Origin of the sequence: Bacillus norwichensis (assembly GCF_014836955.1) — a bacterium.
Taxonomy (GTDB): domain Bacteria; phylum Bacillota; class Bacilli; order Bacillales; family Bacillaceae_C; genus Siminovitchia; species Siminovitchia norwichensis.
Window position 1 is genome coordinate 1 of the sequence record NZ_JACSPV010000024.1, and the last position, 57,671, is coordinate 57,671.

The following is a 57,671-nucleotide window of genomic DNA, read 5'->3' on the forward strand; positions in this document are numbered from 1 at the left end:
GCAATTAGATCCGTGGCCTAGGCCACGGATCTAAGAAGAATATGGGTGGATAATACCACCACATTTGACAGAGAGCCTGTTTACTTGATCAAGCTTACACATTCTCCTAATACCAAAATGACGTAATGCCACATCTATATCAGCAGGTAGAACTTATTTTGACATATACTATAGAAGGGGGCTCACACAAGTTTGGAGTAGCCAGTGTATATACAGCATTTAACTTCATTCAGCAGAACTCTCCTCCTTCAGTAACTGGTAAGATAAATACATATAGTATTGCTTCAAACCCCGGCAGAATAAAGTTAAAGCCTCCCGCGGATGCCACAGATTTTCAGAGGAAATGTATCGAGCCTAAGCTCGATAAAATCTGTGCACATTTGATGACAAGAGGGGATAAGATCCCTGGACTAAACACCTATGCACTGTTCGTTTTCAGTCAAATTGAGACTTCCAAGCTTTGTTTCTTCTTGACCAACTTTTTACAAAGGGACAATTAACTTCCTGAAAGGATTAATATAAATAAGAACTGTGCCAACAGCCGAAGTTCATATCCTAATTCTGTGTTAAGAACCTATGATTCAAGTAGTTTAGAAATAGGACCAAAGCAACAACAGCTCTCATGCATAAACCTATTAGGACCACCTGATTATTCTAAGAAAAACTAACCCCCCATTTAATAAAGAAGTAAGTATGCGAACTACAAACATTGAACTTCTTCCTACAGATACATCCAGAAATAATCTTCTGTACAGATTAGAGATCATCTAAACTACACAATCCCAAATTAAAGATTTTGTATTGAAAAATCCCATATGATTGATGTCCTGCCACTTCACTTCTTAAAGTGAAATACTTTCCTATTCTCTTTTTAAGCACCCCGTGATTTTGATATTCATGAAGAAACAAAATAGCGTAATACTTGGCACTGAAAACGATCAAGTAGCGAAGTAGCTGGTACGGGTTTATACTCTCTTAAATATTATGTTCTATTCAAAGTCTGAAAAAGGATGTCTAAAGAGCTAATTGAAGCAGTCCAACAAGTATAAATTTCTCTTTGCTGTTACTTGTTTAAATGCAGAAGATGAGAGGCATTTTTTAACCTACTGACATGAGCTTTAAAAAAGGTCAGTACGATTTAGATGAAGAATATCAATTTTAAATCTGGTACTTAAGTTTCAGCCAAACGCAATTTTAAATATGCCGTAACCCGCTTTATATGACTCTTTTACATTGGCTAATATTTTGCTTCCAGTTGATACTTTCCGTGTGGGATACACGATTTTTCTGAAAGATACTGCTTTAATAATAAGGAATGTTAGCCGCTTCTTTTTCTTCATTTTCTCTCGGAATCTTTATCTATATTTCCCATAATATGCTGCATCACTTATGATTGAGAGCTTTCTCTTTCGGCAGGAGTGAGGAAAAACTTGTCTCCCTCAGGTCTGGCACTCTTGTGACTCTTTTAACTCTAAAGGATGAAACGAGAAAATTCCCGCATTTTTTTACAGATATTGATTTCTTAAACCACTAAAACTACACTACTGATTTCAATTTTTTATAAAAAGTTTTTCATTTAGCAAATTCCTCACTCATATTCAAGACATTATAAAAATATTGTTTCCTGACAAGAAACGTTCAATTTCTCCATTCTGATGCAATCATATCAAGTGTTAATTCAACTTTTGTTTTTTATATTTTCGGATTATCAGTATTTTTGTGAAAAACGTATAGTTTTTGTACAGATTGTCGAATTATAATTTAACCAAATATTAGTAGTTTTTCCATTCCTTCAATGGATTTTTTTATGAAGTTAAAATTCAATATATTGAAAATGAAATTCGTTATTAAGATAATCTATCCTATGCCTTTGAACCCTGAGAGACTCAATTTTTATTTTGATTTTTATTTCCTTATTTAAAATTAAATTGAAAATAAGGAAGGAATTTCATTCTATCATCGCTTCGATTTATAAAATAAAAAATAACATTGTGACAGAAATCAAAAGGAAACTTTTAAGGAGGTGATTATAATGGTGTAAATTTGAGATTATTCATTATATTTTAAATTAATATGGAGGTGGAAAATTGAGTCTCGCAATTTCCAAAAGATTAAAGGCAGGATTTAAAAAATCCATTATATTTTTTGCGATGATTTTGGTAACTTTAAACGGAATGCTTCCTTCGTTTGCTAATCCAGTACAAGCTGCGGAAATGGAAACAACAGAAGCAATAGAACAGCCAAATGTCTCGAAGGATATTGAGGGGGAAGAAGTAAAAGAAATATCAACGGGAGAAGACTATAACTATCATGTAAGTGTTGAACTTCCAGAAAATATATCAGGCTATGGATCTATAGAAATATTAGATAATCTTAATAAGCATTTAGCTGTTCAGGGTACAGCAGTTCTAATAGATGAGGAAGAAAACGATACATACACAGTAGTTGTAGATGGTCAAAAGGTTTCCCTGGAATTGGCGAAGGACGAGCTGGAGGAACTTGCAGGCAAAGAAGTAAAGCTGCAAATCACGACACAAGTGAAAGAAGATGCGGCAGCGACTGCAGATAAAATTGAAAACGTTGCACAAATCGTGATAAATGACGATCTTATCATGGAAACGAATCCAGCAGTTGTCACGCCGATCGATTTGGAGGAAAAGGATCAGATGGGGCCTGATGAGTTAAAAGAAGAAAAGGATCAGGCGGAGTCCGATGAGCTAAAAGAGGAAGAGAATCAAGCGGAGCCGAATGAACCGAAAGAGGAAAATGACAAAGACGTTGAGTCTGATGATCAAACTTCCACTAAAGAAATTTTGGCTGCTCCATTAAATCAAGTGCAGGCTGTAGAAGGCATTACCATTAATGATACTGATTCATATTCGATTACATCTATAGATGGAGCCATGTACATTATCCAATATGATGGGAATAATCCGTCGGCAGCTCCTAAGGGAAAAGTCAAACTTGATAACCCTGCTATAAATAATTCATTAGCCTTAGGCAAAAATGAAGATGTCTTTTACGCAAATGCAGGTGCAAATTTATATAAAATATATCCAAATGGTAAGACCGAGTTCGTAACCAATTTAGCAGGAGGCACGGTGGCTGGTGCGATATCACCAGATGGAAAAAACTACGTATATTTTGTAACAAAAAGTGGTGAATTGTACATTGAAACTGTCGATTTGGCTACAAAAGGAAAAAAATCCGTGCCTATACAAGACAAATCTGGATTTGCAAATTTAGGTGGGGGAGATTTGGTTTTTGATGCGGATGGGAACCTCTGGTTCTCAAGATGGCAAGATACTCCCGTAAAATCTGTTTTAGCGAAAGTGGATGTAGAAAAAGGTATATTAGAAAGTGTCATCCCGATTGTTGCGGATAATGGTAAAAATTTTACAAGATCTGGAGCGCTAAGTTTTTTACCAAACGGTAAACTCTTAACAGTAGGCATATATAGTACTGCAGGCACTCCTTATCTATTTGAACTAGATCCAGCGACGGGGATTGCGACGGAATTGACAGCATTCCAATTGGGGACGACGGATTTTGCTTCGCGTGTATATCCTTCGATTAAGCCAGACTTAAAGATTGAAAAAAGGAATGACCCTTCTGATACGGTTTTTCCGGGTGATACTGTCACCTACACGTTGAAGGTAACAAACACCGGAACGCTAGCATCGACTTTGACGAAAATGAATGATGATCTGCCAGAAGGTACTTCATATGTACCAGGCACAACTACATTGAATGGTGAAAAAGTTGCTGATGTTGCCGAGACAAGCCCTATTTTTACAGGGATGCCGGTTCATTCACCTGGTGAATCTCTTGTTGGTATATTATACGCCGGAGAAAAGAATGCGGCAGTTGTTACGTTTCAAGTGAAAGTTAATGATGGGGTGCAACCTGGAACAGAGATTAAAAACATAGCTACAGTCAGCGGAGACAGCATAGCAGTTATTTCTTCTAATGAAGTATCAAATAAGGTGGTAGGAACCCCGGTCCTGGAATCTGAAAAATCCGCTAAGTTGCATGAAAAAGTGGATGGAAACGTAGATACGGATCATCCTGAATCGGGAGATACGCTTGTTTACACGATTCAAACACGGAACACAATCGAAAATAGCTCTGTGAAAAATCTGGTCATCTCGGATACGATTCCGGAAGGATTGGAATATGTTCCGGGTACGCTGACAGTAGATGATAAAAAAGTCAGTGATGAGGAAGATGATGATCAAGGCGAGTTTGTCGATAATAAAGTAACCGGAAAGTTTGGGGATGTAACCGACACCGAATGGCATACCATTACCTTCCAAGTGAAGGTGAAGGAAGGACAAGCTGGTAAGACGATTAAAAATACTGCGACTGTCACTGGCGACAATCTGGACAAGCCAGATAAGCCGGAGACTAGTATTGTTGTGTATCCGCTTGATCCTCCAAGTGGTGTTTGTGGACCAACTGTCGCGCTGATTAATGGTAGTTTTGAGGGCGGGCCTGAGAGGGGCTCCTATCAAAATATCCCATACATGTTCTTGGAATCTGAAGTGCCGGGCTGGAATACTACGGACGATAGTCAAGGCGTGAAGATCATAGAAATATGGGACTATAAACAAGGATATCCAGCAGGAGCAGTAAATAATTTTCCCGCTCCACCAGATGGAAATCGATATGCAGAATTGAATGCTTATGATAATGGTTTGTTATACCAAGATGTTAAAACAACCCCAGGACAAACCATTTATTGGAGATTAGCTCATATGGGACGTCAAGGAGTAGATACGATGCAGCTTCGTATTGGACCTGTGACGAATGATCCATATGATACTCCGGTTATAGAGCAAATGTCAGATGGCAATACAAAATGGGGAACCTATACAGGAACTTACACTGTCCCAGAAGGACAAACCGTGACAAGGTTTGGATTTGAAGCTGTTTCTACTGCTGGTGGAAACTTAGGGGCCGGGAACTTCTTAGACGACATTTTCCTTGGTACAGAGGCTTGTATCACAGCGGAGAAATCGGTAAGCCCTGAAGGCGATGTATTTCCAGGGGATGAATTAACCTATGAAGTTACTGTCAAAAATGCAGGCGGAGACGTTGCTTCAAACACAGTCATCGAAGACGCCATTCCTGAAGGTACAGAATATGTCCCAGGATCAATGAAAATTTTGAGTGGTCCCAAAAAGGGTGACGTAACAGATGAGAAGGATAATGACGTAGGTCATTATACTGACGGAAAAGTAACCTTTAATATAGGGGATTTACCCAATACAAATGACTTGCCTGACGGTGTTACTGTTCAATTTAAAGTAAAAGCTTTGTCCGATCATGCAGGAAAAGATGTTATTAACAAAGCACAAGTCAAACATAAGAATTTGTTGACAGGTAAGGACGAAGAAACGGAAACAAATGAAACAAAAACACCGATTAAGTATAAAGATCCTGTCCTGAAATCAGAGAAATCGGCCGTGATCAAAGAAAAGGCAGAGGGCAATACTGACAGGGATAATCCAGAGGTTGGTGATACACTTCTCTACACAATCAAGACGCAGAACACCAATAAAGACAGTCTTGTGAAAAACTTAGTGATTTCGGACGAAATTCCTGAAGGCCTTGAGTATGTAGCAGGCAGCTTGAAAGTAGATGATGAATCTGTTACAGATGCCAAAGACGATGACAAAGGTCATGCGGTGGATGGCAAAATTTCAGGTCAATTCGGTGACATCAAAGGTACGGACTGGCATACATTGACATTCGAAGTTAAAGTCAAAGCGGGTCAGGCTGGTATGGATATCAAAAATATTGCTACTGTTAAAGGGGATAATATTGATAAACCAGATGAGCCGGAAGAAGAAGTAAAGATTTACCCACGTGAACCGAAGCTAGAGTCCGAAAAATCAGCCACAAACGCTGAAAAAGGCAAAGAGACATTCGAAGTGGGCGACACGATTGTTTACACAATCAAAACGCGCAACAAAGTATCCGATAGTTTAGTAAGCAACCTGACGATTGAAGATACACTTCCAGCAGGTTTAGAATTGATCGCAGATAGCTTGAAAGCCAGCCATGGCGGCACAGTGGAAGAAAACAATGGTGTTATCACGGCTAAGTTTGGCGAAGTGGCGGATACGGAGTGGCGTACGGTCACATTTGAAGCGAAAATCAAATCTGGTCAATCTGGTAAGGAAATCAAAAACACCGCTAAAGTAACGGTTGATGAAATTGAGGAACCAGAGGAACCAACAACAACAGTCAAGGTCGATCCGAAGGAACCAAAGCTGGAGTCGAAGAAGTCCTCGAAACTGGAGAAGAAGGCAGAAGGTAATACAGATGCCAAGAACCCAGAAGTCGGTGACACAATTCGTTACACGATCACAACGAAAAATATGATCGCAGATAGCTTGGTCAAAAACTTAGTCATTACGGATACGATTCCATCCGGTCTGAGCTATGTAGCAGGCAGCCTTGAGGTAGATGGTGAATCAGTTACAGATGCGAAAGACGAAGATGCGGGTCATGTGGTAGACGGCAAGGTCGCCGGTACCATTGGTGACGTGACGGATACGAAAGAACATACGATCAATTTCTTAGTTACTGTAGACAAAGGCCAAGCTGGTGCTGATATTAAAAATATTGCCACCGTTAAAGGTGAGAATATTGATAAGCCAGATGAGCCAGAAGAAGAAGTAAAGATTTACCCGCGTGAACCGAAACTAGAAGCCGAAAAATCAGCCACAAACGCTGAAAAAGGCAAAGAGACATTCGAAGTGGGCGACACGATTATCTACACAATTAAAACGCGCAACAAAGTATCTGATAGTTTAGTAAGCAACCTGACGATTGTGGATACACTTCCAGTAGGTTTAGAATTAATCGCAGATAGCTTAAAAGCAAACCATGGCGGCACAGTGGAAGAAAAAGATGGAGTTATCACAGCCAGCTTTGGTGACGTGAAGGATACGGAATGGCGTACGGTCACCTTCGAAGCAAAAATTAAATCAGGTCAATCTGGTAAGGAAATCAAAAACACCGCTAAAGTAACGGTTGATGAAATTAAAGAACCAGAGGAACCAACAACAACAGTCAAGGTCGATCCGAAGGAACCAAAACTAGAGTCGAAGAAGTCCTCGAAACTGGAGAAGAAGGCAGAAGGTAATACAGATGCTAAAAATCCAGAAGTCGGCGACACAATTCGTTACACGATTACAACGAACAATACAATCGAAGACAGCTTGGTCAAAGATTTAGTGATTTCGGATACCATCCCATCCGGTCTGAGCTATGTAGCAGGCAGCCTTGAAGTAGATGGTAAAAAAGTTACAGATGCGAAAGACGATGATGCTGGTCATGTAGTAGACGGTAAGGTCACAGGAAGCTTTGGTGACGTGACGGATACGAAAGAGCATACAGTTACTTTCCTGGTAACGGTAGACAAAGGCCAATCCGGCAAAGATATTAAAAACATCGCTATTGTTGGTGGAGAAAATACCGGAGATCCAGATGAGCCGGAAGAAGAAGTAAAAATTTATCCAAGAGAACCAAAGCTAGACTCGAAGAAGTCCTCGAAACTGGAGAAGAAGGCAGAAGGTAATACAGATGCCAAAAACCCAGAAGTCGGCGATACGATTCGTTACACAATTACAACGAAAAATACCATCGAAGATAGTTTGGTCAAAAACTTAGTGATTTCGGATACGATTCCATCCGGTCTGAGCTATGTAGCAGGCAGCCTCGAAGTTGATGGTAAAAAAGTTACAGATGCGAAAGACGATGATGCTGGTCATGTAGTAGACGGCAAGGTCACAGGCAGCTTTGGTGACGTGACGGATACGAAAGAGCATACAGTTACTTTCCTGGTAACGGTAGACAAAGGCCAATCCGGCAAAGATATTAAAAACATTGCCGTCGTCGGTGGAGAAAATACCGGAGATCCAGACGAGCCAGAAGAAGAAGTAAAGATTTACCCGCGCGAACCGAAACTAGAAGCCGAAAAATCAGCCACAAACGCTGAAAAAGGCAAAGAGACATTCGAAGTGGGCGACACGATTATCTACACAATCAAAACGCGCAACAAAGTATCTGATAGTTTAGTAAGCAACCTGATGATTGAGGATACACTTCCAGCAGGTTTAGAATTAATCGCAGATAGCTTAAAAGCAAGCCATGGCGGCACTGTGGAAGAAAAAGACGGAGTTATCACAGCCAGCTTTGGTGACGTGAAGGATACGGAGTGGCGTATCGTCACCTTCAAAGCAAAAATTAAATCAGGTCAATCTGGTAAGGATATTAAAAACACCGCTAAAGTAACGGTTGATGAAATTGAAGAACCAGAGGAACCAACAACAACAGTCAAGGTCGATCCGAAGGCTCCAAAGCTAGACTCGAAGAAGTCCTCGAAACTGGAGAAGAAGGCAGAAGGTAATACAGATGCTAAAAATCCAGAAGTCGGCGACACAATTCGTTATACGATCACAACGAAAAATACAATCGAAGACAGCTTGGTCGAAAATTTAGTCATTACGGATACGATTCCATCCGGTCTGAGCTATGTAGCAGGCAGCCTCGAAGTTGATGGTAAACAAGTTACAGATGCGAAAGACGAAGATGCCGGTCATGTGGTAGACGGTAAGGTCACAGGCAACTTTGGTGACGTGACAGATACAAAAGCCCATACGGTAAGCTTCTTGGTAACGGTAGACAAAGGTCAATCCGGCAAAGATATTAAAAACATTGCTGTCGTCGGTGGAGAAAATATCGGAGATCCAGATGAGCCGGAAGAAGAAGTAAAAATCTATCCAAGAGAACCGAAGCTAGAGTCCGAAAAATCAGCTACAAACGCTGAAAAAGGCAAAGAGAAATTCGAAGTGGACGACACGATTGTTTACACAATCAAAACGCGCAACAAAGTATCTGATAGTTTAGTTCAAAACTTAACGATCACTGATAAACTTCCAGCGGGTCTCGAATATGTAGCAGACAGCCTGAAAGTAAGTCATGAGGGTACCGGGGATTTCAAAGATGGCACCGTCACGGCGACCTTCGGTGATGTGAAAGATACGGAATGGCGTACCATCACTTTCCAAGCAAAAATCAAATCTGGTCAGTCAGGTAAAGAACTTAAAAACATTGCCGTTGTTGATGGTGATAATATAGACAAGCCAGATGAGCCAGAAGAGGAAGTGACAGTCGATCCGAAGGATCCTACTCTCCAATCGGAGAAATCTGCGAAGCTGGAAGCAAAAGCTGACGGTAACAAAGATAAGGACAACCCAGAAGTTGGGGATACACTTCTTTACACGATTAAGACTAAAAACAAGAGCGCAGACAGCCTTGTGAAAAACTTAGTGATTTCGGATGAAATTCCAGAAGGACTTGAGTATGTAGCAGGCAGTTTGAAAGTAGATGGTCAATCTGTTACTGATGCGAAAGACGATGACAAAGGCTATGCGGTAGACGAGAAGATCGTAGGTCAATTTGGCGACATCAAGGATACAAACTGGCATACAGTAGAATTTCTTGTAAAAGTTAAGACTGGTCAATCTGGCAAAGACATTAAAAATATTGCCACTGTAGATGGTGACAATATTGACAAGCCGGATAAGCCAGAAGAAGAAGTACAAATTCATCCACGCCACTCTGTTTTAGAATCTGAGAAATCAGCTTCGAACATAGAGAAAGGCAAAGAGAAATTCGAAGTAGGCGATACGATTGTTTACACAATCAAAACACGCAACAAAGTATCCGATAGTTTAGTTCAAAACTTAACGATCACTGACAAACTTCCAGCTGGTCTTGAGTATGTTACAGACAGCTTAAAAGTAAGTCATGAAGGTGCCGGTGAGTTTAAAGACGGTGCCATCACGGCGACTTTCGGTGATGTGAAGGATACAGAGTGGCGTACAGTTACTTTCCAAGCAAAAATCAAGTCAGGTCAATCTGGTAATACCATTGAAAACATTGCCATCGTAGATGGAGATAATATAGACAAGCCAGATGAGCCAGAAGAGGAAGTGACAGTCGATCCGAAGAACCCTACCCTCCAATCAGAGAAATCTGCGAAGCTGGAAGCAAAAGCGGAAGGCAACAAAGATACGGAGCATTCGGAAGTCGGCGATACCCTTCGCTATACGATTAAGACCCAAAATACGATCGAAGATAGCTTTGTGAAAAACTTGGTGATTTCCGATGAAATTCCGGAAGGACTTGAGTATGTAGCAGACAGCCTGAAAGTCGATGGTGAATCTGTCACCGATGCGAAAGACGATGACAAAGGCTATGCGGTAGACGGCAAGATCGTGGGTCAATTCGGCAACATCAAGGATACAAACTGGCATACTGTAGAATTCCTTGTAAAAGTCAAGTCCGGCCAAGCAGGCAAAGACATTAAAAACATTGCCGTAGTTGACGGAGACAATATTGACAAGCCGGACAAACCAGAAGAAGTAGTACAAGTATATCCGCGCCACTCCGTTCTAGAATCAGAGAAATTAGCAATGAACTTGGAGAAAGGCAAAGATACATTCAAAGTTGGTGACACGGTTGTATACACCATCAAGGCTCGTAACACTGTATCTGATAGTTTAGTTGAGAACTTAAAAATCACCGATAAGCTTCCTGCAGAATTAGAGTATGTAGATGGAAGCTTGGAAGTAAGTCATGAAGGTACGGGCGAGTTCAAAGATGGTACAATTACAGCGAACTTCGGTGACGTGAAGGATACGGAATGGCGTACAGTTACATTTACAGCAACTATCCAATCCGATCAATCTGGAGAGACAATTAAAAATATCGCTACTGTAAGCAGTGATAATGTTCCAGATTCAAATTATCCAGAAGCGAAAATCGATGTTGATCCAAAAGATCCAGCACCGAAACCGGATCCAGGAGTAGATAACTCCGGCGGTAAAACCCCTCCTTCTAAAACCGAAAAAGAAGAGGGTAAAAAATTACCGAATACTGCTACTAATATATTTAACTATGGATTATTAGGTGTTATCATAGTAATAGCAGGACTATTAGGATTAAGAAGACGAAAATCGAGTTGACTTTAATTGAAAGAGAAAACTACCTCCAGTATGAGTCGTACTGGAGGGAAGTCTTCTCTTTTTTTAGAAGTGAGGAGAGTATAACCAATAATGGAAAGTTCTCGCTGTCCAACTCTAAGCGTCATAACCATACGGATTGGTCAATCGCTTTTGAAGACAAACTAAGCTTTCTTCAGCGTCTTGTCATTTCTTTAGAAAAGCTAGATTAGACACTTCCTAATAAAAAGGGGAAAGGCATTTTCATAAAGTCCCCTCCTTATTTCTTGCTATCGGAATTAGTGATTCATAATTCCAGACAAAAATAGATGAAGTTTGAAGTAGGGAGGATTGGTCATGAAACTTTGGTTGAGAAAGATATCCGTTTTTCTGGTCGCCATTATCACTTTAGGGCTGTATATCCCGTCAGTTGATTCAAATATAACGATCAATGAAGATAAGGAAGTCTATTCTCCGAAAAAAAACCTCAGAGAAACAGGAAATGATAAACTTCCTGACTCAGATACAAAAGCCAAGGAAGATTCAGTTTTTCCTGATAATGCTATTGATATATTCACCAGTAAAGCGAAGGATCAGGCGATAGTAAAAATGGGCCCAAGAATTTTACAGCACGTGGAAGATGATTTCACGAGCATGATTTTACCAGCAATGGAAGAAGTCCTTACATCAATGCTTGTTGAAGCAGGACAAGATCAAGTAGCGTATTATACGATTACCGAGCAGCCTGCCGGCGGGTATGGAGAAAGAATATTTCATTTATATGATTCACAAAAGCGAAAGGATGTTGCTAGGTTTCATGTTAGACGTGAAAAGCGCCCCCTAGAGGGATACTGGTTTAATTTTCACTACCATTTAAGCAATGACCATTTTGAAGAACATCACGAGATTGGGGAAATTTATTGGTCCAAAGACGACCCTCCGAAATGGATGACTTAATGACTTATATGTAAAGAATGGCGATTGGAGAATGAGAAATATCCTTATTAATAGTGAACGGCTCTCGTTTAAAAATGGAAATCTGTTAAATAAGGAGAAACCAATAAAAGAACAACATCTCAAATATGCATATGCGGGTTTTTTACATGTTTATTTATAACTCATTTGCCAGAAGTCTCCCACTTGGAGATGGATGCAGTTGGTCATTCCATTCAGTGGGGATTCAAATCGAGACTGAATAAAGTTAAAGCCTTCGGCGGATGCCACAGATTTTCAGAGGGAATTTATCGCTAAGTTGATAAAATCTGGGTGCAAATATGCCTTGGTGTATTTGATATAGCATGCATTGCCTTCATTTGGACCATACCTTAGCTAATTAATCGTGTGTTGTAAAAAGGGGGATTTAATTGCGGGCAATAATAATTGATCAAGATGTATTAATGCTTGAGATACTAGAAAACATGATACAAGAAATCGGAGGAGTGCAAGTTATTGGGAAATTCACTACTCCTCATCGAGGGTTGATAGAGATCACTAAGATACAACCAGATATCCTCTTTCTTGATATCGAAATGTCCGATATTAGCAGTCTGGACATTGCCAAAGAAACAAAAGAAACATTTCCAGATATGGATATTGTTTTTCTTTCCACTTATAAGCAATATACTGTTCAGGCATCTAAGCTTCAAGCAACTGATTATCTAGTAAAACCTTATCATGAGGAAGCGCTCAGTGAAACCATAATTCGTCTACGGTCAAGAAGAGGAAGTATGAAAACAACGTTGGCTCGTCAGATGGTATGCTGTTTTAAAAAATTACAATTTAAATACTATGGAAGGAATTCAGAGGTGCTGGATGTTAAATGGAGAACGCCTAGCTCAAGAGCATTATTCGCATTTCTTATTCATCACCACGGTCAATTTATAGAGAAAGATGTGTTGTTAGAAGAGTTTTGGCCAGGGGAAGAAATAAAAGAAGGATATTCTAAGCTTTATTCCACGATTTATCAAATTAGAAAAACATTAAAATCCATCGGCTTCAATATTACAATCATTAGTTCTAAAGGTAGCTACAGGCTGGAACTAAATGATGTTCTACTGGATATTAAAGAGTGGGAACAAGGAATAGAAGAATTTCCCTTTGTAAATGAAGATACCATATCAAAACATAAAGAAATATGCCGTTTGTATAAAGGGGACTACCTGGAGGAAGAAAATTATTTATGGGCGGAGAGTAAAAAGAGCCGCATGAGGATTCAATGGTCACATTATTTAAAAAAGGTTGCAAAATATTACCTTTCAACAGAGAACTATTCTGAGGCCATTATTCTATACTTACAAATCCAAGAAATACTGCCCTTCAAGGAAGAAAGTTATTTTGTATTAATGCAGCTATATGATTCATTTGGAGATCGGTATTCAGTTGAAGAGCAGTATAGATTATTACGAAATATGTTATATAAGGAGTATTGTGTCGAGCCGAATGAAATGGTTCAAAAATGGTATCGGGATTGGAAAAGCAGGCGGGTGAGGGAAGAATATAAAGTCGAAGAACTCGTTTATTCAAAATAGCTGTATCAGTATGAGTAAGTCTTCAAAGAAGAATGAGTTTTTACATAATGTTCGAATTGAAATTGAAAAGTTGATGATTCCAAATCTGTTTTTTTACAAGGATAGATTAGTGACTACATTGATGAACGGGAATTTAAGCTTAAAAGCTCTTTATTTATGTAGGGACTAGTGCACTATTATCATAGGAATAAATAGTGATTTTTGGAGCAAAAGGTTAAAATTCTTAACTTAAGTGGAAAGCGATTACCGTTAAAGTGGATGATGTTATGGATATAGAGCGAAGGTGCTAGGATGAAAGCATATTGGTATTCTATTCAGTAGGGGTTCAAACGCTGGCTGAATAAAGTTAAGGCCACCACATTTCAGAGGGAATTTATCGAACGGAGCTCGATACAATGTGGGCGCAAATATGCCTTGACTTATTTGATATGCTTCAATTCTTACTCAAATCACCCTCCTTTTGAAAGAAAAAACGTGGATTTTTATTTAAACAGCTGAACGTTTATTTAATATGGAAAATTTACGACCTACTCACCGGATAACTTTTTATCTTTTTGGCTAGATAATTAAAAAAAGAGTCAACTTTAGTAAAAGTAGATCTATAAAGTGGTAATTCAAATGAAGTACTTGCACTATCAGGTGGACATCACTTTTGTAGAAGAATGCTCCCAAATAGCCGAAAAAGGCCTTTTGGGAGCATTCTCTTTATGTCATGAACCACTGCGAGAATCATTGTTTTGGATATGGTTTAGTACGGCCTCGACATGCAAAGTCATTGTATCTAAGACATAAACAGGACAAAATTCCTGCTGGATTAATAAGGGCAATTCCGTACAGCCAAGTATGACTCCATCGATAGTATAGTTATTTATAATCTCCAGCATTCTATTTCTTGATTCATCCGTAATTATATTTAATACTAGCTCATCAAAAATAATGGAGTTAATCTCATCTTGTTCCTGAGCACTCGGAACAAGAAGTTGAATACCGTTCTTTTCAAATAACTCAGCATAGAACGCCGCTTTCATTGTATATTTTATCCCAGTTAATAATACTTTTTTCATGTTATGTTTGACTGCATTTTTTACAGTTTCTTCTGCAATGCTAATCATTGGTACTCCTGCTTTAGATGATACAATATCGAAAACAGAATGTGGTGAATTTGCTGCCATGATCACTACATCTACACCGGATTTTTCCAGGGAATTAACACTTGCGGATATATATTCTATGTATTCTTTTTTTCGATTTTCATTCTCTAAGTCTGTAAAATATTGAAAATCTAGACTATGAATTTTTATTTCCGGATAATAATAATCTTTATTTTTCTTATAATAGAGATCAATAATCTTCTCATAATACTTAATTGTTGAAGCTGGACTTATCCCACCGATAATACCAATCGTCTTTTTCATTATAAACAGCTCCCTTTTAACTTAAAAATTAAATCATTGAACGAGTTATTTATATATCGAGCTATATAAGTACTTTATTGCTCTCTTTAAAATTATTCCTCTCAGCAGTTAATCTTCGTTTGTAATTAAATGATTTTGAATTCTTTCCAATCCTTTTTTCCAATTTTGTTCAATATAGTTAAGCGTTAAATTTAAATCCTTTTGTTTCAATGCATCGATAATTTGTTCGTGTTCCATAAACGATGTATGAGCATCCTTTATTTTGTCGTAATAATAAAATTCAATCCTTTTTAGCTTATGTTTTAGATTTGTTAGTATTTTTGCTAACTCTGCATTAAGTGAAAGAGAAATAGGAATTGCATGAAACTCGGTATCTTTTTGCAAAGCAGTAAGATATTTTCCTTCTTTGATAGAGAGATGCATTTCTTGATTTATATTCTTCATTTTTTCAAGGTGCTGATCAGTGATTTTGGTGAATATTTCCTCTATAACTAGTTTTTCAAGAGCATAAATAATCGAATAATAATCTTTAATTTCTTGATACTTGATTGGGGTCACAAATGTAGAACTGTTAGCTTTTGTTTGCACAAAACCTTCATTTTCAAGTCGAAGTAGTGCTTCTCTAATTGGTGTTCTGCTAACACCAAGTTGTTCAGAAATCTCTTTATCCCGAATTTGTTGATCAGCTATTAATTTTCCAGTAACAATCCAATCTAATAATATATCGTACACTTCATCACGCATAAATTTGCGTTTAATTTTTTGCTCTGTACCTTTTGATGTATTCATTATTTTTCACCACCAAAATATATTAAATGTAATATATCAGATACCGATAATAAGTTCAATTTATTTTTGCTTCAGTCCCAGGAAGTACTTGTCACTTGAAAGAAATTAATCTAATGTTTTCTTACATCATCTATGTGTACAAAACAAGAAATGGGGAAACAAACTGATGAAAGTGAGTGGAAATGATTTTGTTAATTCAAAGTCATAACATAGAAGAAATGCTAAATATTATTCGTTCGGAAAAGAAAAAAGTAAGTTCCGCAATCAAAGATACTGCTGATAGGCAGGAAAAGAATAGAATTCACATATACAGGGGCGGTAAAAACGAAGGAGTCGACTCACGGGCTTGTAGCAATCGAATATATTAGGAATGACCTTATGATGATAGAAACAAAGTTTGTGGCCTAAAAGGGCAGAAAAGTCTTTAATCGGCTTTACGATTAAGAGAAGATTAGTATGATTAAATTGTGAAAGAAACAAATCAATTATCAAGGAATATCATTGCTATTTTTTATGGGTCGAAGGTGTTGACTCACCTATGGTCTTCTTTTATTTATTAATCAAATCCCCCGCCTTTTGAAAGAAAAAGCAAACATTCTAATCACCAAAGGCGTTTTTATGCTATTATATGTAAATGCAGAACAAATGGGCTTTTAAGTTATTTTTCTCTTCATGTTGACTAGGCTAAAGAGTTCTCCATCAAAGATTCTACTAAAAATGATTCTGCAACTGTTGTGATTTGTAAGTGTATTAATCTGGATTTATTAAGAAAGAAACTTTAAAATGAATGTCCTAATGGTTCAGTTTTTTCTTATTTTTTCTCGATGAAAATGACATGAAACGGATATCACAGCTCATTCAGGAAAAGACCACTGGGAGAAAAGAGAAAATGATGAAAAAAATAATTTTATTTTCATGTGTCCTTCCCCTGTTAATATTGGGGTCATGTGCTGAGCGAACAACGATAAACGATATCGAACGATTTAAATATTACTTGGATAAAGGGAATAATAAAATCGGTGATCAAATGAAAAAAATGGATTTGGTCATTGTTGAGCCGATTGAAATGCAAGAAGAATATATCTCAGCCGCGCAGCAACAGGGAACATTAGTATATGGATATATTAATGCAATGGAAGGGGACAAATGGAACAAAGAACTTTATCATCAATTCAAAGAAGATGATTTTTATAAAGACAAACATGGGAAGAAAATGTACTTTGAACAGTGGGACTCTTACATGATGGATATGACTTCAGTTCATTATCAGGAAGTTTTGCTAGAAGAGATAGAGAAGCAGGTTGTTCAAAAAGGTTTGGATGGTGTGTTTCTTGATACAGTGGGAAATATTAATTCCTTTTTGCCGTCTGATGAACAGCAGCCACAAAATGAAGCTATGCGAGAATTTATGAAAAAAATAAAGGCGGAGTACGACGGTTTGTCCATAGGACAAAATTGGGGATTTGATACACTCATTGATTATACAGCCCCTTATGTTGACTTTATTATGTGGGAAGATTTTTCTTACAGGGAAGTTGCGCATGATGAATGGGCATTAGAGAAAATGGAACGATTACAAAAGCTAAGAAAACAAAATGGTATCGAAGTATTGTCGATAGGTTTTAAAGATGAGGCTAAAAGTAAGAAATTGGCTCAAAAGTATGGTTTCAAGTATTTACATAATAAGAACGGTTCTTATTACAACGAATGGTGATTACATGGTAAAAGGGATTTACTTTCGAGAAAAAGCTGATTCAGAAAATGAATATGTTGCTTATTATTCGGAAATCTATAAGACCCAAAGACCTCCACCAGCAAATAAAAATTTCCGTATGATACATTGAAGAAGTGGAGCCTGGGGATATCAACGGTTGAGAGTTTTTGGAGGAAGCATCAATGAAAAAGAATATCGCGCTTAGCATTGCCGGATTGGTAACTGTTCCTGTAGGCGTTTATTTTGCTTTCACATTCAGTGATGACGAAATGAGTACCGATAAGAGGAATGAGGATGCATCCAGCCTGGAAATAGCAGCGCCGATCAAATATATAGCTACTAATAAAGAAAGAGTGACAGCAGAAAGAGACATTGGAGAGATTTCTGATGAATTGACCTTGATCATGAGAATGATCGAGATGTCCCTCCAAAAGGTGGATATTGGAGGGGAGAATGATATTCCGCTAGAGATTGCTGAAGATTCGATTCAACGGATCCAAATGACGAAAGGTAATATATTTTATCTACAGCAGCAGGTGGATTCTATTGAGATTTCAAGGAATACGAAGAGCAGTACCTATTCATACGAAAGCATATTGGACAGGTGGCTTGACGGAAACTTTGATAACATCGCAGATGAGACTGAATTTCTTTTAAGCCTTGTTTCTAAGCCGTATGGAATGTATGAAGGTGAGGAAGTCACTCAAAAAAGCAGAATTGAAGAGCAGGAATATATTCAGCATTATTTTGGAGAAAGCAATTGAGATAGAAAAATGTACCGAGAAGTCGGAATATCGCGCTTCGGTGGGTACATTTTTTTATTTTTACTCTTATTACAAGCGGGGGTAACTTGATAAATGAACTTTAATGAATGAACCTTATAATTTTCATTACAAGGATCACTACGTCATTGACAACTATCCATAATTAATATAATATTCGAAATAATTGACTGCTGATCAAGAGGAGGCGATGATTACCATCATAGCTGTTTCAAGGACGACAGGGAGTGAGTTTTCTCAAACAAGGAGGAGAACCATTTGTCTAACGTAGGACTGCTTTATGTCGGAGGGGTTTTGTTTATCAATTCCTTAATGCTGCTTGGGAGGATTGACGGAAAGAGCGCTTCAGTATTTAATATTTTCATTGGGATACTACAAGTTTTCACCCCTATTTACTTAATCATAAAAGCAGACGGAAATATGTCGGAAATAATGGGCGCGGCAAGCATTTTTTTATTTGGTTTCACCTATTTGTATGTCGGGTTGACAAACTGGTTTGGTCTTGAAACATCCGGACTTGGATGGTATTGTCTATGGGTTGCAATTTTGGCACTGGGCTTTTCTTACATTAGTTTCAGCAATGCAGATATAAAGTTTGGTATTATATGGTTGTTTTGGTCATATTTATGGTTTTTATTCTATTTAGTCTTGGCAAAGAACATGGACATAGGACGTTATGTTGGAAAAGTAACTTTTGTAATGGCTTGGATTACTTGTACGATTCCGGCCTTTTTAGGCTTGGCGGAGTTATGGGATCAGTTAAGCAACACAATTGTATTGATTGTGGCAGGCCTGGCTGTCATTTATTTTCTTGCCTCCTATTTTTCCGAAAGACAAGCATCCTCTATTCCAAAAAATGTGACTTCATAAGCCCGTCTAAAAAGCCACTAAAACGAATCAGTTGGGGGAAAAATGAGTTTTTGTTTTTCTCTGACTGATTTTCATTTTGGACAGCTTCCTTTGTCAATAATGGCCATTTTAATGAGCACTCTTATGCAGGAGGATCAGGAGAAATCTATCGCCACTTATCGTTCCCATTTTGCATACTAGCTGCTTATGAGGGTTATCTTTCGCGGCTAATGTGCTTCTTTTTAATGAAAGAACAAAGAACAGGCATTTATCTTCTCAGACATCCTTTTTCTATTTTACAGTGAATGAGATTTGACAATATACCCCTATACGTATAGAATGGTGGTCATATGAAATCTTGTAGGAGGACGATATCCTAGATGATCATCCTGATTTTTAGTATGATAATTATAGGCTTGATGTTTTATAACAGATATATTCCTGTTCTGGGTATCAAAAGTGCAAATCAGGAAGATATAAATCATAACGATTGTCGATATAAGAGATTTAACGAATCCTATAAAAATCCTGTCCCCGGTGCATTAACGATCCCGATTCCCATTGCATATTTAAAAAGAAATGGTCAGGACATTCCGAGTACAGATCTTTTCTTGAGAGTAAAGAAAGTATAACTTGTTATGGGAAGTTTTATTCAAAGGAAGGTTTTTCTTTGTCCAGCTAGGACGGACAGGACGTGCTAGTGCAAGCAAAGCGACAGGATGTCGCGTTCCTGAGCCTGCTAGCACCTAGCCCCTCGAGGTCACAAGCACTTCCCTTTGGTGGCTGAAGAACTACCTCCTCGAGAATCGTCTTGTTTGCCCGCGCTGACCAAGGCGTTTGCGCATTTCTTGGTTACTTAGAGTAAGTTGGAAAGGAATATGGGGATTCGCTATTTGAAGAAAAGAGGCTATCATATTCGTGGTTATTCAATCATGGATAAGTACCAGGGTTTTTGTTAAGCGAAAAAAATCTATAAGCCTTGGAAATAACAATAGAGGAGGCAGCTCAATGAATTATGATGATCAAATGAAAAACAGAGTTAAACGCATTGAAGGGCAACTTAGGGGAATATTAAGAATGATGGAAGAAAATAAGGATTGCAAAGATGTGATCATTCAATTGTCGGCTGCACGGACTGCTATTGATCGGACCATTGGTGTGGTTGTGAGCTCCAATCTAGTAGAGTGTGTTCAAAAAGCGACTGAATCAGGAGAAGCAAGTACGGAAGAGCTTGTCAAAGAAGCGGTAAACTTATTGGTGAAGAGCCGCTGAAAAAAAGAGGGTTGACATTCTCTTTTATTTTCAATATCATAATACCCATAGGGGTAAAGGTAATATATTTTTTAAGTTTAAATATACCCTGGTAGGTATACGGGGAGGAGACAATGATGGAAGAAAAGAAGAGAACAACAATCGTGCTGTTCAGCGGCGATTACGATAAAGCGATGGCAGCATACATCATCGCCAATGGTGCCGCAGCCTATGACCATGAAGTGACCATTTTTCACACGTTTTGGGGATTGAACGCGCTGCGAAAGGAGGAAAATATCCCAGTTAAAAAAGGATTCATGGAAAAGATGTTTGGCAAAATGATGCCAAGAGGCGCAGACCGAATGGGGCTTTCCAAAATGAATTTTGCCGGGGTGGGGCCGAAAATGATTAAAGATATCATGAAAAAGCATAATGCTATCCCACTGCCTCAATTGATTGAAATGGCTAAGGAACAGGAGGTCAAATTAGTAGCCTGTACCATGACGATGGACTTGCTTGGATTACATCAGGAGGAGCTCTTGGATGGAATTGACTATGCAGGTGTTGCGGCCTATCTTGCAGATGCAGAAATTGGGCATGTGAATCTGTTTATTTAGGCAGAAATGTTCAAGGCTATGAGAGCACTCGCTTTTACACTGTTTGTTGTGTTCAGCATTTGGCGAATGCCACCATCCAGAGGAATGAGAAAGTGACTGGATAAAAAAAGCAATTTGTTGGTGTAAGGATACCAGTCAAGTACTCCTCATATGTTGGAAAGCCAAGCGGATCAAAGGATTTTAAAGGAAAAAGAAATCTTTTTAATTTGCCAAAGTGGAATGAGGAGCTTACAAGTGTGCCAGATTCTGAAGAAAAAAGATATGTGAAATTGACAAAGGTCCGTGGCGGGATGAATAGCTGGATTTAACTTCATTCAGCAGAAGTTTCCCACTTCTGTAAGTGGTGAGATGAATGTATATAGGATTCCATTCAGTGGGGGTTCAAATCTTGGCTGAATAAACTTAAAGTCTCTGACGGATGCCACAGGTTTTCAGAGGAAATGTATCGAGCGGAGCTCGATAAAATCTGAGTGCAAGTACTCTTAGGAGCATTTGATAAGGAGGTAGTAAAAATGAAGGAAATAAGTGCAAAAGAAGTTGAACAGAAACTAGCCAAAGGGGAGAAAGTAAATATCATTGATGTCCGCGAGGCTGACGAAGTAACAGCGGGGAAAATACCTGGAGCTTTTCACATTCCATTGGGATTGATTGAATTTAAATTGAATGAACTCGACAAATTCAAAGAGTATATTATGGTCTGCCGTTCAGGTGGAAGAAGCGGCCGGGCAACGCAATTTTTAGAGGAACAAGGCTACAAAGCAGTGAATATGGCTGGCGGTATGCTTGATTGGGAAGGAAAAATAGAATAATTAACTGGAGGCTGAAGGATGAGTAAGATGAATGCTGATGTCATTTTAGATGCAAAAGGGTTGGCGTGTCCCATGCCGATTGTCAAGACAAAGAAGGAAATGAATGAACTGGCCCCAGGTAAAGTCCTTGAAGTTCAAGCGACGGATAAAGGCTCTAAGGCCGATATCAGAGCTTGGGCGGAAAGCACTGGTCATCAGTACTTGGGCACTTTGGAGGAGGGGGGAATATTGAAGCATTTCCTCAGAAAATCCGCCAATGAGGAAACAGAAGTAAAAGAGTATCCTAATATTGTTCAAAACGATGAGCTGAAAAAGAAAATCGAATCAGGTGAGAGCATCATTGTACTGGATGTAAGAGAAGCTGCTGAATATGCCTTCAATCATATTCCAGAGGCAATCTCTATTCCATTGGGAGAACTCGATGCTAGGATAAACGAATTGCAGAAAGAAAAGGGAATTTTCGTCGTGTGCCGCACAGGGAACCGGAGCGATATGGCAGCACAAAAGCTAAAAGAAAAAGGTTTTGATAAAGTATTCAATGTTATTCCGGGTATGAGTGAATGGGTCGGACCATTAGAAGGTATTAATGATAAAGGAGGTCAACAATAGATGCCAGTTACTGTGTATACTACAACGAGATGCCCTTACTGCGTCATGTTGAAGAACTTTTTGAAGGAAAAAGAGGTAGCTTTTCATGAGGTAAATGTAGAAAGCTCCCCTGAAAAAATGCAGCAATTAATCAGAACAACTGGACAAATGGGTGTACCGCAAACTGAAATCAACGGCCAGTGGATTATCGGTTTCGATCCAAACAGCATTATGGAGGCATTACAAAAGTAAATTTTTTTAACTAAAAATATACCTATGGGGGTAAAGTGATGGCAGTATCAGTTTGGACATCAAAAGAAGTTGCGAGAAAAATCGTGAACAATGAAGAGTTGTTTATCCTGGATGTTCGAAATGAAAGTGATTTTCAGGACTGGAAAATCGAAGGGAGACATGTGGAGCATTTAAATATTCCATATTTCGAACTGCTTGATGGTGTGGAAGATATTTTAGGAAAAATTCCTATCGACAAAGAGGTTCTCGTTGTTTGTGCAAAGGAAGGATCGTCAGTAATGGTGGCTGAAATGCTGGCTGAGCACGAATTGAATACAGCATATTTGAAAGGCGGAATGAAGGGCTGGAGTGAACATTTGGAACCCGTAAAAATTGGAGATTTGACAGATGGTGGAGAAGTGTATCAGTTTGTCCGAATGGGAAAAGGCTGTTTATCTTACATGATTATTTCGGGGAAAGAAGCTGCAGTGATTGATGCAACTCGTATGACCGATGCTTTTATAGAGTTTGCCAAAGGCAAGAATGCAAATATTACCCATGTGCTAGATACTCACCTTCATGCCGATCATATTTCGGGAGGCAGAAAGATCGCTGCGCAGACAAATGCAACTTACTGGCTTCCTCCAAAGGATGCAGCGGAGGTCACTTATGTTTATGAACCGCTCGAAGATGGAGATGTGATTACAATTGGCAATACTGCGATTGATATTCATGCACTTTACTCACCGGGGCACACAATTGGATCTACATCGTTTACTGTCGATGAAAAATATTTACTGACAGGAGATATCTTGTTTGTTGATTCGATTGGAAGGCCAGATCTTGCTGGATTAGCACAAGACTGGGTAGGAGATTTGCGGGAGACATTATATTCCCGTTATAAAGAACTATCCGAAGAACTTCTTGTTCTGCCGGCCCATTTCATGATTATAGATGAATTAAAGGAAGACGGGAGCGTTTCTGAAAAGTTGGGAACTCTTTTTGAAAACAATCATGGCTTGAATATTGATAGTGATGAAGAGTTTAAAAGATTAGTAACTGAAAATCTTCCTCCTCAGCCAAATGCTTATCAAGAAATACGAGAAACAAATATGGGAAAGATCAATCCAGATTTGGAAAAGCAACGTGAAATGGAAATTGGTCCGAACCGCTGCGCGGTACGATAATATACGAGGAGGAATATCAAATGAAAGCTGCAAAATTTCTAGATGCAAAAGGTTTGGCATGTCCAATGCCGATCGTAAGAGTGAAAAAGGTGATCAATGAAATGGAGTCCGGACAAATATTAGAAGTACATGCAACTGATAAAGGGTCTAAAAATGACTTGACAGCATGGACTAAATCAGGCGGACATGAACTGATGAAAATAGAAGAAGAGAATGGTGTTTTCAAATTTTGGATAAAAAAAGCCTGATTATAAAGGGGGACCGAAGAGTCCCCTTTTTCAAAGAGTAGGAAAGTATAAAATGAATAATTTGTTCGAATTAGGATTTTATATGTCTAACTGCGTCGTACAGAAGTGCCAGTGCAAGCAAAATGACAGACGTCGTGTACTGAGCCAGCCCCCGTACAGCAGGAAGCCACTGATAGCCCCATGGGATTGCACTTTTATTATATCCGACGATTACACATTTGTTTAAGGAGGTAAAGCGATGGATTTTACATTTATCATCGTAATTTTTTTAATTGGATTCGTCGGCTCTTATATTTCGGGCATGCTTGGGATTGGCGGCTCCATTATTAAATACCCGATGCTTTTATATATCCCGCCGCTATTCGGTTTAGCAGCATTCAGCGCACATGAAGTTTCCGGAATTAGTGCTATCCAAGTATTTTTTGCGACGATAGGTGGAGTATGGGCATACAGAAAAGGCGGCTATCTGAATAAAACATTGATTGGATATATGGGAATCAGCATTCTAATTGGAAGTTTTATAGGGGGATTTGGGTCCAAGCTTATGTCAGAGGAAGGTATTAATCTAATTTATGGGATTTTGGCATTAACAGCTGCGGTGATGATGTTTGTTCCGAAAAAGAGGATTGATCATATTCCATTTGAGCAGGTGACATTCAATAAATGGTTAGCTGCATTGCTTGCTTTCGTTGTTGGTTTGGGTGCCGGGATAGTCGGAGCTGCCGGTGCATTTTTGTTAGTACCTATTATGCTTGTCGTATTAAAAATTCCAACCCGCATGACAATCGCCTCATCTTTGGCCATTACCTTCATTTCATCCATTGGAACAACGGTAGGGAAGATTACTACAGGGCAAGTGGACTATGCTCCAGCATTGATTATGATTATTGCCAGCCTGATTGCTTCTCCCCTTGGTGCAATGACAGGTAAAAAAATGAACACAAAAATTTTACAAGTCATATTAGCTGTATTGATTTTTGCAACGGCTGTTAAAATTTGGATAGATATCATTTAACTTCATTCAGCAGAAGTTTCCCACTTCTATAAGTGGTGAGATGAATGCATATTGAAATTTCATGCAGTGGGGGCAAACCCCGGCTGAAGAAAGTTAAAGACTCCGGCGGATGCCTCAGATTTTCAGAGGAAGTTTATAGAGCGAAGCTCAATAAAATCTGGGCGCAAATACGCTAAGGCGCATTTGATTAGGAAGGCTAATGTTTCTGTGAATAAAGGCTTATTTTTGGAATTTCCCTTGAAATTTCATAGAGAGTCTAATATAGTGAAGACAAATCGAATAGCAATAACTAGGGGTGCCCAAAGAGCTGGGCTGAGAGAGGAAACGCGATGAAGTTTCTTGACCCTTTGGACCTGATCTGGTTAATGCCAGCGTAGGGAAGTTAATGAGTAGTACATCTTAATTGAAGTCTATACATTTTAGGCCGGGTCCAGCCATTTTATTATGGTTCCCGGCTTTTTTGTATTGTCTGCTCGGAATCCTGCCTATCAGATCTCGTCCTTTAACAAAAAATGAAGGGGAGAGTATCTAATGTCTATGTCGTTATCAGATGATAAAAGTATCGCCATCATGTCTAATTTTCCAAAGAGCAAAAAGGTATATGTGGAAGGAAACAAACCTGATATCAAGGTACCCATGAGGGAAATTGAATTGAATCCTACGAAGACAGAAGCAATAAAGGAGGATAATGCCCCGGTTCGAGTCTATGATACAAGCGGGCCTTATACCGATCCGGAATATACCGTTGATATTACAAAGGGTCTGCCTCCGCTTAAAAATCAATGGATTTGGGAGCGAGATGATGTAGAGGAATATGAGGGACGAGAGGTTAAGCCTGAAGATAATGGTTTAAAATCAAATAATGATCCAAAAGCAGAGCGGAATGTGTTTCCAGGATTAAAGCGAAGACCTATTCGAGCTCAGAAGGGAAAAAATATTACCCAGCTTCATTATGCAAAAAAAGGTATCATCACGCCTGAAATGGAATTCATTGCAATAAGAGAAAATCTAACGCCGGAGTTTGTCCGTGATGAAGTAGCAAAAGGGCGTGCCATCATTCCAGCTAATATTAATCACCCAGAGGCGGAACCGATGATTATTGGAAGGAATTTTCACGTTAAAATAAATGCAAACATTGGAAATTCCGCCGTAAGCTCTTCCATTGAGGAAGAAGTGGAGAAAATGACCTGGGCCACCCGATGGGGCGCCGATACAATCATGGATTTATCGACAGGTAAAAACATACATACAACTCGGGAGTGGATCGTCCGAAATTCCCCGGTTCCGATTGGTACCGTTCCTATTTATCAGGCTTTGGAAAAGGTGAATGGGATTGCAGAGGATCTCACCTGGGAGGTTTACCGTGATACATTAATTGAACAGGCAGAACAGGGTGTCGATTATTTTACGATTCATGCTGGTGTACTCTTAAGATATGTTCCATTAACAGCGAATCGAGTGACAGGTATTGTTTCCAGAGGTGGATCCATTATGGCGCAATGGTGCCTCTATCATCATAAAGAAAACTTTTTATATACTCATTTTGAAGACATCTGTGAAATTATGAAAGCATACGATATTGCATTTTCTTTGGGAGATGGATTGCGACCCGGCTCCATTGCGGATGCGAATGATGAAGCGCAGTTTGCGGAGCTGGAAACGCTCGGAGAGCTTACAAAGATTGCATGGATGCATGATGTCCAAGTGATGGTTGAAGGTCCGGGGCATGTTCCTATGCACATGATTAAGGAGAATATGGACAGACAGCTGGAAGCATGTCATGAAGCGCCGTTCTATACACTTGGGCCGCTTACAACTGATATTGCTCCTGGCTATGACCATATCACTTCCGCAATCGGGGCTGCCATGATTGGATGGTACGGAACGGCGATGCTATGTTATGTAACTCCGAAAGAACATTTGGGTCTCCCTAATAAGGATGATGTGCGTGAAGGAGTCATTACTTATAAGATAGCCGCGCATGCCGCAGATTTGGCGAAAGGACATCCGGGTGCTCAGATTAGGGATGATGCCATTTCAAAAGCTCGTTTTGAATTTCGATGGGAGGATCAATTCAATTTATCTCTGGATCCGGAGCGAGCAGTGGAGTATCACGATGAAACATTGCCTGCAGACGCAGCAAAGACGGCCCATTTTTGTTCTATGTGCGGCCCGAAATTTTGCAGTATGAGAATCTCACATGATATTCGTAAATATGCAGCAGAAAATGACCTCGATACACTGGAAGCCATTGAAAAGGGGATGAAGCACAAAGCGGCCGAATTCAAGGCAGCTGGTAGCAATATCTATCTATAGTTTTCTCGGAGGTGCATGATGAGCGTACAAAAAATAAAAGAAGAAATCCGACAGTTGGAACTACGCATCAAAAATCTGAATATCCGGGTCAAAAAGATTCAGCAATCCTGTCATCATCAATATGATGGGAGTGAATATTACGAAACCTGCAAAAAGTGTGGAAAAGTGAATGCCTTGTACTATTAGAGATAAGCTAAGGTTGATTCTAAGAATGGGGGAGAAGTTGTCTGTTCTTTTGCTTTCATTCAAAACAGTTATGACCAATGAGGAAAGACTCCCGTTATAACTGGTTAGCGGATAAAACGGGAACGGGATAGCCGTATAAAGCCTACCATCATCAGGATTTCGATTAAAAACAATCACTTTTGGTGAAGGTGGTTACCCCAAATGGAAATCAGTCGGAGAAAAGTGAACAAGATCCATTTTCTTCGACTGATTCAATTTAAGGCAGGATACCACTTGCAAAAAAGCAGAATTGACTAGAGGTTGCATCTCTGTCAATTCTGCTTGAAAGTCTATTTTAATGCTGGAGCTGCTTTTTTCGACAATTTCAGTCTCCTTTGCCACACTGATGATACAAACAATGTCACAGCAAGAACAATTAAACCGAGTAAAAACGGATAGATCATATGGATATCATAGATCATCCCTGCAATGAGTGGTCCAAGGACATTCCCGATACTCATATAGGCGTTGTTCATTCCCATAGCGAAGCCTTGCTCATTCCCGGCTAATTTCGAAATCAGCGTATTCAGGACAGGTCTTAATATGGACGTTGCCATGAAAATGATCAGTGTCACAACGAAAAAGAGTACATAGCTTGATGCAAAGATTGAAAATAAAAATCCGGCAGCTGAAACCGCCAAGAAGATATTCATCACTTTACCTTCACCCAAACGGGAAACAAGACGATCGACCACAAAAAGCTGAAGGATAACACTGATAATACCAGAGACAGTTACCATGAACGCTATTTTTTGTGGTGTGGCTTTAAAGGCATTATCGAGATAAAGACCGATAATTGATTCGTAAGCCATCAGGCCGAAGCTCATAACCAATACGATGATAAGTGGAATAAAATAGGGCTTGTGAATAGACTGCGCAAGTTTTTTTGCCATGGAATCTCCCGCAGTACTATCCCCCTGAACATTTTCCTCTTTACTCTCTTTAAGGACAATAATAGAAAAAACTGCAGCTACAACACCTACAATCGCTGATACAAGAAGCGGCATTTTCAGTCCATAGTCAGCTAAAAAGCCTCCGACACCAGGACCAACCACAATTCCTAGTGACATTGCAGCAGAAATATAACTGTTTCCTTTTGCACGCTGTTCGAGAGTGGTGATATCAGCTACATAAGCAAATATAGCCGGAATTAGCAGGGCTGCACCAATACCTCCGATAACACGCGAAAGGTACAAAATGCCAACTGAATTGGAAAAATAAAAGATGAACATGGAAAATGCTAATCCGCTCAATCCATAAATGATCATTTTTCTCCTTCCGTATTGGTCCGTCCATTTACCAGCAATCGGGGACATGATGAATTGCGCGCCTGCAAAAATAGCAATCATTAGACCAGCAGCCGTTCCGCCCTGGCCGATGGATACTAAATAGGCGGGCATAATCGGAATGATGATCCCAAAACTCCCAATAGCAATAAACATATTGATCATTAAAACAAATAACTTTCTTTTTTGATCAGGCTGCACCATAATCCCCTCTTTTCTTCTTCTACTTAAAACACAGCTTCTTAATATAACAATACACGGAGGGAAAAGTCAATAAGTTTTTTTGAATTCTTTTTTAACTTCATTCAGAGGAGGATATAGCCCGGCTGAAGCAAGGGAATTAGGATTTATTTTTGAATCACGGACAGTATTCTCTAGACATAGGACAGTAAGTGCTAAAATTCAGACAGTATTTTTGAATCACGGACAGTATTCTCTAGACATAGGACAGTAAGTGCTAAAATTCAGACAGTATTTTTGGATCACGGATAGTATTCTCTAGACATAGGACAGTATGTGCCAAAACTCAGACCGTATTTTTATATACTGTATCGTTTTGATCGAAAAATCTTTTATTGTACGGTACTGAATCTGAACAGTAGAAGAAAGATTTTAGTTCAACTTATATAGACATAGAAAAGCTTAATTTGAACTAAACATTTCATCTGACTTTCTTACTTTATAAAAATAGAGGCTGGGACATAACTAAAAAGATCAACCTAAAAGACGAATGATTTATAGAAATTAATAGCTTTAAACAAGAAAATCCGAACTGATTCAATTTCTCCTAGAAGAAATTTGAATCAAAGTTCGGATTTTCCTTTACCTAAAATGGTTCTGTCCCAGCCTCGGGTAACTTATAAAACGAGAGCTGCAATCATTCCGAAAATGAAAAGCGGAATATTATAATGAAGGAATGTAGGTACACAAGTCTCCCAGATATGATGGTGGCGCCCATCGGCATTCAGGCCGGCAGTTGGCCCGAGCGTACTGTCAGAGGCAGGGGAACCAGCATCACCGAGTGCTCCGGCAGTTCCAATCAAAGCAGCTGTTGCAAACGGAGAAAGCCCGGCAGCTGCACAAAGTGGAACATAAAGGGCTGCGAGAATTGGAATCGTACCGAAAGAAGAACCAATTCCCATTGTAATGACTAATCCGATGAGCAGCATGAAAAAGGCAAGCAACATGGGAGAGTCTCCTATGATACCTGTTGTTTTTTCCACAAGTTCAGTAACAGAACCTGTTTCTTTCAATACTGTCGCATAGCCTGAAGCTACGAGCATCACGAATGCGATCATTCCCATCATGCCAATTCCTTCCTGGACAACTTTATCTCCATCATGGAATTTAACGACTCTCGTAATGAACAAAATGACAATACCTGTCAATGCACCGAGAACGAGAGATTCAGAAACTATTTGAACGACTAACGCAGCAATGATGGCAAGAACAGTAAACGTATGCCCCATGCTCCAAGAAACAGAAGCAGATTTGTTGGTCATGTCTTCAGCCTTATCGAGTTCTGCGGGAGGCATTTGCATGGCTGGTTTGGAGACGCGATCTTTTCTATAAGAAATAAAGATGGCAATCAAAAGACCAACAATCATGCCTGATCCCGGAATCAGCATGGACAAGCTTACATCATTCATAGAAATATTCATCCCGTTGGAAATCATTTCATCGCGGATGATTCCATGGAAAAGCAACCCGAATCCGGCAGGAATCATGATATAAGGAGCCTTCAACCCGAAGGTCAACGCAGTAGCGACGGCTCTTCTGTCCAGTTTGAGCCGGTCAAATAAACCAAGAAGTGGTGGGATTAAAATAGGAATAAATGCGATATGCACAGGAACTGCATTCTGGGACAAACAAGCAATCCCAGCAATAGTCAGTACAAGTATCGTTTTTTTACCACTAAAGACTTTAAGCATTTGATTAACCAGCAGTGTCGTAATGCCTGAAAGACCGATCATAACAGCGAAAATCCCCAGCAAAATATAGCTGAGCGCTGTATTGGCCTGGCCGCCCATCCCTGAAATCATTAGATTCACAGAGTCAGAGAAATTCATTCCTGATACAAGGCCGGCAGTCAGGGAGGCGATGAGGATTGCAAATAAGACGTTCACACGAAGAAGACTTAATGCAACCATAACTATGACACTGATTATAACAGCATTAGTCACCATGACTTAACCTCATTTCTATTTTTTTATACCATACTCTATCATCCATATCACTCATGAAAATGTCAACGGTGAATTGTATGAAGTTCTAAATGCATGGGATCAACCTGAATCAGCACGAAAAGCATGGCCATAATCATACTACATCAAGAGTTACAGGGGAATTATGGCCAAGCTTCTTCATATGTACTTTATTTGTCTGCAATTTTTAATAGTTATTTCACGTTGTTGACAGGAAATTCAGCACGAATAGCGAAATTCTTTCTTAAATAGAAAACTTGGAAAGGCGGGGTGTGAGAGTGCTGGAGGTGCGGGATCCTTTAAAGAATTCTGTTTGGAGCCGGTTTGTTCAGGAAGGTGTTTTGGATGAAAGCAGGATTAATAAAAGAATTTCCGAGTCTTGGTATATTTGCCGTAAAGACGGGGTTAATCCGTACAATGGCAAAGGTGAAAAAATACTCCAACAAAAACAATTTGTCCAGCGAAAGAATGAACGAAATGATTTGTTGTATGTTGCTCTTCCATTAATTAAGAATCTGCAAAAAATTTTTGCTCAGACAAAGTCCTTATTCTTACTTGTTGATTCCGAAGGATATGTGCTCTATATGGATGGTGATCCATTGGCATTGGAAAAGGCAGGTGCCATCAATTTTATTGAGGGTGCAAAGTGGACTGAAAAAGAGGTAGGGACGAATGCTGTAGGAACCGCACTTAGGACAAGGGAGCCCATTACCGTCATCGGAGCGGAGCATTATGCAGTAGCTTCTCATTCCTGGGGATGTGCATCTTCGCCAATCCTTGGTGAGGATGGATGTGTTGAAGGGGTATTAAATATTTCATATCCGTTGGAATTTGGCGTCCATGAACAGATGCTGCCAGCTGTCGTATCCGTAGCTTATGCCATTGAGCAGAAACTAATAAACATTGCAAAAGATAAAGAACTTGAATTGATGCAATATGTTTTCTTCACAGAATCTCAAGATTCCCTTTCGCTTATCTGCAATGAGAAAGAAAAAATCATTTGGTCAAGCTCTCAGATAAAAAAAGAACGTTCTATTAATCAAGCTGCGTCACTTTTATCGGAACTCTTAAATGAAGGTTATTCCGTGATTCAAAAACAACCTGTCTACTCCCAAACCCAATATGATTTGATCGGATATAAAATAATATTGAAAAAAACGCCAATGGATGAAGGAACAAAGTTATTCGGGAAACCGGAATTTACATATGGCGGTGTTTGCGGTGAAAGTGAGAAGTTCCGGTCAGTCCTGTTCCAAGCCAAAAGAGCTGCCAGCTCTAATATCGCTGTCCATATAAATGGAGAAACAGGAACGGGGAAAGAGGTTATGGCCCGTTCCATCCACTTAAACAGTACTAGAAAACACGCTCCTTTTGTAGCCGTCAACTGCGGTACCTTTCCAAAAGAATTGATTGCCAGCGAATTGTTTGGATATGTCGGCGGAGCTTTTACTGGATCCAAGCGTGAGGGGCATAAGGGAAAGTTTCAGCAGGCAAATGGCGGAACCTTATTTTTGGATGAGGTCGCCGAAATAACTCAGGAGATGCAAGTAGCACTGCTAAGAGTGCTGGAGGAGAAAAAGGTTGTTCCTGTTGGGGGTACGAAGGCGATACCAGTTGATGTAAGAATTATTACAGCCACTCATTGTGATTTGGCTGAATTGGCCAGAAAGGGAGACGTAAGGGAGGATTTCTTTTATAGAATATTTGTCTATCCCATTTACTTGCCTTCTCTGCGTGACAGGGTTGAAGACATTCCTTATTTCATTAAGCACTATTGTCGTACGAATCATTGGACGGTGACTTTTCCAGATGATTTGCTAGATTATCTGGAAACGTATGATTGGCCTGGAAACATACGAGAACTGCAAAATTTTCTTGAGCGTCTGCGGCTTGAATGTGAATTAGGTCTTCCGACATTAACGGATGTAAAAAAGCTCCTTCACCCTGCCATTAAGAACATCAGTCATTCGGACCCGTTGACATACAGGGAGCAAATTGAAAAAGACAATATGATGAATGCTTTACTCGCCGCTGATGGAAATGTTACAAAAGCTGCAGAAAGGCTGAATATTTCGAGAAGCACTCTTTACCGAAGGATAAAGAAATTCAATTTGTAGTCATGAGAATAAGTGAGGCAAAATGAGACAGTGTATCATATCGTCTCATTTTTTATGAAAATCGGATGCCATCAGGTATCTGATTTTTTTTGTGAGTAAAAAAAGTATGACTTGTTATGGGAAATTTTATTCAGAAGAAGCTTTTTATTTGTCCGGCAGAGCCGTATCGGACGTACTAGTGCAGCGAAGCGGCGAGAGGTCGTGATTTGAGCCAGCCAGAGCTTACAATCGCTGCCTCCTCTTGATCGTCTTGTTTGCCTGTGCAGGGCATTGCGCTTTTTTATACAGTCTGGCATTTTTCAAAACTAATCATAGTTGGTACAAAATTTGCAATAATTTTAATATATAAAATGATAGGAGGAGAGGAAATGATGCTTTCAGCAACAGTCAGTTTAACAGAGCAAAAGGCTAAATGGATGTATGAAAAAATGTGTGAGATTCGCCAGTTTGAAGACAAAGTCCATGCCATTTTTCAAACGGGTGTACTTCCGGGGTTTGTCCATTTGTATGCAGGGCAGGAGGCTGTGGCAGTAGGTGTATGCGCCCACCTCGATGATAAGGACAGCATCACAAGTACTCATAGGGGACATGGACACTGCATCGCCAAGGGATGTGATCTAGATGGAATGATGGCTGAAATTTATGGAAAAGCAACCGGCTTATGCAAAGGAAAAGGCGGGTCCATGCATATTGCAGATGTGGAAAAAGGAATGCTTGGGGCAAATGGGATTGTCGGCGGCGGTTTTCCTTTGGCGGTTGGGGCTGCCTTAACGGCAAAGACACTAAATACCGATGCAGTGGCAGTTTGCTTTTTTGGAGATGGTGCCAATAACCACGGGACTTTCCATGAAGGAATCAATATGGCTGCTATTTGGAAACTGCCTGTTATTTTTGTTGCGGAAAATAACGGATATGCGGAAGCGACACCTTTTCATTATGCCTCCAGTTGTACAAATATTGTAGATAGAGCTGCTGCTTATAATATTCCGGGAGAGAAAGTGGACGGAAAGGATGTTATGGCTGTTTATGCAGCTGCGAAGCGTGCAGTCAAACGTGCTAGAAATGGTGAAGGACCTACATTAATTGAGTGTGTCACTTATCGGAATTATGGTCACTTTGAAGGGGATGCCCAGACTTATAAAACTGCTGAAGATAAGGACAAACATTTGAATGAGTTGGATGCCATTGCCTTGTTCCGTGAGTATGTCCAAACAAACGAGTTGATCAATAAAAATGAATTGGACAATATCGACATTCAAGTGCAAGAAGCTATGGACAAAGCAGTCAAATTTTCTGAAGAGAGCCCTTTTCCGTCAAAAGAAGATCTGTTAAAAGATGTTTATGTTTCTTATTAAAAATGATGGAGGCCGATAAAAATGACTAGAATGATTTCATATTCAGAAGCGATTAATGAAGCGATGAAGCTAGCCATGAGACGGGATGAAACGGTTATTTTAATGGGGGAAGATGTAGCGGGGGGCGCGGAAGTTGACCATTTGCAGGATGAAGATGCATGGGGTGGGGTCATGGGTGTTACGAAGGACCTTGTGACTGAATTTGGAAGAAACAGGGTGCTGGATACACCTATTGCTGAAGCCGGATATGTCGGTGCCTCTGTAACGGCAGCTGCCACGGGGCTCCGCCCAATTGCAGAATTAATGTTTAACGATTTTATTGGAAGCTGCTTGGATGAAGTGATGAATCAGGGGGCGAAGCTCCGTTACATGTTTGGAGGAAAAGCAAAGGTTCCACTGACAATTCGGACAATGCATGGAGCCGGGTTTAGAGCGGCGGCCCAGCATTCACAAAGTCTTTACGCTCTTTTCACCCATATCCCAGGGTTGAAGGTGGTCGTCCCTTCAACCCCAAGAGATGCCAAGGGACTGCTGCTAGCCTCCATTTTTGATGATGATCCTGTTATCTTCTTTGAAGATAAAACCCTTTACAATATGAAGGGGGAAGTGGAAGAGGACTTCTTCACCATTCCGCTTGGAAAAGCGGATATTAAACGTGAAGGGGAAGACCTCACCATTGTTGCTATTGGAAAACAAGTTCATACCGCATTGGAAGCGGCGGAGAAGCTTACTGAAAGAGGAATTGAAACTGAAGTGATTGATCCGCGAAGCTTGTCTCCACTTGATGAAGATACAATTTTAAACTCGGTAGCCAAGACAAACCGCATGATCATTATTGATGAAGCAAATCCAAGATGCAACGCCGCAACAGATATTTCTGCACTTGTGGCAGATAAGGGCTTCGATTATTTGGATGCTCCGATTAAAATGATTACGGCTCCACATAGCCCTGTACCGTTCTCACCAGCGTTAGAAGATCTATACTTACCTTCTCCAAAAAAGGTTCTACAAGTTGTAGCTGAGATGATCGGTGACGAAACAGTTGCAGTACAATAGTTGAAAATCAGTTCGCTGAAGCTTGCAAATGAATCTTAAAGCAGTGCGTGCTGTGTAATCGGGAAACAGCGCGCCTTTTTCTATATTAATACGAGGAGGGCGGAATATGGCTGTAGAAATCATCATGCCAAAGCTTGGAATGGGTATGAAAGAAGGAACTGTTGTTGAATGGCTTAAAAAGAAAGGCGACAAGGTGGAAAAAGGGGAAAGCATTGTGGTGATCAGTTCAGATAAAATTGAAAAAGACATCGAAGCTCCGGATAGCGGGGTCCTTTTAGAAGTGGCAGCGGAAGAAGATGATACGATTGCGGTGGGGGAAGCGATTGCTTATATTGGTGAGTCAGGCGAACAAGTCGGCTCAGCTGCAATAAGTGAAAAGCAACCTATTACAACTGTCAAGGAGGCGGCTGTTGCTGCGGAAACGACCACTGAACGTCCGCCAATCAATATGCAGCTTAAAGTAAGGGTTTCACCAGCAGCTAGAAAACTGGCAAAAGCAGCTGGAATTGATGTGAATACTATCAAGGGAACCGGACCACAGGGAAGAGTGACCAAAGAAGATATCGAGAAAATAACTCAAAAACAAGAGCAAGTAGCTGCTGAATTAAAATCCGCAGAAGTGAATGGAAGTGAGGCTGTGACGACCAAGCAGGTCACTGGGATGAGGAAAGTCATTGCCGAGAGAATGATATCCAGTATTCAACAAAGTGCTCAGTTGACCATTCATATGCGTGCGGATGTGACGGAAATGCTCGCGTTGCGCAAAAAGATCAATAATGGACGTGAGAGTACTCCATTGACTGTGACTGATTTTATTGCAGGGGCTGTAGTTCAGGCACTTCAAAAACATAAAAATATGAACAGCACCTTCGAAGATAATATCATTCATATCTATGATTCCATTCATTTGGGAATGGCAGTAGCTTTGGATACCGGATTAGTGGTTCCGGTCATTCGGCAAGCGGAACAGTGTTCAATGGAGGAAATTTCTAATCAAATTAAAGAGGTAAGTAGGAAGGCGAGGGAAGGGTTGCTTGAAAGTGATGAAATGAAGGGTTCCACTTTTACGATTACAAGTCTTGGAGCATCAGGGGTTGAGTTTTTTACCCCCATCTTAAATCCGCCGGAGGTTGGGATACTGGGTGTTGGTTTAATAGTGGATACACCTGTATTTGTAGGGGAGGAACTGAAACGGCAGTCGATGCTTCCGTTGAGCTTGACTTTCGATCATCGCGCAATTGATGGAGTTCCGGCAGGCGAATTTTTGATGACTATCAAAGGGCTGTTGGAAAACCCTTATGAAATGCTGATTAAATGATCTAAATCGTTAAATTGAAAATATGAATAGTTTGTGACAATGGTTGCTGAAATGTGTCGAGTTTTGTATAATGAATTTTGCATGCAACGAAATGTATGCTTGAGCAGCTTGATGTTGCTCCATACATAACCTTTTACTAACGCAGTGTTTCGTTCCAATGAAGGACGAAGCACTGCGTTTTTCTATTTTTTAGATGTCAGGATATAGCTTTGAGCGTTGCCGCCGTTGATATGAGTGAACATAGAGGCGAGTGATTCTACAAGTTTCTGCGCATTATGTAATTCTATCTTTGGTGAAAGATAGGCGATTTGAAGAGCATTCGTTGTACTTGTTGTGACGGCCGTCCTGGTTGAATCCACAAAAGGGCTGCCAAATGGCCCGGCATCATCGGCTGTGATAAGTAAATTTTCCGCATTATTTTTTCGCCCGTTCAGCCCCTCATATAGTTCTTCTGGCATACCTTTCCGAAGCTCGGTATCACCTTTAATTTGATTTTTGTCATAAATGCCCAACGGAATTCTGTATTCAAGTGAAAAGAAATTATTAAGGTCTGTTGCTGAATTCAGGGATGGAAGAAAAGTTTGTTTTTTCACTCTTCTATAAAGTGCTTCTGCTGAATGTCTGTAGCGGTTGGGATCTTTGCCAAGCTTTTTAAAAATAGCTCTCCACTCCCTGATTTCTTCATAATCGGTTATGTTCTTATCTTCAAGCTCGAAATAGGCATTTTCCTGAAAAAGACGCAGTCTGCCTTTTAACATTTGCGGCGAATCCCCAATTGTAATATTCTCATATTGTATAACGCCGATCTTGAGGTCAGGTATGATATCGTATAATGATGAATTTACGGTTACTTCCAACGTTTTCACCTCCAAATTTCGTTTCAATTAGTTTATCATATAGTTGCGGTTATGACAGTTGGGCCAAATCGTTTTTTACTATAGATGATACCACCAGAAAGAGTCAGAGCGAGTATCTGTGAGAAAGAAGTCACCAAAGCGTTCAGGATATATCCGAAAAAACGGAACAATCATTTTAACTTCATGCAGTAGAAGTCTCCCACTTATGTAAGTGTTGAGATGAAAGTAGCATTCCATTGAGTGGGATTCAAACCTTGGCTGAATAAAGCTAAGATCTCGAATGCCGCAGAGGTTCAGAGGAAATTTATCGGGCCAGGTCAGATAAAATCTGGGCGCAAATACCAGGGCGCATTGGATAGGAAAGGAGGTAGCTTTTATTTATGGATTATGAAGCACTGAAGGAAGAGATTATTGCTTATAGTAAGAAAATCGGAATTAGCAAAATCGGTTTTACAAGTGGTGATCCTTTCATTGAAATGAAAAATCGGCTTATAAGACAGGAAGAGCTGGGCTACCAATCAGGTTTTGAACATAAAAACATTGAAGAACGGACACATCCTGAGCTCATTTTTGACGAGCCCCGTTCCATTATCGCTATTGCCCTAGCGTATCCTTCGAAAATGAAAGATGCTCCACGTGGTGAACGCGGATCGAGAAGGGGCATTTTCTGCAAAGCATCGTGGGGAGTAGACTATCATGTATTAGTTCGTGAAAAGCTGGAGCAATTGGCTTCTTTTATTGATAGCAAAGCTGATAACGGCAGGTTTAAGCTGATGGTTGATACAGGCGAGTTGGTTGACAGGGCTGTGGCGGAACGGGCAGGAATCGGCTGGAGTGGAAAAAACTGCTCGATTATTACTCCTGAATTCGGGTCATATGTATATCTTGGTGAAATGATAACAAATCTTCCTTTTGCTCCAGATGAGCCAATACAGGATCAATGTGGTGAATGTACGAAATGTCTTGATGCATGTCCAACGGGGGCGCTAGTGCAGCCAGGGCAGCTTGATGCCCAAAGATGCATAGCTTTCCTTACTCAGACGAAAGGTGTCCTGCCAGATGAATTTCGTGATAAAGTCGGAAACCGTCTATATGGATGCGACACATGCCAAACTATTTGTCCTAAAAATAAAGGGGTTGATTTTCATCTGAACCCTGACATGGAAGCAAATCCTGAGATTGCAAAACCTCTGCTCCAGCCTCTCCTTGACATATCTAATCGAGAATTCAAAGAAAAATATGGAGAGGTTTCGGGATCATGGCGGGGCAAAAAACCCATTCAGCGTAATGCGATCTTAGCTTTAGGACATTTTAAGGAACAATCAGCTGTCAGGGATCTGGTCAAGGTTCTAAATGAAGATGTAAGACCTGAAATCAGAGGCACAGCTGCCTGGTCACTTGGTAAAATTGGAGGAGAGCAGGCTAAAGAAGCACTGATCCGTGCACAGGCCGAAGAAAACGATTCGCTTGTTTTAAAGGAAATTAATAAAGGTCTTCAGCTTTTAGAGTAAGAGTTTTTTCCATTCAATGGGGTTTCAACCCCGAATGAATGAAGTAAAGCGGATATTTATTGGGCTAAGCTTAGATAAAATCTGGGCGCAAATAGCCAAGGTGCATTTGATATACAAATCATGAAAACAAAACCGCGTAAAGTTTTTAAAACGGATTTTACGTGGTTTATTTATATAGGCCATGTCTTTTTCAATGAGAGCATCTGATCAAAGGCGGCGAAGTCATATCAAAAAATCGTGACCAATGAAAAAGGTGGAGCCACTTATTTTAACAAATAAAGGAAGGATCTTCTGTTTTTTATTTTTACGCATATAATGATCTTTCTGAATGTATATTATAGCGGCGAGGAGGGATGAGGTGAGAAAGCAGCTTCAGAAGATGCTGGAAAGAAAAGTAAGTGAATTTGTGGGGGAGAAAAAAACAAAGGACGAGAAGGTCCTTCGCAAAAGAGAAGCAATGTCCAAAAGGAATGCGGATATCGTGAAAACTCATGCGATTGGAAAAATCTCAAAGGCTGAAACAGAGGATGGATATCGTCAACTTTATTATCAAGTACATCTGAAGCATTTGATAAAACAGGGGGAGCATTTATATGTAGAAGAGGAGCTGGAAAGGAGAAAAGCATCTTTCGGAAAAAAGGGATTGTATGAAGATGCAGAACTTCCAGTAGATTTTACAATCAAAACGTCAGAAGACGATCTAGTCGAAGAAGATCGGGATCCGGTAATGGAGAGATACACGTATGATCGTCTAAAGGTCGTTCAATATGCAGAGAGATGGTGGGATGAATACAATCCTGCTTATCAGAAATTTGACGTGGACTGCACGAATTACGTGTCGCAATGCCTTCATGCAGGAGGAGCTCCTATGAGAGGTCACCCCAATCGAAGCAGGGGCTGGTGGTACCGGAGTAAAAATTGGAGTTTCAGTTGGACAGTCGCCAATGCGCTGAAAACCTATTTGCAACATTCAACTGCTGGGCTGCGGGCAAGGGAAGTTGAAGATCCTCAGGAGCTGCAACTAGGTGATGTCATTTGCTATGATTTCCAGGGGGACGGGCGATTCGACCATAATACAGTCGTGACTGGGAAGGATGCCTATGGCATGCCGCTTGTCAACGCTCATACGTACAATAGCCGAATGAGGTATTGGGCATATGAAGACTCTTCCGCTTACACGTCAAACATCCAATATAAGTTTTTCCATATTGTTGACGATAGTTTATAGAAAGGGCTAAATCGGTTCCTTTTCATTCATCAAGGTGTTATAATATCACGGTATTTTGATGAATGAGGTGACACTAATTGGCCATACATGTAGTATTGTATCAACCTGAAATCCCAGCCAATACAGGGAATATTGCAAGAACTTGTGCAGCTACGGATACATGTCTTCATCTTATCCGTCCCCTTGGCTTTTCTACGGATGATAAAATGCTGAAAAGAGCAGGGCTTGATTATTGGCAGTATGTTAACATTGTTTATCATGATTCCTTGAATGATTTTCTTGCCTCCAGCCAAGGAGGGGAATATTTCTATTTGACGAAATACGGTAATAAGCCGCACACATCATTCGCATATGATGAACCTGAAACAGATTATTATTTCATTTTTGGCAGGGAAACAACCGGGCTGCCGAAGGAACTGCTAAAAGATAACCTTGACAGGTGCCTGAGAATACCGATGACCGAAAACGTAAGATCACTGAATTTATCCAACACAGCGGCCATCCTTGTATATGAGGCGCTGCGTCAGCAGGGCTACCCTGGATTGATGGGGTCAGACCCCCTTTAGTATGTTAAAGCGTTGTTGGAAGAAAAAGGCCGTCACAGGAAGTTAATACTTTCTGGACGGCTTTTTTCATTTGTGCATTACTTTTTGAATACTCCTGGCTTATCTTCGCGGCCGGATGTGAAAATTGCAGTCAAAAATGCAATAGCTACACCCAACATTAAGATTGTTCTCATCCTTATGTAAGCCTCCTTTTTTTCAATCATAGTTGTCCCTGAAGCTTATTATATCCGATTTGCTGCATTATGTGAATGCAGCACACCTATTATAAATATGGCGAACCTTTGAAAAAATATACCGATGCAAAAAGCGGCTTATGCTTAATTGAGACATGTTCAAGCGAGCGGGTGCATATGGTTAATTAAACATTCCTCATCAAGCAAATAGGGAGGTCCATATGGATATTCTAAAAAAGATTGAACAATACAGGTCTCAAGAGGAGAAGTTAAAATGGGAAGGAACCTTCGCTGATTATTTAAAATTAGTCAAAGAAAAGCCGTGGGTTGCGCAGTCGGCTCACTCCCGTATATACAATATGATCAGGGATGCGGGTGTTGAAGAAGAAAACGGGGATAAAGTCTACCGCTTTTTCAGCCATGAGATGTTTGGTTTGGAGGAAGCACTGGAAAAGCTTGTTGAAGAATACTTCCATCCGGCGGCAAAACGACTTGATGTAAGAAAGAGAATTCTTCTGCTAATGGGTCCTGTCAGCGGCGGAAAATCAACTATTGTCACGATGTTAAAAAGAGGTCTTGAAGCTTATTCCAGAAGTGATGGGGGTGCAGTATACGCCATCAAAGGCTGTCCAATGCATGAAGATCCGCTTCATTTAATTCCCCAGCATTTACGAGATGACTTCAATAAAGAATATGGGATTAGAGTGGAAGGGAACCTTTCACCATTAAATACAATGAGGCTGGAAGAGGAGTATGGGGGCAGGATTGAAGACGTATTGATAGAGCGCATATTTCTTTCCGAAGATAAACGGGTGGGAATTGGTACATTCAGTCCCTCCGATCCGAAATCCCAGGATATAGCCGACTTGACTGGAAGTATTGATTTTTCAACGATTGCAGAATATGGATCGGAGTCGGATCCTAGAGCGTATCGGTTTGACGGTGAATTGAACAAAGCTAACCGCGGTTTGATGGAATTCCAGGAAATGTTGAAGTGTGATGAAAAATTCCTCTGGCACTTGCTCTCGTTGACACAGGAAGGGAATTTTAAAGCTGGAAGATTTGCCCTTATTTCTGCAGATGAATTAATTGTGGCACATACGAACGAAACAGAGTATCGGTCCTTCATTTCCAACAAGAAGAATGAAGCACTTCATTCCCGGATCATTGTTATGCCTGTCCCATATAATTTGAAGGTATCCCAGGAAGAACGGATATATGAAAAGATGATCCGCGATAGCGATGTGGCAGATGTCCATATTGCTCCGCATACATTGAAGGTTGCAGCGATGTTTACGGTTTTGACAAGGTTAAAAGAACCAAAGCGTGGAGATATCGACCTCCTGAAGAAGATGCGGCTGTATGACGGTGAAAATGTGGAGGGCTATAATTCATCAGATCTAAACGAATTAAAAAAAGAATATCAGGATGAAGGAATGAGCGGCATTGACCCTAGGTACGTAATCAACCGGATTTCATCAACAATCATTCGGAAAAAGGTGCCGTCTATCAACGCATTGGATGTGCTGAGATCCTTGAAGGAAGGATTAGACCAGCATCCGTCTATTACTCAGGAACTTCGTGAAAAATACTTGAATTTCATTTCAGTTGCGCGGAAAGAGTACGATGAAATGGCGAAAAAAGAAGTCCAGAAAGCGTTTGTTTACTCGTATGAGGAATCTGCAAAAACATTGATGGACAATTATCTTGATAATGTAGAAGCCTTCTGCAACAAATCGAAACTTCGTGATCCATTGACAGGTGAGGAAATAAATCCGGATGAAAAACTGATGCGTTCCATTGAGGAACAAATCGGGATTTCTGAAAATGCTAAGAAAGCATTCAGGGAAGAAATCTTGATTCGCATCTCGGCTCTTGCTCGAAAGGGAAAGCGATTTGACTACAGATCCCATGCACGCCTTAGGGAAGCCATCCAGAAGAAACTGTTTGCTGACTTGAAGGATGTTGTAAAAATCACGACATCTGCAAAAACGCCAGATGAGCAGCAATTGAAAAAAATCAATGAAGTGGTAGCACGTTTGGTTGATGAGCATGGCTATAACTCGACATCTGCAAATGAATTGCTTCGCTACGTAGGAAGTCTGTTGAATAGATAATGCGAGACCCCCTTCCAAAAGAGTGAACAGCATGTTCTCGGTGGAGGAAGGGGTCTTTATTTTTAACTTCATTCGGCAGAAGCTCTGACTTCTGTAAGTGGTGAGATGAATGCGTATTGATATTCCATTCAGTAGGATTCAAACTCCGGCCCAATGAAGTTAAAGCTTCCGGTGGATGCCACAGATTTTTCAGAGGAAATTGAACAAGCCAAGCTCGATAAAATCTAAAGGCAAATACGGCAAGGAGCATTCGATTATTAAAAGGAATGGTCAACAAGCAGTTCTAGCCGGTAGTAAAAAAACTATATTCAGAACAAGTAGGGATGCTCGTTTATATTTGTCCCATTCTCGCAAACTTCTGTAAATAAATCTGTTATTCTGCATAAGATAGATTAACAAATGGTGAGTGTACAACTGCTATACAATCAAAGTAGGTCTTAGCTAAAGGTGGCTGCATCAGCACATAAGAAATACGAGTGTAATCAAAGCGGTTGGGTGCCGCTTTCTATGCCATGGTGCCGTAAGGTGCCTGAAGTTAATTAGACCAGCTTGTCACTCTTTATTCGTCTATTTTTCCGTTCATCGAATTGGAATGAACGTTGATAAACGGATGCTTGCTCTCACCATAGTTGAAAAAATGCAAGGGGGGCGTCGTAAATATGTCAAACTCGCAGTCTCATCAGTTTGCTGTCTCTCAAGAAGATTGGTCCCTCCATCGAAAAGGTTATGACGATCAACAACGACATCAGGAGAAGGTACAGGAGGCCATTCGCAACAATCTGCCGGACTTGATCACTGAAGAAAGCATCATTATGTCAGATGGCCGTGATGTTGTTAAAATTCCGATCAGATCTTTAGATGAATATAAAATCAGATATAATTATGATAAAAATAAACATGTCGGCCAAGGCGATGGGGACAGTCAAGTGGGAGATGTAGTAGCCAGGGACGGTTCTCAGCAGTCTGGTCCAGGTAAAGGGCAGGGGGCAGGCGATCAGCCTGGCGAAGACTTTTATGAAGCAGAGGTTTCCATGCTTGATTTAGAAGAAGCTTTGTTTAAGGAACTGGAGCTGCCAAATTTAAAAAGGAAAGAACAGGATGCAAACCAAATAACACATATTGAGTATAATGATGTGCGGAAAACCGGTTTGATGGGCAATATTGATAAGAAAAGGACGATGATGAGCGCATTTAAACGGAATGCGATGAATGGTGATCCTAATTTCTATCCCATTTTCCCAGAAGACCTGAAGTTTCGCACATGGAATGAGGTCCAAAAGCCCGAATCTAACGCTGTTGTCATTGCGATGATGGACACAAGTGGGTCGATGGGGGTATGGGAAAAGTATATGGCGCGAAGCTTCTTTTTCTGGATGACCCGATTTTTACGAACAAAATATGAAAAAGTAATGATTGAATTCATTGCTCATCATACGGAGGCCAGAGTCGTATCAGAAGAGGATTTTTTTTCAAAAGGAGAAAGCGGAGGAACGATCTGTTCATCGGTGTACAGGAAAGCTTTGGAAATCATCGGAGACAAATATGATCCCGCTCGCTACAATATTTATCCGTTCCATTTCTCCGATGGAGATAACCTTACATCAGATAATGCCAGATGTATCAAGCTTGTTGGCGAGTTGATGGAGAAATCGAATATGTTCGGCTATGGAGAAGTCAATCAGTATCAAAGAAATTCTACTTTGATGTCGGCTTATAAAAATATCAAGGATGAAAAATTCCATTACTACATTTTAAAGCAAAAAGCAGATGTGTATCACGCCATGAAAAGCTTTTTTAAAAAGGAAGCTGAAACCATGATGGTATGATTTCACAGTAATGATTGCAGGAGGAGAGCTCGAAATAAGAGTGATGCCTTCTGCAATTATTTGTGTTTACAATAAATAGCTTCAAGATAAGAGGTGTTAGCAGCATTATTGATCTAACTTCCAACGATCCGGAGTTTTGTCGTATTTTCTTTTAAAAAAATTTTCTGATTTTATGGTTGACAGCCTATCAAAATAAAAGTATTCTTTAGTTAAATATAACGGAATTTTATCACTTGGACAATTTTTCGTTATAGTTTTAACTTCATTCAGCCGAAGTCCCCCATTTCTATAATTGGTGGGATGAATGCATATTGATATGCCATTCCGCGGGTTTGCTTTCAAACTCCGGCTGATGCTACAAATTTTCAATAGAGTTTTTAACGAGTCAAGCCCGATAAAATCTGGGAACAAATACGCCAAGGCGCATGTAATAAATGACAGATTGAAAGCGCCTACAAAACGTTACTTTTGAAAGGAGTGCGTTTGATGGATATGGCAACAGAGCTCTCTAATGAAGAAAGGCTTAACCGTTTCATGGAGAGGATCAATGCGGGAGAGAAAATCGAGGCCAATGACTGGATGCCGGATGATTATCGAATGGCTCTCATCAAGTTGATCTCTATGCATGGAATGAGTGAAATCATGGGGGCGCTCCCTGAAAAAGAGTGGGTGCCTAAGGCACCATCACTTCGCAGGAAACTCGGAATCATGGCGAAAGTCCAGGATGAAATGGGGCACGGACAGCTTCTATTGCGTGTTGCGGAGGATTTGCTGGCTCCATTTGGAAAAGGCAGGGAAGATATGATGAATGATCTTCTAAATGGAGATTTGAAGTTTCATAATGTCTTCCACATGGAAGCTCCTACATGGGCTGATGCCGGGGTGGTTGGCTGGCTTGTCGATGGAGCGGCCATTATTACGCAGACCAATATGCTGGGGGCATCCTATGGTCCTTATGCAAGGGCTCTTCAGAGAATTTGCGCAGAAGAAGTGTTTCATGCCCAACATGGGGAATCTATCATTTTGGCTCTTGCGGAAGGCAAGCAGGCGCAAAGGGCTATGATTCAGGACGCCATTAACAGGTGGTGGTCATCGCTGCTCATGTTTTTCGGACCAGCTTCAGCTGCAACAACTGGATCATCCAAGCAGGATATCACCATCAAATATAAAATCAGGACAAAAACGAATGAGCAGCTTCGGCAGGATTTTCTCACGAAATATATTCCAAGAGTCCGCTCGCTTGGTCTTACACTACCGGATGATACCCTGAGGTTTGATGAGGACAAACAAGAGTGGATCTATCAGCAGCCTGACTGGAGTGAATTTAAAAAAATTATTTCCAATAAAGGGCCGAAATCTGAAAGCAGGATCAATTTAAGAAGAACCGCCTTCAAGGAGCACGAATGGGTGAGAAGGGCTCTAGGCTAAAGGGCCGATGGAAGGAGGAGGAGTGCGATGGAAAAAGAAAAAGGCGATGGATTTTATCAAATATATGAAGTATTCAGCAAGAGAAATCATAAAGGAGATTTTCAGCATCAATTCAGTTTACTGGCTCCCAACAAGGAAATGGCTTTTATCATGGCTCAGGAGAATTTCATGCGCCGGGAGCCCGTTATTGATATTTGGATAGTGAAGCGGGATGATATCCGCATGATGCAGCCTGAAGAGCGACAGATTGTGAACAGGCTTGATAATAAAGATTACCGAACCACGAAAGGCTACGGTTATTTACGCAAGAAGTGGCGCCAATATGAGCAGCAAATGCTAGATGAAAAAGAGATCATGTCTTGGGGAGAAGACAACAAGAACTCCAAGAAGACACAATAATTTTTTTGCCATATGTATCATAAACAGACATATAGAGAAAAGGGGAATGATGAATGTTTAAAATGATCGCGTTATTTAAGAAACCTGAAAATCCGGAGGAATTTGATCAATACTATTTCGGGACACACATCCCATTAACGAAAAAGATTCCAGGATTGAGGAAAGTAGAAGTTACAAAAGTTACAGGGTCCCCAATGGGGGAAAGTCCGTATTATTTAATGTGTGAAATGTATTATGACAGCTTTGATGCATTCAAAGAAGCTTCAAAGACGGAGGAATCCAAAGCATCAGGAAAAGATGTCATGAAATTTGCCGGTGACATCGTTACTTTCATGTTGGGTGAGCAGGTAAATGAGTGATTATCAATTTATTCAGACTGAGGTCGATGGCCAGGTCGGAATCGTCTGGCTGAACAGACCGGAAGTTTTGAATGCATTAAACCGAACAATGGTGAACGAAATTCTCTCGGCTTTTGAGGCATATGACCGTGATGATGAAATACGAGTGATATTTTTGGCGGGGAAAGGAAGAGCTTTTGCAGCTGGAGCAGATATCGATGAAATGGCTGAAGATGACTCGGTTTCAATGGAACTGTTAAACCAATTTGCTGATTGGGATCGACTGAGCCTGGTAAAAAAGCCTGTAATTGGGGCAGTCCACGGGTTTTGTCTTGGCGGAGGCTTTGAGCTCGCTTTGGTTTGCGACCTGTTATTTGCCGGAAACGATACAAAATTTGCCTTTCCGGAAATCAACCTTGCAGTAATGCCAGGGGCTGGTGGAACCCAGAGATTGACCAAGCTGATTGGAAAGACGAAAGCGCTTGAATGGATATGGAGCGGTGACATGAGAAGCGCAAAAGAAGCGTATGAATTGGGAATTGTCAACCGGCTGTATCCGAATGACGATTTGGTAGAGGAAACTCTTAAATTTACGAAACAACTGGCTGAAAAGCCTCCACTTTCAGTTCGGCTGATTAAGGAGGCTGTTAATAAAGCAGTTGATTATCCGCTGCAAGAAGGGATGTTCTTTGAGAGAAAGAACTTTTACCTGCTGTTTTCCTCTGAAGATCAAAAAGAAGGCATGAAAGCATTCATTGAAAAAAGAAAGCCTGATTTTAAAGGCCGTTAAAGAGGGGGATTGGATGTTTCATACTATTTTATATGAAGAAAAAGAGTCTGTGGCATGGATTACACTAAATCGCCCAGAGAAGCTGAACTCATTTAATGAAGCTATGCACACCGAGTTGCTGGAGGCACTTCGGTCAGCAGAGAATGACAAAAATATCAGGGCAATTGTATTAACTGGGGCAGGAAGAGCTTTTTCCGCTGGACAGGATTTGTCTGAGGTGGACGATTCCACGGACTACGGAGGACTGCTGAAAAACCGGTATAATCCGATTATCCAAAAGATGTCCGAAATGGGTAAGCCGATCATTGCTGCAGTGAATGGAACCGCTGCCGGGGCAGGGTTTAGCCTTGCGCTAGCAGCAGATTTCAGGCTGGTATCAGAAAAAGCGAGTTTTTTAAATGCGTTTATCCATATTGGTCTTGTGCCTGACTCCGGCAATACATATTATTTGCCGCGGATAGTCGGCCATGCAAAAGCTTTGGAGCTGATGGTGCTTGGGGAAAAGGTGAATGCTGTGGAAGCTGAGAGGCTTGGACTTGCGACCAAAGTCATAACAGTAGAAGACTGGGAAAGTGATGTTTCGGTATTTGCGGGAAGATTGGCTTCCATGCCAACAAAAGCAATCGGTCTAATGAAAGAGGGGTTGATACGGTCTTGGAATTCGACTTTGGATAATGTTTTGGAAGGTGAGGCTCATGCGCAAAGCCTAGCAGGATTATCTGCCGACCATCGGGAAGGGGTCCAAGCCTTTTTGGAAAAAAGGAGGCCTCTGTTTACAGGAGACTGATAGGACCCTAATCTGCTAACCTTTGAAACTTATTGACTAACAAGTCCAACCATTGTACCATTACGGTAATTATTGTCCTTTACCAAAAGGCGATAAAAAAACAAAGAGGGGGAAAATGAATGAAAAGGAAGTTAAAAAGAAGCGCGATGGCTTTATTCAGCGGAGCAGTCTTGATGCTCGCAGCCTGCGGAAGCAACACTGCAGCTCCTGAAAAAGAGGAGAAGCCAAAAGAGGCAGAAAAGCAGGAGGAGTCAAAGACATACAAAATTGGAGTTACTCAAATTGTTGAGCACCCTTCTTTGAATGCAGCTTTTGACGGTTTTAAAGCGGCACTTGAGGAAGCAGGAATCGATGCTGAATATGATGTACAAATTGCACAAGGTGACAACAGTGCAAACACCTCTATTGCGAATAACCTGGTAAGCGGCGGAGTGGATCTTATTTTCGCCAACTCTACACCAAGTGCGCAGGCATCTGCTAGCGCAACAAGCGACATTCCGATCGTGTTTACCTCTGTTACGGATGCCGAAGGTGCTGAATTGGTTGAATCTAATGAAAAGCCTGGCGGTAATGTGACGGGTACAGTAGATACCCACCCAGATGCGATTCCAAACACGTTGAAGTTTTTGAAAAATGAGTTAGATGCCAAGAAAGTTGGGATGGTATTCAACTCAGGCGAGCAAAACTCACGTGCACAGGTAGACTCTATTAAAAAGTTGATTAAAGACGAAGGAATTGGTCTTGAGATCGTTGAAGCTTCGGTAGCAACATCTGCTGATGTAAAACAGGCGGCTGAATCACTTGTCGGAAAAGTGGACTCCATGTACACCATTACTGACAATACTGTCGTTTCTGCCCTTGAATCTGTCGTATCTGTTGCAAATGACAATAAGATTCCGATGATGGTTGGGGAATTCGACTCTGTCAAAAGAGGCGGACTCGGAGCCTATGGGTTTGAGTACTATGATATTGGATATGAAGCTGGTGAAATGGCTGTAAAAATCTTAAAAGGTGAAGGCGAACCAGCAGAAATGCCAGTCCAAAATCCGCAAAATCTGAAATTTATCATTAATAAAGAAACTGCTAAAGCTATTGAATTAAAAATTAAAGATGAATGGAATGCAGAAGACGTTAAAGATCTAGAAAAATAAGGAGATGATTCTACATGTTTGCAGCTTTGTTTGGCTCCGTTGAGCAGGGAATCATCTATGCGATTATGGCCCTTGGGGTGTACCTTTCTTTCCGGGTTCTTGATTTTCCGGATCTTACCGTCGATGGAAGTTTTGTAACAGGTGCTGCAGTTGCCGCTACGATGATATTTTTCGGATATCATCCGGCGGCAGCTACGGCTGTTGCACTCGTCGTTGGATTCCTTGCTGGTTGTACTACAGGATTATTGCATACAAAAGGAAAGATTAATCCTCTTCTATCCGGGATATTAATGATGATTGCTCTATATTCCATAAATTTACGGATTATGGGATTAACCTCTGATAATTCTGTTGGCAGACCGAATATCCCGCTGTTAAATTCAGAGACAATCTTTTCGAAGTTCCAAGCGTTTTGGGGAAACCTCGGGATTGACGCTGCATTGAACAATATGTTGGGAGCTATTGGCATCCAGCACCTTCCATCTACTTGGGGTACGCTGATTCTCATGGCAATTCTGACCTTGATTATTAAGTTTGCAGCAGATTGGTTCCTGCAAACGGAACTGGGTCTTGCTATTAGAGCCACAGGGGACAATAAGCGGATGATTAGAAGTTTTTCAGCGAATACTGATAATTTAGTTATAATTGGTCTTGGGATTTCCAACGCCATGGTAGCTTTTTCTGGAGCATTGATTGCACAATATGCAAAATTCTCGGATATCGGTATGGGGATCGGGATGATTATCATCGGTCTTGCATCAGTTATTATTGGTGAAGCTATTTTCGGAACAAAGACCATTGTAAGGACTACATTGGCTGTTGTAGCTGGAGCAATTATATATCGTATTGTTCTTGGATTGGCTTTGAGAATCAAGTTGCTTGATACAGGTGATATGAAACTAATTACAGCTGTAATCGTCATTGCTGCCCTTGTAATGCCTCAATTGATTGAGAAGAGAAGAGAAGGCAGAAGAAAGGTCAAGTGGCATGCCGAAAGAGTGGCAGCTTTGGAAGCAGCCAAAAACAAGGAGGTGGAAACCGTTGCTGAAGCTCGAACAGATTAACAAAATCTTCAATGAAGGCACACCGGATGAAAAAATCGCCCTGGATCAAGTAAGCTACTCTTTGAAAGAAGGCGATTTTGTCACAGTGATCGGCAGTAACGGTGCTGGCAAGTCCACTTTGATGAATATGATTTCAGGTGTTCTTAGCCCGGATGTTGGTACAGTGAATATTGATTCTAAGAATGTGACCAGACTTCCTGAGTATAAACGCTCTCACTTTATTGGCAGAGTGTTTCAGGATCCCATGGCAGGTACTGCGCCCACGATGACAATTGAAGAAAATTTGGCAATGGCTTATTCCAGAAATAAAAAACGGACCTTGAAAAGAGGAGTAGACAGGAAAAGAAAGGACTTTTTCCGCACGTCTTTGGAGACTCTTCATTTAAATTTGGAAAACCGTTTAAATGCTAAAGTGGGGCTTCTGTCTGGAGGGGAGAGGCAGGCATTGTCTCTGTTGATGGCTACTTTTACTCAGCCTTCCATTCTGTTGCTTGATGAGCATACAGCAGCGCTTGACCCTGCAAGAGCCGAGTTGATTACGAACCTGACGAAAGAGCTTGTCTACAAGGATAACTTGACTACTCTAATGGTTACGCATAACATGCAGCAGGCACTTGACTTAGGAAACAGGCTCATTATGATGGACAAAGGACAGATCATCCTTGAAGTGGAAGAAAAAGAGAAGAAAGAATTAACGATTGAGAAACTACTTGCTGAATTCCAGAGAATTCGCGGAGAGCAATTTGCAAGTGATAAAGCTTTATTAACAAGCTAAAGAATTGCGGTTCTAATATCGGAGCATTCTTAATAGCTGTACCGAAAAGCCGGCGGGGCCATGTGATTATTTGGATTATATTGCCCCGAATCTGCCGGGTTGTCTGAATGAAAGCGCTTCATTTAATTTTTAGATTGGTTAACTTTTTTTCGAGATGAGAAGAAAATGTCATCGTTTCAATCAGCTTCAACAACAGGGAATGATAAAGGGATAGGCTTGCACGGAGTCAATGAACAGTATGTGCTGACCAAAGTTAAATCCATTTATGATTCCTTTTTTCACTGTAAAAGTGGCCAACAGCTTATGTAAGCAAAAAATCCAGTCGAGAAAAATTGATTTTTTGCAAAACATCTCACTGAAAAGGCAGATCAAGTATGAAATCCGTGTGATCATTCTATCTAAAGGAGGAGTAGCATGGAGGAGAAATTTGCTAAGGTTGTTTGTATAAATGGAGATGGGACTCTTGTAAATAATGAATTGAAAAGTGAGTTGACTGAAGAGCTTACAAAAAAATTCTATCGGCAAATGGTGCTAATGAGAACGTTTGACAGGAAGGCAATCAATATGCAACGACAGGGACGACTTGGAACTTATCCTCCATTTGAGGGGCAAGAAGCCGCTCAAGTCGGCAGCGCGTATGCTTTGAAACCTGATGATTGGATTTTTCCGACATACAGAGATCATGCAGCCACCATAACATTTGGAATGCCGCTAGATAGGGTGTTACTTTATTGGAATGGAAGAGCAGAAGGGTGCATTCCTCCAGAAGGAAAAAAGATTTTTCCACCGGCTGTCCCCCTTGCCACCCAGCTGCCGCATGCAGCGGGAGCCGCTATGGCAGAGCAATACAAAGGAACAGATAATGCGGCTATTGTTTATTTTGGAGACGGTTCAACTTCTGAAGGGGACTTTCATGAAGGGATGAATTTCGCGAGTATTTTTAAAGCTCCGGTCATCTTTTTTAACCAAAATAATAAATATGCGATCTCAGTCCCAATTGAGCGCCAAATGAATTCCAAGACAATCGCGCAAAAAGGCGTAGCATATGATATACCAGGAGTTCGAATAGACGGTAATGATGTGTTTGCTGCGTATTTTGAGACGAAGAAGGCTTTGGAAAGGGCGCGAGCGGGAGAAGGACCGACATTAATCGAAGCTGTGACATGGAGATATGGCGCTCATACAACAGCAGATGATCCGACAAAATATCGGGATCAGTCATTGAGCGAGAAAAAAAGGACCGAGGGAGACCCGATTTTACGGTTGGAGAGGTTTATGAAGATTGAGGGTATCTGGGATGAGAGCTGGAGTGAATTGATCCGGGAAGAGGCGAATGAGACGATTGAAGAGGCTGTCAAAACAATGGAGGCTTATCCAGAAGCTGATGTGAATGATTTATTTGACCATGTATTCGTGGAACACACGTGGACAATTCAGGAGCAGAAAGAACAATATCTTGATTATTTGCGAGGTGTCCAATCATGAACATTTCAGCACCAGCCTCTCAAAAACTCACATTGGTTCAAGCGGTGACCGATGGACTAAGGACCATGATGAAGGAGCGGGAAGAAATTATTTTGATGGGGGAGGACATTGGGGTCAATGGCGGTGTTTTCCGGGCAACTGAGGGATTGATTGAAGAATTTGGAGAGCGAAGGGTTATGGATACCCCCATCAGTGAATCTGGAATCGCGGGGACCGCTATCGGTATGGCGGTCAATGGCTTAATCCCAGTAATAGAAATGCAATTTCTTGGGTTTATTTATCCCGCTTTTGAACAGATCATGACTCATGCTACGAGGCTAAGAATGAGGACGAACGGTTATTTTCATGTTCCTCTTGTCATCCGTGCCCCCTATGGAGCTGGCATCCGTGCTCCTGAAATCCATTCCGATAGTGTTGAAGCATTGTTCACTCACATGCCGGGAATAAAAGTAGTTTGTCCGGCAAACCCCTATGATGCAAAAGGATTACTGATTGCCAGTATTGAAGATCCCGACCCAGTTCTTTTTCTCGAGTCAATGAGAACATACCGGGCATTTAGAGAAGATGTACCAACAGAGAAATATACTGTGGAAATCGGTAAAGCGAAGAAGCTATCGTCTGGAGATGATGTAACGGTAATTGCTTGGGGAGCAATGGTTCCGGTTGCAGCTCAGGCTGCGGAACAAGCGAAAGAACAGGGTATCTCCTGCGAGGTGTTGGATTTACGGACTCTGTATCCGCTCGATCGCGATATGATTGCAGAGTCGGTACAAAAAACCGGAAGGGCAGTCATCGTTCATGAAGCTCATGCCACAAGTGGATTGGGTACGGAAATTATCGCATTGATCAATGACACTTCCTTTCTCTATTTAAAATCTCCGATTGAAAGGGTCACCGGCTTTGATGTTCCGGTTCCGCTCTATTCTTTGGAACAGCACTATTTGCCAACGGCTAATCGTGTAGCGAAAGCAATAGAGAAAACAGTCCATTTTTAAATAGCAATTATAATGGAAAAGTCTAATCGCCGAGGATTAGACTTTCTGTGTTTGGAGGTTTTTCAAAGTAAACGAGTATGCACGTAGAAAAGGAAAAATTCTTGTTACCTCTCGTGGAATAGTTATAAGGAATGAATCCTGGGAACACCTTCAGGAAATAATCGTGGCGTAAAAGATTGTTTAGAAGGAAATGTCCATTTCGAGTTGGCATCAAAAAGGTCGGAGACCTGAGAGAATTTCTCTTTGTTAGTATCTGATTTCTTTTACTTGAAGGAATTAAAAGCGGGGTCAGAGCTCAACTAATAAAAGGCAATCCCAAAAATAGGATTGCCTACATTTATACAAAAATAGTTAAAATGTAATAAGTAAGTGCCGATAGCAAAATAGTAATCGGTAGCGTGATAAACCATGTAACAATCATCGTTTTGGCTGTATCCCATTTGACCCCTCTTACACGGTGGGACGAACCAACCCCCAAGATAGATGACGAAATGACATGGGTGGTGCTTACTGGTAAGTGAATGTATGTTGCACCAAATATGATTAGGGCTGAACTTAAATCTGCAGCAACACCATTCACTGGACGAATCTTCATGATTTTACCGCCAACTGTTTTGATGATCTTCCACCCGCCGACGGAGGTACCAAGTCCCATTGCGGTCGCACAGGAAATCTGAACCCACAATGGGATGTCTGTCGTCGTATGAAAATTATTGGCAATAAGGGCCATCGTAATAATCCCCATCGCTTTTTGGGCATCGTTCATGCCATGGGTATAGGCCTGCAAAGAAGCAGTAAATATTTGAAAATAGCGGAAACGTTTATTGGTTTTCGCCAAATTTAAATTTTTAAAGCTGGTTTTGAAAATCGAATAAATAATAAAACCTACGACAAATGCGATAATAGGTGAAAAAATCAGCGCCTCAATAATTTTGGTAAAGCCTTTAAAGTTAATCGAGGCTATTCCCGCTGATGCAATGGCTGCCCCAGCAATTGATCCTATCAGCGCATGCGAAGAACTGCTCGGAATAGCAAAATACCAGGTAATCAAATTCCAGGCGATTGCCGAGATTAACGCAGCCATGATAACAATCGAACCATTTTGTAAAGTGAAAGGGTCAACTATATCCTTGGTGATAGTCTGAGCAACCCCTGTAAAAGTCATCGCTCCCAAAAAGTTCATTGTAGCCGCAAGGACAATGGCAACACGTGGCCTTAAGGCCTTGGTAGAAACAGCCGTTGCAATGGCATTTGCCGTATCATGGAAACCGTTAATAAAGTCAAAAGAAAGAGCGAGAATAACGATCAATATAGTAATCAGTAATAATGAATCCATAAGTTAAGACTCCCTTAAGCGTTTTTCATCACAATGCTTTCAAGTGTGTTTGCGACGCTTTGGCAGTCGTCCGCAATCTGTTCCATATGCTCATACACTTCTTTATACTTAATCAATTGAATTGGGTCGGTCTCTGTTGCAAACAAATGTGTCATGGACTCGCGTAGTACATCGTCGCATATTGATTCATATTCTTTGATTTTGATAGCGTGCGGACGGACTTCCGGAAGTTTTTTACTGAATAGCAATCCAATGGAAATCTCAATTTCAATTGCACATTTGCGGATGGTTTCTACAAACTTGACCATATATTCATCAGCTTTAATAATGTGGTACATTTCAAATAGTCCAGCTGTGTGCTCCATACCGTCAAGTACATCATCCATGATCATGGACAGGTCCCAAAGATCTTCGCGCTCTATTGGGGTAATGAAGGAGTTGTTCAATTCTGTGATCATTTCGTGAACAAGTGAATCTCCGATGTTTTCGTATTCCTTCATTTTTTCTGCGAAAATTTTTGTATCGTCTGCATTGCCAAGTTTATAGTCGGCGAAATAATCAGCACTCACTTTCAAGTTTGCCGCAATTTTCTCCAATAATGTAGCAAATTTGTCTTTTTTCCTGTTGAAGACCATTTTTCAATTCCCACCCTTTTCCAAGGTTATTATACCAAACGTTTTTATTTTAGCTCATATTGAAGAAAGTTAAAAGTTTCTGTCGAATAAATATTGTGAACAAATTATTCGTCTTGAAGATAGAAAACGGATACAATGGTAGAAAATGGAGGAGGGACTGTGAATGATCAAGAACTTGAAAGGTGTAAAAACACTGCATAATGGTGTGAACATGCCGTACGTAGGACTCGGAGTGTATCAAATGACTGAGGAAGAAGAAACAGCAGCTGCCATAAAAATTGCCATTGAGCACGGCTACAGATCCATTGACACTGCCCATATTTATGGCAATGAGCAAACAGTCGGAAGAGCAGTCAAAGAATCGGGAGTTCCAAGGGAAGAACTTTTTATCACCACAAAGGTTTGGAATACCAACCAGGGGTATGATGAAACAATGAAAGCATTTGAGCAGAGCATGAAAAAGCTGGATATGGACTATCTTGACCTTTATCTTGTTCATTGGGCTGTAAAGGATAAATACAAGGAAACATGGCGCGCTTTAGAAAGGCTGTATGATGAAAAAGTGGTGAAAGCCATTGGAGTGTGTAATTTCCAAATCCATCACTTGGAAGACCTTGCAGCCAATAGCAATGAAAAGCCGGTTGTGAATCAAGTGGAGCTGCACCCAAGGTTAACTCAGGAGACCTTGAGGGAATATTGCCAGCAGCATGAAATTGCGATTGAGGCATGGTCACCAATTGCGCGCGGCCGTCTGCTGGAAGAGCCGTCATTGAAGCATATTGCTGATAAGCATGGAAAAACTACGGCACAGGTTATTTTGCGCTGGCATTTACAAAACGGCCACATTATTATTCCAAAATCAGTACACGAAGAGCGGATTCGCGAAAACACTGATTTATTTGATTTTGAACTATCAATGAGTGACATGAATGACATTAACGCTTTAAATATGAATGAGAGGTTCGGTCCGGATCCTGATAACTTTAATTTTTAGGAAGAGCATTAAATATAAATGGGGCTGTACTACTTCGCCTTTGCGGATCTTGTCATTTTTACCTTCATTCAACGGAAGGTCCTCCATCCGTAAGTGGTGAGACGAATGCTGGGGGCAAACCCCGGTTGAATAAAGTTAAAGCCTCCCACGGTCGAGAGGAATTCAATAAAATCTGGGCGCAATTACGCAAAATAGCATTTACCTTTCGCTCGAAAAAATTTTCCTACTTCGGCAAGTTGTAAAAGTATCAGTGAAGTGGGAGATGAATTTGGTCAGGCGCTGCCTAAAGTATTCT

At 40.6% G+C, this 57,671-nt stretch carries 44 protein-coding genes and 1 riboswitch; of the genes, 37 read left to right on the forward strand and 7 right to left on the reverse strand.

Annotation, left to right across the window (positions count from 1 at the left end):
- Window positions 1-2,087 precede the first annotated feature (2,087 nt).
- The 3 genes from H9631_RS13570 to H9631_RS13580 all read left to right on the forward strand — a co-directional run bounded on the left by H9631_RS13570 (window position 2,088) and on the right by H9631_RS13580 (window position 13,549).
- On the forward strand, window positions 2,088-11,045 hold the full coding sequence (locus H9631_RS13570) for an isopeptide-forming domain-containing fimbrial protein (protein WP_191813646.1): 8,958 nt from the start codon (window positions 2,088-2,090) through the stop codon (window positions 11,043-11,045).
- Between the two features lie 333 nt (window positions 11,046-11,378).
- Window positions 11,379-11,978, forward strand: coding sequence for a YpjP family protein (locus tag H9631_RS13575; protein WP_191813648.1), 600 nt, complete (start codon window positions 11,379-11,381; stop codon window positions 11,976-11,978).
- Window positions 11,979-12,385: 407 nt separating this feature from the next.
- Entirely contained in the window at window positions 12,386-13,549 is a 1,164-nt protein-coding gene (locus H9631_RS13580; RefSeq protein WP_191813650.1) for a response regulator, read from the forward strand.
- A 710-nt stretch (window positions 13,550-14,259) separates the two neighbouring features.
- Here the strand turns inward: H9631_RS13580 and H9631_RS13585 are convergent.
- Window positions 14,260-14,964 (reverse strand): aspartate/glutamate racemase family protein, encoded by a 705-nt coding sequence (locus tag H9631_RS13585; RefSeq protein ID WP_191813652.1) that lies wholly within the window; start codon window positions 14,962-14,964, stop codon window positions 14,260-14,262.
- 108 nt (window positions 14,965-15,072) lie between these two features.
- Complete coding sequence (locus H9631_RS13590) at window positions 15,073-15,753, reverse strand: GntR family transcriptional regulator (protein ID WP_191813654.1); 681 nt, start codon at window positions 15,751-15,753, stop codon at window positions 15,073-15,075.
- Window positions 15,754-16,642: 889 nt separating this feature from the next.
- Between H9631_RS13590 and H9631_RS13595 the strand changes: the two genes are divergently transcribed.
- The 14 genes from H9631_RS13595 (at window position 16,643) to H9631_RS13660 (ending at window position 27,546) form a co-directional block, all read left to right on the forward strand.
- Window positions 16,643-17,467 (forward strand): endo alpha-1,4 polygalactosaminidase, encoded by an 825-nt coding sequence (locus tag H9631_RS13595; protein ID WP_225221037.1) that lies wholly within the window; start codon window positions 16,643-16,645, stop codon window positions 17,465-17,467.
- Between the two features lie 182 nt (window positions 17,468-17,649).
- Entirely contained in the window at window positions 17,650-18,231 is a 582-nt protein-coding gene (locus H9631_RS13600) for a DUF6241 domain-containing protein (protein ID WP_191813656.1), read from the forward strand.
- 276 nt (window positions 18,232-18,507) lie between these two features.
- Window positions 18,508-19,119, forward strand: coding sequence for an AmiS/UreI family transporter (locus tag H9631_RS13605; protein WP_191813658.1), 612 nt, complete (start codon window positions 18,508-18,510; stop codon window positions 19,117-19,119).
- 359 nt (window positions 19,120-19,478) lie between these two features.
- Complete coding sequence (locus tag H9631_RS13610; RefSeq protein ID WP_191813660.1) at window positions 19,479-19,730, forward strand: hypothetical protein; 252 nt, start codon at window positions 19,479-19,481, stop codon at window positions 19,728-19,730.
- A gap of 376 nt (window positions 19,731-20,106) precedes the next feature.
- Window positions 20,107-20,370, forward strand: coding sequence for a metal-sensitive transcriptional regulator (locus H9631_RS13615; protein ID WP_191813662.1), 264 nt, complete (start codon window positions 20,107-20,109; stop codon window positions 20,368-20,370).
- A 113-nt stretch (window positions 20,371-20,483) separates the two neighbouring features.
- Window positions 20,484-20,966, forward strand: coding sequence for a DsrE/DsrF/DrsH-like family protein (locus H9631_RS13620; protein WP_191813664.1), 483 nt, complete (start codon window positions 20,484-20,486; stop codon window positions 20,964-20,966).
- 512 nt (window positions 20,967-21,478) lie between these two features.
- Window positions 21,479-21,775, forward strand: coding sequence for a rhodanese-like domain-containing protein (locus tag H9631_RS13625; protein ID WP_191813665.1), 297 nt, complete (start codon window positions 21,479-21,481; stop codon window positions 21,773-21,775).
- Window positions 21,776-21,793: 18 nt separating this feature from the next.
- On the forward strand, window positions 21,794-22,384 hold the full coding sequence (locus tag H9631_RS13630; RefSeq protein ID WP_191813667.1) for a sulfurtransferase TusA family protein: 591 nt from the start codon (window positions 21,794-21,796) through the stop codon (window positions 22,382-22,384).
- Window positions 22,385-22,615: a glutaredoxin family protein gene (locus H9631_RS13635; protein WP_191813669.1), complete on the forward strand. Its 231-nt coding sequence runs from the start codon at window positions 22,385-22,387 to the stop codon at window positions 22,613-22,615.
- A 38-nt stretch (window positions 22,616-22,653) separates the two neighbouring features.
- Window positions 22,654-23,781, forward strand: coding sequence for an MBL fold metallo-hydrolase (locus H9631_RS13640; RefSeq protein WP_191813670.1), 1,128 nt, complete (start codon window positions 22,654-22,656; stop codon window positions 23,779-23,781).
- 20 nt (window positions 23,782-23,801) lie between these two features.
- Window positions 23,802-24,029, forward strand: coding sequence for a sulfurtransferase TusA family protein (locus H9631_RS13645; RefSeq protein ID WP_191813672.1), 228 nt, complete (start codon window positions 23,802-23,804; stop codon window positions 24,027-24,029).
- A gap of 238 nt (window positions 24,030-24,267) precedes the next feature.
- Complete coding sequence (locus H9631_RS13650) at window positions 24,268-25,044, forward strand: sulfite exporter TauE/SafE family protein (RefSeq protein WP_191813674.1); 777 nt, start codon at window positions 24,268-24,270, stop codon at window positions 25,042-25,044.
- 281 nt (window positions 25,045-25,325) lie between these two features.
- Window positions 25,326-25,441: riboswitch (TPP riboswitch) on the forward strand.
- A 134-nt stretch (window positions 25,442-25,575) separates the two neighbouring features.
- Window positions 25,576-27,360 carry a phosphomethylpyrimidine synthase ThiC gene (gene thiC, locus H9631_RS13655; protein WP_191813676.1) on the forward strand — a complete coding sequence of 595 codons (1,785 nt, stop codon included), beginning with the start codon at window positions 25,576-25,578 and terminating at the stop codon, window positions 27,358-27,360.
- 18 nt (window positions 27,361-27,378) lie between these two features.
- Window positions 27,379-27,546, forward strand: coding sequence for a serine protease (locus tag H9631_RS13660; RefSeq protein ID WP_191813678.1), 168 nt, complete (start codon window positions 27,379-27,381; stop codon window positions 27,544-27,546).
- Window positions 27,547-27,875: 329 nt separating this feature from the next.
- Here H9631_RS13660 and H9631_RS13665 read toward each other — a convergent pair whose 3' ends face one another.
- Together H9631_RS13665 and H9631_RS13670 are read right to left on the reverse strand one after the other, a co-directional pair.
- A complete protein-coding gene (locus tag H9631_RS13665; protein WP_191813680.1) occupies window positions 27,876-29,072 on the reverse strand; it encodes an MFS transporter in 1,197 nt (398 codons plus the stop codon).
- 656 nt (window positions 29,073-29,728) lie between these two features.
- Entirely contained in the window at window positions 29,729-31,057 is a 1,329-nt protein-coding gene (locus H9631_RS13670; protein WP_191813682.1) for a Na+/H+ antiporter family protein, read from the reverse strand.
- Between the two features lie 296 nt (window positions 31,058-31,353).
- On the opposite strand from H9631_RS13670, the gene H9631_RS13675 reads away from it, so the two are divergent.
- From H9631_RS13675 to H9631_RS13690, 4 genes are all read left to right on the forward strand, one after another.
- Window positions 31,354-33,192, forward strand: coding sequence for a sigma-54-dependent Fis family transcriptional regulator (locus H9631_RS13675; RefSeq protein WP_318246811.1), 1,839 nt, complete (start codon window positions 31,354-31,356; stop codon window positions 33,190-33,192).
- 368 nt (window positions 33,193-33,560) lie between these two features.
- Entirely contained in the window at window positions 33,561-34,547 is a 987-nt protein-coding gene (locus H9631_RS13680; protein ID WP_191813684.1) for a thiamine pyrophosphate-dependent dehydrogenase E1 component subunit alpha, read from the forward strand.
- Between the two features lie 21 nt (window positions 34,548-34,568).
- The gene (locus H9631_RS13685; protein ID WP_191813686.1) at window positions 34,569-35,603 is read left to right on the forward strand and encodes an alpha-ketoacid dehydrogenase subunit beta; all 1,035 of its coding nucleotides are present in this window, start codon (window positions 34,569-34,571) and stop codon (window positions 35,601-35,603) included.
- Between the two features lie 106 nt (window positions 35,604-35,709).
- A complete protein-coding gene (locus H9631_RS13690) occupies window positions 35,710-36,921 on the forward strand; it encodes a dihydrolipoamide acetyltransferase family protein (RefSeq protein ID WP_191813688.1) in 1,212 nt (403 codons plus the stop codon).
- Between the two features lie 182 nt (window positions 36,922-37,103).
- Here the strand turns inward: H9631_RS13690 and H9631_RS13695 are convergent, their stop codons facing one another.
- Window positions 37,104-37,778, reverse strand: a complete 675-nt coding sequence (locus H9631_RS13695) for a B3/B4 domain-containing protein (RefSeq protein ID WP_191813690.1) — start codon at window positions 37,776-37,778, stop codon at window positions 37,104-37,106.
- 380 nt (window positions 37,779-38,158) lie between these two features.
- Between H9631_RS13695 and queG the strand changes: the two genes are divergently transcribed.
- The 15 genes from queG (at window position 38,159) to H9631_RS13770 (ending at window position 54,411) form a co-directional block, all read left to right on the forward strand.
- Window positions 38,159-39,289: a tRNA epoxyqueuosine(34) reductase QueG gene (queG, locus tag H9631_RS13700; RefSeq protein WP_191813692.1), complete on the forward strand. Its 1,131-nt coding sequence runs from the start codon at window positions 38,159-38,161 to the stop codon at window positions 39,287-39,289.
- A gap of 358 nt (window positions 39,290-39,647) precedes the next feature.
- Window positions 39,648-40,517: an amidase domain-containing protein gene (locus H9631_RS13705; RefSeq protein ID WP_191813694.1), complete on the forward strand. Its 870-nt coding sequence runs from the start codon at window positions 39,648-39,650 to the stop codon at window positions 40,515-40,517.
- A 77-nt stretch (window positions 40,518-40,594) separates the two neighbouring features.
- Window positions 40,595-41,083, forward strand: a complete 489-nt coding sequence (trmL, locus tag H9631_RS13710; protein ID WP_191813696.1) for a tRNA (uridine(34)/cytosine(34)/5-carboxymethylaminomethyluridine(34)-2'-O)-methyltransferase TrmL — start codon at window positions 40,595-40,597, stop codon at window positions 41,081-41,083.
- 394 nt (window positions 41,084-41,477) lie between these two features.
- Window positions 41,478-43,373 (forward strand): PrkA family serine protein kinase, encoded by a 1,896-nt coding sequence (locus H9631_RS13715; RefSeq protein WP_191813698.1) that lies wholly within the window; start codon window positions 41,478-41,480, stop codon window positions 43,371-43,373.
- 659 nt (window positions 43,374-44,032) lie between these two features.
- Complete coding sequence (yhbH, locus tag H9631_RS13720) at window positions 44,033-45,199, forward strand: sporulation protein YhbH (protein ID WP_191813700.1); 1,167 nt, start codon at window positions 44,033-44,035, stop codon at window positions 45,197-45,199.
- Between the two features lie 486 nt (window positions 45,200-45,685).
- Window positions 45,686-46,627 (forward strand): 1,2-phenylacetyl-CoA epoxidase subunit PaaA, encoded by a 942-nt coding sequence (gene paaA / locus H9631_RS13725; RefSeq protein WP_191813702.1) that lies wholly within the window; start codon window positions 45,686-45,688, stop codon window positions 46,625-46,627.
- 27 nt (window positions 46,628-46,654) lie between these two features.
- On the forward strand, window positions 46,655-47,026 hold the full coding sequence (gene paaB, locus H9631_RS13730; RefSeq protein WP_191813704.1) for a 1,2-phenylacetyl-CoA epoxidase subunit PaaB: 372 nt from the start codon (window positions 46,655-46,657) through the stop codon (window positions 47,024-47,026).
- Between the two features lie 53 nt (window positions 47,027-47,079).
- On the forward strand, window positions 47,080-47,385 hold the full coding sequence (locus tag H9631_RS13735; RefSeq protein WP_191813706.1) for an EthD family reductase: 306 nt from the start codon (window positions 47,080-47,082) through the stop codon (window positions 47,383-47,385).
- The gene (locus H9631_RS13740) at window positions 47,378-48,154 is read left to right on the forward strand and encodes an enoyl-CoA hydratase/isomerase family protein (protein WP_191813708.1); all 777 of its coding nucleotides are present in this window, start codon (window positions 47,378-47,380) and stop codon (window positions 48,152-48,154) included. The genes H9631_RS13735 and H9631_RS13740 overlap by 8 nt, the downstream gene beginning before the upstream one ends.
- A 13-nt stretch (window positions 48,155-48,167) precedes the next feature.
- Window positions 48,168-48,941 carry an enoyl-CoA hydratase-related protein gene (locus H9631_RS13745; RefSeq protein ID WP_191813710.1) on the forward strand — a complete coding sequence of 258 codons (774 nt, stop codon included), beginning with the start codon at window positions 48,168-48,170 and terminating at the stop codon, window positions 48,939-48,941.
- A gap of 119 nt (window positions 48,942-49,060) precedes the next feature.
- Entirely contained in the window at window positions 49,061-50,092 is a 1,032-nt protein-coding gene (locus H9631_RS13750) for an ABC transporter substrate-binding protein (protein WP_191813712.1), read from the forward strand.
- A 14-nt stretch (window positions 50,093-50,106) separates the two neighbouring features.
- Window positions 50,107-51,156, forward strand: a complete 1,050-nt coding sequence (locus H9631_RS13755) for an ABC transporter permease (protein WP_191813713.1) — start codon at window positions 50,107-50,109, stop codon at window positions 51,154-51,156.
- Complete coding sequence (locus H9631_RS13760; protein WP_191813715.1) at window positions 51,134-51,931, forward strand: ABC transporter ATP-binding protein; 798 nt, start codon at window positions 51,134-51,136, stop codon at window positions 51,929-51,931. The genes H9631_RS13755 and H9631_RS13760 overlap by 23 nt, the downstream gene beginning before the upstream one ends.
- A 414-nt stretch (window positions 51,932-52,345) precedes the next feature.
- The gene (pdhA, locus tag H9631_RS13765; protein WP_191813717.1) at window positions 52,346-53,416 is read left to right on the forward strand and encodes a pyruvate dehydrogenase (acetyl-transferring) E1 component subunit alpha; all 1,071 of its coding nucleotides are present in this window, start codon (window positions 52,346-52,348) and stop codon (window positions 53,414-53,416) included.
- Window positions 53,413-54,411 (forward strand): alpha-ketoacid dehydrogenase subunit beta, encoded by a 999-nt coding sequence (locus H9631_RS13770; protein ID WP_191813719.1) that lies wholly within the window; start codon window positions 53,413-53,415, stop codon window positions 54,409-54,411. The genes pdhA and H9631_RS13770 overlap by 4 nt, the downstream gene beginning before the upstream one ends.
- A 337-nt stretch (window positions 54,412-54,748) precedes the next feature.
- Here H9631_RS13770 and H9631_RS13775 read toward each other — a convergent pair whose 3' ends face one another.
- Both H9631_RS13775 and H9631_RS13780 read right to left on the reverse strand, forming a co-directional pair.
- Window positions 54,749-55,747 carry an inorganic phosphate transporter gene (locus H9631_RS13775; protein ID WP_191813721.1) on the reverse strand — a complete coding sequence of 333 codons (999 nt, stop codon included), beginning with the start codon at window positions 55,745-55,747 and terminating at the stop codon, window positions 54,749-54,751.
- Window positions 55,748-55,761: 14 nt separating this feature from the next.
- Window positions 55,762-56,382, reverse strand: a complete 621-nt coding sequence (locus tag H9631_RS13780; RefSeq protein WP_191813723.1) for a DUF47 domain-containing protein — start codon at window positions 56,380-56,382, stop codon at window positions 55,762-55,764.
- Between the two features lie 163 nt (window positions 56,383-56,545).
- Here H9631_RS13780 and H9631_RS13785 point away from each other — a divergent pair, with 163 nt between their 5' ends.
- Window positions 56,546-57,376 (forward strand): aldo/keto reductase, encoded by an 831-nt coding sequence (locus H9631_RS13785; RefSeq protein ID WP_191813725.1) that lies wholly within the window; start codon window positions 56,546-56,548, stop codon window positions 57,374-57,376.
- The last annotated feature ends 295 nt before the right edge of the window (window positions 57,377-57,671 follow it).

Bases quoted from the DNA above. Each gene is read 5' to 3' on its own strand.
- H9631_RS13575 (WP_191813648.1), top strand. From the start codon at position 11,379: ATGAAACTTTGGTTGAGAAAGATATCCGTTTTTCTGGTCGCCATTATC.
- H9631_RS13585 (WP_191813652.1), bottom strand. From the start codon at position 14,964: ATGAAAAAGACGATTGGTATTATCGGTGGGATAAGTCCAGCTTCAACA.
- H9631_RS13590 (WP_191813654.1), bottom strand. From the start codon at position 15,753: ATGAATACATCAAAAGGTACAGAGCAAAAAATTAAACGCAAATTTATG.
- H9631_RS13595 (WP_225221037.1), top strand. From the start codon at position 16,643: ATGATGAAAAAAATAATTTTATTTTCATGTGTCCTTCCCCTGTTAATA.
- H9631_RS13600 (WP_191813656.1), top strand. From the start codon at position 17,650: ATGAAAAAGAATATCGCGCTTAGCATTGCCGGATTGGTAACTGTTCCT.
- H9631_RS13610 (WP_191813660.1), top strand. From the start codon at position 19,479: ATGATCATCCTGATTTTTAGTATGATAATTATAGGCTTGATGTTTTAT.
- H9631_RS13615 (WP_191813662.1), top strand. From the start codon at position 20,107: ATGAATTATGATGATCAAATGAAAAACAGAGTTAAACGCATTGAAGGG.
- H9631_RS13620 (WP_191813664.1), top strand. From the start codon at position 20,484: ATGATGGAAGAAAAGAAGAGAACAACAATCGTGCTGTTCAGCGGCGAT.
- H9631_RS13625 (WP_191813665.1), top strand. From the start codon at position 21,479: ATGAAGGAAATAAGTGCAAAAGAAGTTGAACAGAAACTAGCCAAAGGG.
- H9631_RS13630 (WP_191813667.1), top strand. From the start codon at position 21,794: ATGAGTAAGATGAATGCTGATGTCATTTTAGATGCAAAAGGGTTGGCG.
- H9631_RS13635 (WP_191813669.1), top strand. From the start codon at position 22,385: ATGCCAGTTACTGTGTATACTACAACGAGATGCCCTTACTGCGTCATG.
- H9631_RS13640 (WP_191813670.1), top strand. From the start codon at position 22,654: ATGGCAGTATCAGTTTGGACATCAAAAGAAGTTGCGAGAAAAATCGTG.
- H9631_RS13645 (WP_191813672.1), top strand. From the start codon at position 23,802: ATGAAAGCTGCAAAATTTCTAGATGCAAAAGGTTTGGCATGTCCAATG.
- H9631_RS13650 (WP_191813674.1), top strand. From the start codon at position 24,268: ATGGATTTTACATTTATCATCGTAATTTTTTTAATTGGATTCGTCGGC.
- thiC (WP_191813676.1), top strand. From the start codon at position 25,576: ATGTCTATGTCGTTATCAGATGATAAAAGTATCGCCATCATGTCTAAT.
- H9631_RS13660 (WP_191813678.1), top strand. From the start codon at position 27,379: ATGAGCGTACAAAAAATAAAAGAAGAAATCCGACAGTTGGAACTACGC.
- H9631_RS13670 (WP_191813682.1), bottom strand. From the start codon at position 31,057: ATGGTGACTAATGCTGTTATAATCAGTGTCATAGTTATGGTTGCATTA.
- H9631_RS13680 (WP_191813684.1), top strand. From the start codon at position 33,561: ATGATGCTTTCAGCAACAGTCAGTTTAACAGAGCAAAAGGCTAAATGG.
- H9631_RS13685 (WP_191813686.1), top strand. From the start codon at position 34,569: ATGACTAGAATGATTTCATATTCAGAAGCGATTAATGAAGCGATGAAG.
- H9631_RS13690 (WP_191813688.1), top strand. From the start codon at position 35,710: ATGGCTGTAGAAATCATCATGCCAAAGCTTGGAATGGGTATGAAAGAA.
- queG (WP_191813692.1), top strand. From the start codon at position 38,159: ATGGATTATGAAGCACTGAAGGAAGAGATTATTGCTTATAGTAAGAAA.
- H9631_RS13715 (WP_191813698.1), top strand. From the start codon at position 41,478: ATGGATATTCTAAAAAAGATTGAACAATACAGGTCTCAAGAGGAGAAG.
- yhbH (WP_191813700.1), top strand. From the start codon at position 44,033: ATGTCAAACTCGCAGTCTCATCAGTTTGCTGTCTCTCAAGAAGATTGG.
- paaA (WP_191813702.1), top strand. From the start codon at position 45,686: ATGGATATGGCAACAGAGCTCTCTAATGAAGAAAGGCTTAACCGTTTC.
- paaB (WP_191813704.1), top strand. From the start codon at position 46,655: ATGGAAAAAGAAAAAGGCGATGGATTTTATCAAATATATGAAGTATTC.
- H9631_RS13735 (WP_191813706.1), top strand. From the start codon at position 47,080: ATGTTTAAAATGATCGCGTTATTTAAGAAACCTGAAAATCCGGAGGAA.
- H9631_RS13740 (WP_191813708.1), top strand. From the start codon at position 47,378: ATGAGTGATTATCAATTTATTCAGACTGAGGTCGATGGCCAGGTCGGA.
- H9631_RS13745 (WP_191813710.1), top strand. From the start codon at position 48,168: ATGTTTCATACTATTTTATATGAAGAAAAAGAGTCTGTGGCATGGATT.
- H9631_RS13750 (WP_191813712.1), top strand. From the start codon at position 49,061: ATGAAAAGGAAGTTAAAAAGAAGCGCGATGGCTTTATTCAGCGGAGCA.
- H9631_RS13755 (WP_191813713.1), top strand. From the start codon at position 50,107: ATGTTTGCAGCTTTGTTTGGCTCCGTTGAGCAGGGAATCATCTATGCG.
- pdhA (WP_191813717.1), top strand. From the start codon at position 52,346: ATGGAGGAGAAATTTGCTAAGGTTGTTTGTATAAATGGAGATGGGACT.
- H9631_RS13770 (WP_191813719.1), top strand. From the start codon at position 53,413: ATGAACATTTCAGCACCAGCCTCTCAAAAACTCACATTGGTTCAAGCG.
- H9631_RS13775 (WP_191813721.1), bottom strand. From the start codon at position 55,747: ATGGATTCATTATTACTGATTACTATATTGATCGTTATTCTCGCTCTT.
- H9631_RS13780 (WP_191813723.1), bottom strand. From the start codon at position 56,382: ATGGTCTTCAACAGGAAAAAAGACAAATTTGCTACATTATTGGAGAAA.
- H9631_RS13785 (WP_191813725.1), top strand. From the start codon at position 56,546: ATGATCAAGAACTTGAAAGGTGTAAAAACACTGCATAATGGTGTGAAC.